Source organism: Flavobacterium sp. DSP2-3-1, from assembly GCF_049896865.1.
Lineage (GTDB): Bacteria > Bacteroidota > Bacteroidia > Flavobacteriales > Flavobacteriaceae > Flavobacterium.
Genome location: NZ_JAFCVD010000004.1, coordinates 115,344 through 173,014, shown reverse-complemented (window position 1 = coordinate 173,014; position 57,671 = coordinate 115,344). Strand labels below are relative to the sequence as shown.

Annotated in this window: 48 protein-coding genes (2 of these 48 cut by a window edge); 1 reads left to right on the top strand and 47 read right to left on the bottom strand. The window is 33.8% G+C overall.

Features of this window, described 5'->3' with window-relative positions:
* The 46 genes from ACP7AT_RS06365 to recR all read right to left on the bottom strand — a co-directional run.
* A protein-coding gene (locus ACP7AT_RS06365) for a glycosyltransferase family 2 protein (protein ID WP_426063494.1) crosses the window boundary here: on the bottom strand, window positions 1–595 show its 5' portion. 143 nt of this gene lie to the left of the window's left edge; 595 of the gene's 738 nt are visible here — the first part of the coding sequence; its start codon is at window positions 593–595; the stop codon falls past the left edge of the window.
* 18 nt (window positions 596–613) lie between these two features.
* On the bottom strand, window positions 614–1,801 hold the full coding sequence (locus tag ACP7AT_RS06360) for an EpsG family protein (RefSeq protein ID WP_426063493.1): 1,188 nt from the start codon (window positions 1,799–1,801) through the stop codon (window positions 614–616).
* Window positions 1,802–2,971 carry a glycosyltransferase family 4 protein gene (locus ACP7AT_RS06355; protein ID WP_426063492.1) on the bottom strand — a complete coding sequence of 390 codons (1,170 nt, stop codon included), beginning with the start codon at window positions 2,969–2,971 and terminating at the stop codon, window positions 1,802–1,804.
* 187 nt (window positions 2,972–3,158) lie between these two features.
* Window positions 3,159–4,082, bottom strand: a complete 924-nt coding sequence (locus tag ACP7AT_RS06350) for a glycosyltransferase family 2 protein (RefSeq protein ID WP_426063491.1) — start codon at window positions 4,080–4,082, stop codon at window positions 3,159–3,161.
* 21 nt (window positions 4,083–4,103) lie between these two features.
* Window positions 4,104–4,955, bottom strand: a complete 852-nt coding sequence (locus ACP7AT_RS06345) for a hypothetical protein (protein WP_426063490.1) — start codon at window positions 4,953–4,955, stop codon at window positions 4,104–4,106.
* Window positions 4,956–5,187: 232 nt separating this feature from the next.
* On the bottom strand, window positions 5,188–5,817 hold the full coding sequence (locus ACP7AT_RS06340) for an acyltransferase (RefSeq protein WP_426063489.1): 630 nt from the start codon (window positions 5,815–5,817) through the stop codon (window positions 5,188–5,190).
* Window positions 5,818–6,342: 525 nt separating this feature from the next.
* Window positions 6,343–7,872 (bottom strand): hypothetical protein, encoded by a 1,530-nt coding sequence (locus tag ACP7AT_RS06335; protein WP_426063488.1) that lies wholly within the window; start codon window positions 7,870–7,872, stop codon window positions 6,343–6,345.
* Window positions 7,873–7,875: 3 nt separating this feature from the next.
* Window positions 7,876–9,333 carry an O-antigen translocase gene (locus ACP7AT_RS06330; RefSeq protein WP_426063487.1) on the bottom strand — a complete coding sequence of 486 codons (1,458 nt, stop codon included), beginning with the start codon at window positions 9,331–9,333 and terminating at the stop codon, window positions 7,876–7,878.
* Window positions 9,334–9,371: 38 nt separating this feature from the next.
* Window positions 9,372–10,478: a DegT/DnrJ/EryC1/StrS family aminotransferase gene (locus ACP7AT_RS06325; protein WP_426063486.1), complete on the bottom strand. Its 1,107-nt coding sequence runs from the start codon at window positions 10,476–10,478 to the stop codon at window positions 9,372–9,374.
* Window positions 10,475–11,407, bottom strand: coding sequence for a hypothetical protein (locus ACP7AT_RS06320; protein ID WP_426063485.1), 933 nt, complete (start codon window positions 11,405–11,407; stop codon window positions 10,475–10,477). Before ACP7AT_RS06320 ends, ACP7AT_RS06325 begins: the two co-directional genes overlap by 4 nt.
* Window positions 11,404–12,090, bottom strand: coding sequence for an SDR family NAD(P)-dependent oxidoreductase (locus ACP7AT_RS06315; RefSeq protein ID WP_426063484.1), 687 nt, complete (start codon window positions 12,088–12,090; stop codon window positions 11,404–11,406). Before ACP7AT_RS06315 ends, ACP7AT_RS06320 begins: the two co-directional genes overlap by 4 nt.
* Before the next feature lie 15 nt (window positions 12,091–12,105).
* The gene (locus ACP7AT_RS06310) at window positions 12,106–13,098 is read right to left on the bottom strand and encodes a 3-oxoacyl-ACP synthase III family protein (RefSeq protein WP_426063482.1); all 993 of its coding nucleotides are present in this window, start codon (window positions 13,096–13,098) and stop codon (window positions 12,106–12,108) included.
* Entirely contained in the window at window positions 13,082–13,510 is a 429-nt protein-coding gene (locus ACP7AT_RS06305) for a sugar 3,4-ketoisomerase (protein WP_426063481.1), read from the bottom strand. Before ACP7AT_RS06305 ends, ACP7AT_RS06310 begins: the two co-directional genes overlap by 17 nt.
* The gene (locus tag ACP7AT_RS06300; RefSeq protein WP_426063480.1) at window positions 13,500–13,904 is read right to left on the bottom strand and encodes a sugar 3,4-ketoisomerase; all 405 of its coding nucleotides are present in this window, start codon (window positions 13,902–13,904) and stop codon (window positions 13,500–13,502) included. Before ACP7AT_RS06300 ends, ACP7AT_RS06305 begins: the two co-directional genes overlap by 11 nt.
* 159 nt (window positions 13,905–14,063) lie before the next feature.
* Entirely contained in the window at window positions 14,064–15,125 is a 1,062-nt protein-coding gene (locus tag ACP7AT_RS06295) for a lipopolysaccharide biosynthesis protein (protein ID WP_426063479.1), read from the bottom strand.
* A 169-nt stretch (window positions 15,126–15,294) separates the two neighbouring features.
* A complete protein-coding gene (locus ACP7AT_RS06290; protein WP_426063478.1) occupies window positions 15,295–17,721 on the bottom strand; it encodes an SLBB domain-containing protein in 2,427 nt (808 codons plus the stop codon).
* Between the two features lie 397 nt (window positions 17,722–18,118).
* Window positions 18,119–20,476: a GumC family protein gene (locus ACP7AT_RS06285; protein WP_426063477.1), complete on the bottom strand. Its 2,358-nt coding sequence runs from the start codon at window positions 20,474–20,476 to the stop codon at window positions 18,119–18,121.
* 9 nt (window positions 20,477–20,485) lie between these two features.
* On the bottom strand, window positions 20,486–21,277 hold the full coding sequence (locus ACP7AT_RS06280; protein ID WP_426063476.1) for a polysaccharide biosynthesis/export family protein: 792 nt from the start codon (window positions 21,275–21,277) through the stop codon (window positions 20,486–20,488).
* 742 nt (window positions 21,278–22,019) lie between these two features.
* Entirely contained in the window at window positions 22,020–23,924 is a 1,905-nt protein-coding gene (locus tag ACP7AT_RS06275) for a polysaccharide biosynthesis protein (protein WP_426063624.1), read from the bottom strand.
* Window positions 23,925–24,472: 548 nt separating this feature from the next.
* Entirely contained in the window at window positions 24,473–25,624 is a 1,152-nt protein-coding gene (locus ACP7AT_RS06270; protein WP_426063475.1) for a DegT/DnrJ/EryC1/StrS family aminotransferase, read from the bottom strand.
* Window positions 25,617–26,228, bottom strand: coding sequence for an acetyltransferase (locus ACP7AT_RS06265; protein ID WP_426063623.1), 612 nt, complete (start codon window positions 26,226–26,228; stop codon window positions 25,617–25,619). Before ACP7AT_RS06265 ends, ACP7AT_RS06270 begins: the two co-directional genes overlap by 8 nt.
* Before the next feature lies 1 nt (window position 26,229).
* Window positions 26,230–26,832, bottom strand: a complete 603-nt coding sequence (locus ACP7AT_RS06260; RefSeq protein WP_426063474.1) for a sugar transferase — start codon at window positions 26,830–26,832, stop codon at window positions 26,230–26,232.
* Window positions 26,825–29,146: a glycosyltransferase family 4 protein gene (locus ACP7AT_RS06255; RefSeq protein WP_426063473.1), complete on the bottom strand. Its 2,322-nt coding sequence runs from the start codon at window positions 29,144–29,146 to the stop codon at window positions 26,825–26,827. Before ACP7AT_RS06255 ends, ACP7AT_RS06260 begins: the two co-directional genes overlap by 8 nt.
* Before the next feature lie 35 nt (window positions 29,147–29,181).
* A complete protein-coding gene (locus ACP7AT_RS06250; RefSeq protein WP_426063472.1) occupies window positions 29,182–30,498 on the bottom strand; it encodes a hypothetical protein in 1,317 nt (438 codons plus the stop codon).
* Between the two features lie 3 nt (window positions 30,499–30,501).
* Window positions 30,502–31,509, bottom strand: coding sequence for a glycosyltransferase family 2 protein (locus tag ACP7AT_RS06245; protein WP_426063471.1), 1,008 nt, complete (start codon window positions 31,507–31,509; stop codon window positions 30,502–30,504).
* Between the two features lie 279 nt (window positions 31,510–31,788).
* Window positions 31,789–32,283, bottom strand: coding sequence for an acyltransferase (locus ACP7AT_RS06240; protein WP_426063470.1), 495 nt, complete (start codon window positions 32,281–32,283; stop codon window positions 31,789–31,791).
* 186 nt (window positions 32,284–32,469) lie between these two features.
* On the bottom strand, window positions 32,470–33,987 hold the full coding sequence (locus tag ACP7AT_RS06235; protein WP_426063469.1) for a lipopolysaccharide biosynthesis protein: 1,518 nt from the start codon (window positions 33,985–33,987) through the stop codon (window positions 32,470–32,472).
* On the bottom strand, window positions 33,980–35,029 hold the full coding sequence (locus tag ACP7AT_RS06230) for an acyltransferase family protein (RefSeq protein ID WP_426063468.1): 1,050 nt from the start codon (window positions 35,027–35,029) through the stop codon (window positions 33,980–33,982). The genes ACP7AT_RS06235 and ACP7AT_RS06230 overlap by 8 nt, the downstream gene beginning before the upstream one ends.
* Complete coding sequence (locus ACP7AT_RS06225) at window positions 35,019–36,032, bottom strand: hypothetical protein (protein WP_426063467.1); 1,014 nt, start codon at window positions 36,030–36,032, stop codon at window positions 35,019–35,021. Before ACP7AT_RS06225 ends, ACP7AT_RS06230 begins: the two co-directional genes overlap by 11 nt.
* 3 nt (window positions 36,033–36,035) lie before the next feature.
* Entirely contained in the window at window positions 36,036–37,169 is a 1,134-nt protein-coding gene (locus tag ACP7AT_RS06220) for a hypothetical protein (protein ID WP_426063466.1), read from the bottom strand.
* A 7-nt stretch (window positions 37,170–37,176) separates the two neighbouring features.
* On the bottom strand, window positions 37,177–38,295 hold the full coding sequence (locus tag ACP7AT_RS06215) for an EpsG family protein (protein WP_426063465.1): 1,119 nt from the start codon (window positions 38,293–38,295) through the stop codon (window positions 37,177–37,179).
* Window positions 38,292–39,503, bottom strand: coding sequence for a glycosyltransferase (locus ACP7AT_RS06210; protein ID WP_426063464.1), 1,212 nt, complete (start codon window positions 39,501–39,503; stop codon window positions 38,292–38,294). Before ACP7AT_RS06210 ends, ACP7AT_RS06215 begins: the two co-directional genes overlap by 4 nt.
* Before the next feature lie 22 nt (window positions 39,504–39,525).
* Entirely contained in the window at window positions 39,526–40,668 is a 1,143-nt protein-coding gene (gene wecB / locus ACP7AT_RS06205) for a non-hydrolyzing UDP-N-acetylglucosamine 2-epimerase (RefSeq protein WP_426063463.1), read from the bottom strand.
* A 34-nt stretch (window positions 40,669–40,702) separates the two neighbouring features.
* A complete protein-coding gene (locus tag ACP7AT_RS06200; protein WP_426063462.1) occupies window positions 40,703–41,821 on the bottom strand; it encodes an NAD-dependent epimerase/dehydratase family protein in 1,119 nt (372 codons plus the stop codon).
* A 3-nt stretch (window positions 41,822–41,824) separates the two neighbouring features.
* Window positions 41,825–42,235, bottom strand: coding sequence for a WxcM-like domain-containing protein (locus ACP7AT_RS06195; RefSeq protein WP_426063461.1), 411 nt, complete (start codon window positions 42,233–42,235; stop codon window positions 41,825–41,827).
* A gap of 25 nt (window positions 42,236–42,260) precedes the next feature.
* Window positions 42,261–43,292, bottom strand: coding sequence for a polysaccharide biosynthesis protein (locus tag ACP7AT_RS06190; RefSeq protein WP_426063460.1), 1,032 nt, complete (start codon window positions 43,290–43,292; stop codon window positions 42,261–42,263).
* Window positions 43,293–43,522: 230 nt separating this feature from the next.
* Window positions 43,523–44,698, bottom strand: coding sequence for a GDP-mannose 4,6-dehydratase (gmd, locus tag ACP7AT_RS06185; RefSeq protein ID WP_426063459.1), 1,176 nt, complete (start codon window positions 44,696–44,698; stop codon window positions 43,523–43,525).
* A 50-nt stretch (window positions 44,699–44,748) separates the two neighbouring features.
* Window positions 44,749–45,708 carry a GDP-L-fucose synthase family protein gene (locus ACP7AT_RS06180; RefSeq protein ID WP_426063458.1) on the bottom strand — a complete coding sequence of 320 codons (960 nt, stop codon included), beginning with the start codon at window positions 45,706–45,708 and terminating at the stop codon, window positions 44,749–44,751.
* Window positions 45,709–46,716 carry a mannose-1-phosphate guanylyltransferase gene (locus tag ACP7AT_RS06175; protein ID WP_426063457.1) on the bottom strand — a complete coding sequence of 336 codons (1,008 nt, stop codon included), beginning with the start codon at window positions 46,714–46,716 and terminating at the stop codon, window positions 45,709–45,711.
* Window positions 46,717–46,757: 41 nt separating this feature from the next.
* Window positions 46,758–48,041, bottom strand: a complete 1,284-nt coding sequence (locus ACP7AT_RS06170) for a nucleotide sugar dehydrogenase (protein WP_426063456.1) — start codon at window positions 48,039–48,041, stop codon at window positions 46,758–46,760.
* A gap of 407 nt (window positions 48,042–48,448) precedes the next feature.
* Window positions 48,449–48,916 carry a UpxY family transcription antiterminator gene (locus ACP7AT_RS06165; RefSeq protein ID WP_426063455.1) on the bottom strand — a complete coding sequence of 156 codons (468 nt, stop codon included), beginning with the start codon at window positions 48,914–48,916 and terminating at the stop codon, window positions 48,449–48,451.
* Between the two features lie 250 nt (window positions 48,917–49,166).
* A complete protein-coding gene (locus ACP7AT_RS06160) occupies window positions 49,167–50,558 on the bottom strand; it encodes a UDP-glucose 6-dehydrogenase (RefSeq protein ID WP_426063454.1) in 1,392 nt (463 codons plus the stop codon).
* 120 nt (window positions 50,559–50,678) lie between these two features.
* Complete coding sequence (locus ACP7AT_RS06155; protein WP_426063453.1) at window positions 50,679–51,674, bottom strand: SDR family oxidoreductase; 996 nt, start codon at window positions 51,672–51,674, stop codon at window positions 50,679–50,681.
* Between the two features lie 25 nt (window positions 51,675–51,699).
* Complete coding sequence (locus ACP7AT_RS06150; RefSeq protein WP_426063451.1) at window positions 51,700–54,168, bottom strand: polysaccharide biosynthesis tyrosine autokinase; 2,469 nt, start codon at window positions 54,166–54,168, stop codon at window positions 51,700–51,702.
* 16 nt (window positions 54,169–54,184) lie between these two features.
* Window positions 54,185–54,976, bottom strand: a complete 792-nt coding sequence (locus ACP7AT_RS06145; RefSeq protein WP_426063450.1) for a polysaccharide biosynthesis/export family protein — start codon at window positions 54,974–54,976, stop codon at window positions 54,185–54,187.
* 73 nt (window positions 54,977–55,049) lie between these two features.
* Window positions 55,050–55,670 (bottom strand): recombination mediator RecR, encoded by a 621-nt coding sequence (gene recR / locus ACP7AT_RS06140; RefSeq protein ID WP_426063449.1) that lies wholly within the window; start codon window positions 55,668–55,670, stop codon window positions 55,050–55,052.
* Window positions 55,671–55,770: 100 nt separating this feature from the next.
* On the opposite strand from recR, the gene ACP7AT_RS06135 reads away from it, so the two are divergent.
* Window positions 55,771–57,279, top strand: coding sequence for a sodium:solute symporter (locus ACP7AT_RS06135; RefSeq protein WP_426063448.1), 1,509 nt, complete (start codon window positions 55,771–55,773; stop codon window positions 57,277–57,279).
* A gap of 195 nt (window positions 57,280–57,474) precedes the next feature.
* On the opposite strand, the gene ACP7AT_RS06130 is transcribed toward ACP7AT_RS06135, so the two are convergent.
* Window positions 57,475–57,671, bottom strand: the 3' portion of a protein-coding gene (locus tag ACP7AT_RS06130) for a CoA-binding protein (RefSeq protein ID WP_091173917.1). It continues 169 nt past the right edge of the window; 197 of the gene's 366 nt are visible here — the last part of the coding sequence; its start codon lies off the right edge, out of view; it ends in the stop codon at window positions 57,475–57,477.

Genomic DNA, 57,671 nt, shown 5'->3' with positions numbered 1-57,671 from the left:
CCACTTTACCATTTCTTTCTGCAATAAGGCCAATCCAAATATCATGGGCAATAAGATTATTTGGAAATGGCAACGACTTCAATAATATATTTCGATCAAAAATCATACAGCAGCCCAAATAGGAATTTTTGATTATATTTTTAAAAAAACCTGTTTGTGATTTTACTTTTTCAAAATAGGACGGGGCTATTACCGTACCAGATTCATCCACGACAGTGGCATCATGAACAACAAGATTACACTTTTTACCTTTTAATAGTAAAATACAATCTTCTACTTTATTGTCTTCCCAAACATCATCCTGATCGGATAAAAAAATGTAATCGCCGGTAGCATAGGTGAGCGCATTCTCAAAATTTTTGGTGACCTGATAGGATTTACTTTGTTTAGCGGGTTGGAGCTGGCTTAAATCATTATGCACCAGTTTGATCCTTGAATCTGAAAAAGCCAATATAATGTTGATGGTCTCATCAGAAGAACCATCATCAGAAATGATTATTTCATCCGTCTCGGACAACTGTTTTAGGATACTTGCTAGTTGTACTTTAATAAATTTGTCCCCATTAAAGGTGGCCATACAGACTGAAATTCTCATGTTCTTCATTTTATGCTATTATTCTTCATTCTTTTCTTTCCATTTTATCAAAAGATTATCTTCATCACTAGGTGTCACAAAAAAGTAATTGCGATATGGCACTAGTACACTTTTAGTCATAGGGTTAGAAATAATTCTGGAAAAACGAATGGTCGGAAAAATTAATATTAACAATACATAGGGAAAATAAAGTGCCTTTGGGATAAATTTAATTAAATAAACAAAAACAAAAGCAACACCAAAATAAAAATAATATGAAAACCGATCTGCTATATCCTTGGAGTCCGAGAAGAATATATTGATTATTATGAAAATAAAAAAGGAATTGATAAAAAATCGCATTTTATAATTATTAAAATCAATTTTTTCATAATTAGCAGACAGCAATAAAAGGTATATAGCATACAGCAGCCCTACTATACTAATGGAACTTTGCGCTTCCACCGTAGTTGAATTTAAATACAATTTTTGTGCAAATATCAGTTCGGGAAAATAGTTACTTAATCTTTCCAATATGGTAGTAACAAAGGAAAAATGGGTGATCATTGTGATTAAATGCAACCCAAAAAGAACCAAGATAAACACTCTGCTAAATTTTATTTTAAAAATGAAATAAAGAGGTATGAAAATCAGTGCGCTGACATGAAATAAAGAACCCAAAACATTTAAAAGGAAATATTTAAAAAAACTGTTATTAATATATTTAATACTCAATAGGAAAATATAGAAAGCGATGGACTGCCTTAAAATATCAAATTCCCGAAACATGGTAAAAGAAATGAAAGTTGCTAAAAATAAAAATTTATAGGTTACAGTTTCTTCTTTCCATGTAACGTAAAACAATACGGTGTAACAAAATAGAGAGACAATTACGGTCAACGCTTGCAAACTACTGCTTGTCTCCGAGTTAAAAACCATATTGATTAGGGAGATTAAAATCTTAAAACCATATTCAATACCTTTTTCCCCCTGAAAATTAGTGGCATTTCCCGACAAAACATCCCAAAAGGGTTCGATCCCGCGGATTATGTTATTGTAATTATACCAGTCATTGGCCATCTTATAACGAAACCCTATAAAAAAAACAACTACGAACCAAAAAATAAAAAAAAGCAATTTCTCTATTTTTTCAAACGACTCAATCTTAATTAAATTGAATAATGAAATAATAAATAGGAAACTGAAAAATAAAATATATGGAATCATTTAACGCCTTGCTAAAAGTTGAGTGTACAGATTTACCAGCAATTGGCTGTTTCGCGAAACAGCTGCATTATCGGTAGGTAAAGCAAGCGTATTTATTGATTGGGAATCCGTTAGAAATTGCACAAGGCAATTTTCCAGCCCTTTTTCATCGTTCAAATCATAAACATACCCCTTGCCCCCGTCGTTTATGTATTCAGAAAGCGCTCCAACATTAGACACAATTACGGGTGTTTCAAAAGCGGCAGCAGTCATCAGCACACCACTCTGGGTCGCATCTCTGTAAGGGCAAATTAAAACATCGGCTTGTTTAAATAATGATTTGATTTCAGTTTCAGCTATAAATCGATTGATGGTAATCAACGATGAAGAACCGACCAATTCTTCTGGTAAATGGTAAGAATAATTACCTTTACCAGCGACCACAAGTTTAATCTGCGGGAAGTTTTGAACCACTTTAGAAAAAGCGCTTAGCAACTCGTCAATTCCTTTGTAAGGGGATAGTCTTCCAAAGAACAAAAGTACTTTTTCATTAGGTAGCTTATTGATCTCTGGTATCTTTTTAGTGCCTAATGCCTCATAGCAATAGTACGGAACCAGTCTTAAATCGGCAACCGGTACTTTGGGATGAAATACTTTTTCAAACAACAGTCTGCTATATTCAGAAAAAGTGGCGAAAGCAGCAATCTTACTAAAAAGAATTTTACGCATGATTACATAGCCCGCATTTTGTTCCCCTGAATGGGCAACTGGATCGTGGACATTCAATACAATCTTTCTGTTTTTCAGCAGTAGTGCAAAAGCCAGCATTCGCCCAGATATATCATCAAAATGAACGAGCTGTGGTTTAATACGTTTTAGCTGTTGGAGCAGCGCCATCGTAATCCTTACGATACTCATTCCAATTTTTGGAGGAAAAAAGACAAAATGGACAGATTGACAACCTTCAAAATAATGTTCGAACAACTTCACATTTTCAATTTTGTCTTTTATCGCTTCGAATGGATAAATTCCGTCGAGAACAAAACCCTCTTTTAATTTAAAAATGGTATGGTTAGGCGCATGCAAACTCACACAAACCATTACATGCAAATTAACATGCTGTTTCAAATCATTTATTTGTTCTGCAGAATAATCCAGTAAAGGAGGAGAACAGATATATAAGATATTCATTAGTATCGAAGTTAAACTTTAAAACTATATTAGGACCGCTCAATCAGCAGCATAATGAAATAGTATAGTAGGTACCGATTTTTATTTCAATTTAATGCTTGATCAGGACTGAAATAAAAATTTGCCAGCATTGCATTTTGAAATGACTCAATCTGAATTTTTATTTGAACATTCCAATCAGCATTCATTATTTTTTACATTTCTGGTAGAGATGGTATTCATACTGGTTTACTTTTAGACAAGATAACCAATAAGAAACCCGTTCGTGATTACCGCTGACTTTAAATAGAATGATTCTTGTCCATGCCGTTAAAAGAAATAGAAAAAAAGAAACGGATATCCATTCTTTTTTTCCAGTTTTCTCAAAGTAAATGTATTTACTTTTTATCATGCGGCGCATGGTGTTTTCTTTAATCGTTTCGGAAGCGCCTTCCAGATGAATAATTTTGGCTTTTGGAACGGACGCTACTGTATATCCTTGCTTTTTAATTCTCCAGGTTAACTCTGTCTCCTCATAATACATAAAAAAATCCGGATCAAACGAACCCACTTCCTCGAGAACTTTTTTTCGAATCATCATGTCAGCACCCGTGACATATCCATTTAAAATCAAATTTTGATCAGAATGGTTGAAAATACTATTTATTCCATACCGAAACTTTGAAAAAACACTTCCCAAAAGAACTTGCGCATCCGTAGATATGCCAGGCATCAATTGACAATACGAGTCGGTAGGCCTTTGATTGGCATCATATAAATTAGCTCCGCAAATCGCTACGGAACTGTTTGCATCCAAATAGTTGCTAAGAATCGCAATCGCATTATTAATTAAAATAGTATCCGAATTCAGCAGGAAAATATATTCTCCCTTGGCTTTTTGTATTCCTAAATTATTGGCTCGTCCAAATCCAATATTCGCACCGCTTTGAATAAAATTGATTCCCGGGAATTTATTTCTGATCACAGCTTCTGAACCATCATGGGAATCATTATCAACTACAAGTATTTCAAATGCAAGATTCTTCGTTTTTTGATAAATGGAATAAATACAGTCAACCAGCAAATCTTTTGTATTGTAATTAACTATTATAATCGAAACGGTAATTTTCATTTAATACTGTTTAATTTGAAATTAGGGTTTACAAAATCTATCTTTTCTTTTTCCCCTAATGCCATCCATAAAACCATAAAACAAAGCGATTGATTTATCCATTTTATTATTTTCAGACAATAATACTTTTACAAATCTGTAAATCCCATATTCTTTAACAATTACGTTCTTCAAGTCTGTTCCAATCTGCTGGGGATATTGCTTCCATAACAAAATATGGTTGCATAAAATGGAGTATGTCCTGAAAGGCGAATAGCCTAAAGTAGTAAAACCAAAAATTGATTTTTGATGATTGCCATAGATTTGATGTAAAAGGCAGTGTGTATCCACTACTGTCTTATAGCCCTTCAAATTCGCTCTGAAACAAATTTCATTATCCACACAGTCAATTTTATAATCTTCTCTAAAACCGCCTATTTCCTGTATTAAGTTAACATTGTAAATGGAACCAGAAGTTATGCACCAGCTGGTATGTAAAAAATCATTCTGACAAGCAAACGTACTGTTTGGATTGACACCATAAATGGCATTATTATTTCCTAAATTTAATTGTATCCTGTTTTTATATAATTTAAAGCCACCGTCTTCAAATAAACTATCCTGATCCATAGTAAGCAAATGAGTATATTGATTTGCGATACACCATGCAATCGCCTGATTCAATGGGTAAGCAATAAATTCATTTTTTCCGGTAGAAAGTTGTTGTATCTTCTCTTCATATCCGGGCAAATCAATTATCAATGGCGCACAAATACGGTTAGGAGTATTGTCCCAAAGGATTAATGCATCCACATCGGCAATATACCGAAGGATATTTTTTTTTAAATCATTTAAATTAGGGTAGTAAACAACTACAATTGCTGCTAATTTCATGAAGATATTAATTATTTTTTATGCGAAAATAAGACTGGTAAAAACGAACACTTGATGGCAATTTAAAGCGGCAAGTCTAAAATAGAGATCAATTTTTATTCAATGACGTAATTTACATTTCGACGAAATAGAAGATAAAATAAAGGTATTAAATGAGAAAGTCAATTAATCAAGCATTTTTTAATCATCAGTTCGATTGTTCATACGATTTAGCTCTTCTTTTTTTAAATTATTAGATTTCTCGTACAATTCGAGCTGGATTTCCTGCAGCGACACAATTTCTTGGAATTGATCTAGTTACGACAGCATTTGCTCCAATTATAGAGTTTTCTCCAATAGTTACTCCAGGCAGAACAACTACTCCTTCTCCCAACCAAACATTATCTTCAATAACTACAGGTCCTTTGCTGTACAATTTTCTCAGCGATGGTGGTAATAATAAAGCTTCTTTTGTTATTTCACCATGAAAATGATCACTTATATAAACTTTACTTGCCATTAATACATTATTGCCAATTGTAATCTTGTTGATTGCACCAATATGGCAATCATGCTGTATCGAAACATAATTTCCTATTTTGATTTCAGGAGCAAATCTATCTCCTAAAACTTCCTCAAAAGCATGTAAATGCAAACGTTTTTGACAAGAAAAACCTTCACCTACAGAAATATGCTTCCCTCCATGTAAATATAAAGGATACGAAATTAAAAAACCTTCCCCAACTATTTTAAATTCCCGTAAAAACCAAAGTGAATATAATTGATTAAATCTTAATGAGAAGTTTAAAGATAATTCTGGAGAAAAAATATAGGAGAAAAAATAGAGCGTTCTTGCTATAATTTTTTTTACAAATCGTTTCATCTTATTAAATTTTTAAATTAAAACACCTTTTATATAGTATGAAATAAAATTACTATCCACGTGTTTTTTAATTACAAATAAGTATATTTTTAATTATAAAAATAATAGAGCAGAATCATATAATAATTTATTTCTTATAAATTATTAAAATTACTGATTTATCTTACGTTTTTATAATCTAAATAATACCCATAATATTATGAAGTTCAATAATAATTTATCAAACTTTCTTTTATCTTTTTAAAAAAATATTTGACTTAGAACAATCTATCGCTATTTTCTAAAAAAACTATACCAAAAGTTTTACATAAATGTAAAAAAACAATAAGTAAACTAGTTGGGTAAAATTGTTTAAAACGTCAGTTCGAGTGTTTTGTGTGAAGTATAATGGAACAAAAAATGTATCAAGAACCGTTTTTAATAAAACTTTTTTAATCTCCTTATAATTTCATTTAGAAAATCATTTGAACAGACTAAAATTATCATCAAAAAATGTTTATACCTAACAGGTTAATTACTATTATTTTAGGCGTTTTTCATATTAAAATCGACCTTTCTTTTATTAAAAAACTTTCCAATAATTGTCCAGCTTTTAGCGGAAAAAATAAACGATATGGATTGCTTGGGAAATAACAGTAATGACTGAAATTTAAATTGAGAAACAATCAGGTAATTAAATTGTTTCAGGTATTTATTTTCGTTTTCTATGTACAGGTCTAAAAATACCTTATAATCAATAACTTCTTTTACAAACGGGTTTTCCATTCTATTCAAAGAAACTAAATTTCTCAAATGCTCTGAAAATTCCTTTTCTGTAATAATGTGTTTCTTATTCTCGTTCCCTTTTTTTTCCCTGTAGAATTTACTTTCAATCATTTTTAAAGCTTCAGCTGTAAAAGAATCTAAAGTTGTGTGGGTAATTTTAAAATCCGAATTAGTATTCCAATTTATGAACCCCTCGGCAAAATTAGATGGTATATCATCCGATGTGTAGGATAAAATCGGCTTGGCTAAAGATGCTGCATATTGTCCCATTAATCCACCGGTCAAGGGATAAGTACTTAAATAAATATCACAATGTTCAAAAACATGGGTTATATCAGGTCGAGAACCTAATAAAAATAAACGTCTTTCATATTTATTATCTGAAATAAATTGTTTTATTGGGCCATCATGTCCGTGTCCTGCTAATAGTATTACAATTTTTGAATCTAATTCTATAAGAAGTTTTAATAAATTTAAAAAAAAATCTGACTTGCCGTACATCTTATAATATGATCCCCCTGTAAATATTTTAATAGCATCATCAGCTATTTGTGAAGGAAATCCAATAAACGGTTTACATTGCATTATTGGATAATAAGGCTGAATAAGCAATTGATCTTCAGACAAATTTCTTTTCTCATAGGATACAGTACAACCATAATTCCTGAATTCTAGGGAGTAATCAATACATTTTGTACCCAACCAAAAAGCATGATCGGTTAAATTCACCAAATATCGTGCAACCTCTTTTAAACTGTTCCAAACACTGATAGCTACAACGCTGGAAGGGTTTAGATGAAGAAATGCTTTTTCAGGTTTAAAATCAATAATTTTATTATAAATACAGTTGATTTTTTCAGTTTTTGTTAAAGAGTGATCTACCACAAACAACTCTGCTTTTGAGTAAGATTTAATCTCACTCATAATTTGTTTAGAATGCGACAAATCATCTCCTTCAAAAATAAATAGCAATTCGACTCCCCAGCTAATCAAAGCACGCAAGTATTGTTGTGTCAATCCTCTGTTGTCTAATGCAAACACGTCATAAAAAACAATCCTTCCTTGAATTGGGATAAAAACTGATCTTTCAGCAATAATTACATCAGAAATCGCAACCATAAGATTTTCTAAAACTTCATCTGCATACTTCCAGTTAAAAGAATATGCGACATGAGCGGCTGCTTCTATATATTGTAATGAGAGTTCGTAATTTTTATTATCAAATTCTTTTAATGCTAATAATTTGATTTTATCAAAAACATTTTGAATTTCTTGAATAGAAGTTTCCATAATTTATTTTTTTATTCTATTATGCAAAAAATTATTCAAAACCGTCTTGATTCCCAACTTCTTATCCAATTCAATATAGGAATTCCAAACTGAACATAAAATCAAAATAGAACCCGCCACGTAGGAAAAAGGCTTATCAACAAACTGTACTACTCCAAAACAACTAATCGCTAATAAAAACTGAGTAGCGAAAATTCTTAAAAAGGAACTGTCAAATGAAAACTGATATTTAATTTTGCTTAAGATAAAAACTTGGAAAAAATAAATAAAATAAGCTACAAAAAATGAAACTCCCAAACCTGTTAATCCCCAAAAATAATAACCAGCTAAGTCAAATAGCAAGACATACGCACTAGCAAAAAGCTCATTCCAAAAAAACAATTTCGATTCTCCCTTAGCTAATAATATAAATGAAATAGACCATGCCGCTGCCTTAAAAAATGTAGCTACTGCTAACCACAAAACCATTTGCTCAATAGCTACAAATTTAGTGGAGTATAAAACAATAATTATTAGTTTGATAAAAACCAAGAACATCATAATAATAGGTCCTAAAATCAAAATAGAAATCTCAGCTTGTTGATTAATGGTTTTTTTACACAACTCATTTGATGACGCTACTGCCGATAATCTTGGAAAATAATCGGTAGCCATAGCAGTAAAAACTAATCCAACATAGGTATTTATAATAGCAAAACCCGCAGTAAACAACCCAACTTGGCCAACACCGCCTCTACTACTAATAAACAACTGAATTATATAGGTGTTCGCAGTTACAAATAAACCAGTAAGACTAATCATAAAACCCATTTTTAGCATGTTTTTCCCCTCGGAAAAAGCTAATGCCTTAGTCAACTGAACTTTGGTGATTTCAACTTTTCTCGCAAAATACCAAGAAATAGCAAACGAAACCATTGATGCTATAATTAAAGTGGAAACAATACCGTCTACACCAAAAAAGTAATACAAAGGAACCGTCACTATTAAACCAATAACACTACCTGTAAGACTTGCCTTTGCTAAATATTGTATTTTCTGCATTCCTTGCAGCACGACCAATTGTCCTACATTGAGCTGATTGAATAACAATGTGATTGAAATTAAGGCAAAAGACCAAATATAATTGCTGTTTCCAAAAGTAAGCTGACTCAGCCAAGGTGAGAGCACCAAAACAATCAATGTACCTGCAGCCCCTGTTACCCAAACCCATCTCTTTAGAACATTTACAACCAAACCAACACGCGAATTATCCCCACTACTGTTGGCAGCCGATACATCTCTTACGGCACTGCTTCCTAGTCCGAAACTAGTAATTCCGCCTATCAAACTTGTTGTCGAAGTAAGTAATCCTACCACTCCCATCCCAACAGAACCAAGAAAAAGGGCAATGAATTTAGAACGAATAATAGATATTAAAATAGTAAAAACCTGAACTCCTCCAAATATGGAAGTGGCTTTCATTATATTTCGATAAGAGGATTGATTTTCACTCATAACTGCTATACAGCTGCGTAGTTATTTAAAACTTCTACCATCTTCTCCACTTCTTCTGTACTCATCACAGGACTTATTGGTAAACTTAGTACATCAGTATGAATCAGCTCGGTAATTGGCAGAGAGATGCTGGATAAACTGGAATAACAACTTTGTTGATGAGGCGGAATGGGATAATGAATTAATGTTTGAATACCATTTTCCTTTAAATAATACTGCAACTTATTACGATCAGCAGTTCGAATCACAAAAAGATGCCAAACATGTTCATCCGCATTCCCAGCTTGTGGGAGTATTATTTTAGAATTTTTTATGTTTTTCAAATAATAATCTGCTATTTTTTGTCGGCGCTTTGTTTCCGTATCCACATAACGCAGTTTGACATTCAAAAATGCAGCCTGCATTTCATCCATTCTACTGTTTAATCCTTGATATTGATTAACATATTTTTCAGCTGAACCATAATTAGCCAAGGTACGAATCGCTTTTGCTAATTCTGGATCCTTTGCAGTTACAGCTCCTGAGTCGCCTAAAGCACCTAAATTTTTACCAGGATAAAAACTAAAACCAGCAGCATCACCCAAGTTCCCTGTTCTTACACCTTTCCAACGTGCTCCAATTGCTTGAGCATTATCTTCAATTAGTTTTAAATTATACTTTTTTGCCAGTATTTCCAACTCTTCATTCCAACAAACACAACCATATAAGTGGACCACAATTATGGCTTTGGTCTTTGAAGTAATTTTGCTTTCAATTAAATTGATATCTAAATTAAAAGTAGTTAAATTTGGCTCCACTAAAATTGGCACTAAGTTATTGTCCGTAACAGCCAATACTGAAGCGATATAAGTATTGGCAGGAACAATTACTTCGTCACCAGCTTCCATCACACCCAATTCGATATAGGCTTTAAAAATCAATCGTAAAGCGTCTAATCCATTAGCAACTGCTACTGAATGACCGCCTTCCTGAAAAACCTCTAAATTTTTTTCAAATTCTTTTACCCGTTCTCCCAGTAAATACCAACCACTGTCAATAACATCAGCGGCAACTTGTTTCAATTCTGCAGCATACTGTGCATTTATTTTTTGTAAATCTAAAAATTTAATCATGATGTAAATGTTAATATATGTATGCATTTACCATACTTGCATCCTAGCTTCTCGTAAGTATGAATTACTGCTCTGTTAGTTGTTGCAGGATGCATGAAGGCATACTCCGCTCCAATTGATTTTAAATGATAGGCCATTTCACTAATCAGTTTAAGATACCAACCTTTACATGTTTCTGAGGAAACTGAAGAAAGCACCATTTTAGAAACTTTTTCACCAATAGCATCCCAATCGTTAAAAAGATAATTCGCAGTCAAAAAGGCATCCGAAGGAACTCCTGTTGTTGAAGGGACCATAGTGAAATCAGAAAATCCCTTTACAGATTCCTCTATATAAGTTGCTAGGAATTCATCGGCCTTACTCAAATCAAATACGGTTTCAGCATGAAACCTATCATAATCATTTCGCATTTCTCTGGCAACTCTTTTTAAATTTGGGATGTCTTCCAATACTGCAGATCGTACGTCATATCTTTCATAGGAATACTTTTTTAAATCCAAATAATAAGTTAATCTATTCTCCACTAATTTAAATCCGCTTTCGTTTAAGGCCTGAATAGTGAATATATCTTCGCTTGGAATTTCGGAAAAACAATACTTGCCTTTCTTTTTAAAAAAATCCTGTACAAAAATTTTTGTCGCACTTTTTAATATTTTATAATCCTTATGGGCATATAAAACATATAATAATTTATAGGTCGGCAAATTAAAATAATCCGAATCCCATTTTAAAAATTTTACAATAAAGAAATGTTGCTCACCTAAAACATCAATTTGTAAGGTCTGTACAGTTTCATCAACAAGATATTTTTCTATTTCATTGACTATACTATGCTGAAATATTTTTTCCTTATCGGGCTTAGGAAAAAAGCTAAATGGAGAGTAATGATAAAGAATCTCTTTTCTTGCAAAAATTAAATCTAAAATCATATAATGCCACCATTAATATTAATTTCCGTACCATTGATGTATTCAGTCTTACGCAAATATTCGATAGTGTTAAAAATGTCAGATGGCTTACACAATTTATTGGAGGGTATTCTTTTTTTAATATCTTCTAAAAATCTCTCCGGTACTTCACTGATCATTCCCAACTCAGAATAACCTAAGTTAATGTTATTTATAGTTATGCCTTTACTTGCATTCTCTACCGCTATTGATTTAGACATACCAAAGAGTGCCGACTTAGAAGCCGCATAGGCACTAATTCCAGGCGATGGCAATGCTGCCACAACTGAACCAAAATTTATAATTCTTCCAAATGATTGTTCCCTCATGAAAGGAAGCACACTACTGATCATATTAAAAGTGCCTATTAAATTAACTTCAATAACTTCTCTCCATTTTTGGATGTCTGCTTTATGCGCAAATGAATTATAATTAATGCCAGCACAATTAATCAAAGTAATATCTTTTAGATCGTGTTGATTTTGCTCAATCCAACTTTTGATTTCACTGTCCTTTGTGGTATCTACTTTAAAAAATACTGTTTTGGGATGAAAACTTTCTGTAAAAGTAGAATTATATATTCCAAAAACATCATTGTTTTTTTTGCTGTATTCTTCACACAAATACTTTCCAATGCCTTTAGAGGCTCCTGTTATTATAATCATATAATTATTTTTAAATTACGCCCATTTAATAATCGCTGCCCCATAAGTCCATCCACTGCCAACCGCGGCAAATAAAATAGTAGATCCCTTTTTTATTTTACCGGATTGAAATGTTTCATGCAATAAAATAGGAATGGTTCCTCCGGAAGTATTCGCATATTTATCCATATTTGTCATTACTTTTTCAAAAGGCAACCCTAAAATTTCAGCTGTTTTTTGAAGTATTTTAATACTTGGCTGATGAGGAATCATCAAATCAATGTCGGCTATAGTTAAATTGGTATCCGCTAATACCTGATTTATTGCAATGGGTAATACTTTTGTGGCGGTATCATAAACTGCTTTGCCATTCATTTGGAAATAATGCAAATTATTATCTATCGTATTTTGATTGGCTGGAAATTCAGAACCACCTGCTGGAATCGTAAACTCATATTTACCCCTTCCGTCAGTATATAACCTGTAAGCTAAAAACCCTTCATTTTCTGAAGCACTGGTTAAAACCGCAGCACCTGCACCATCTCCAAAAAAAACGGCATCCCTTCTTTTCCAATCGATAATTTTAGAGAATGTATCTGCCCCAATCACCAAAACATTACTGTAAACGCCACTGGCAATATATTGAGAAGCTACAGACATTGCGAATAAAAAACCACTACAAACAGCTGCTATATCGAATGCTACCGCATTATAAGCCTGTAGTTTATCTTGTACAATCGAAGCAGTTGATGGTGCTAAACGATCTGGAGTCGAAGTAGCTACAATAATCAATTCAATATCATCTTTATTCAATCCGGCATTTTTAATAGCCATTTCACCTGCTAATGCCGCTAGATCACTTGTACACTGACTGTCCTGAGCTATACGCCGTTCATGTATCCCTAAATTTTCAAAAATCCATTCACTGTTAGTATCAATTGTTTTTTCTAAATCTGAATTCGCAATTCTATTTTCAGGAACATAAGCTCCTGTACCAATTATCTTAACTGTTCTAACCAACTGCTTCATTTATGTATGTTTTATAATCGTCAAAATTCCGTATATAATCACTTTCATTATATTCATGGGAAGCTAATACCAAACAAATTGAACCACTGGAGAAGTTGATTTCAGAAGCCCAAATTCCGGGCGGAATATGCAAACCTAAATCGGGACGGTTTAACAAAACCTGCCTTTTTGTTTGCCCATCATCTAATAAAACTTCAAAACTTCCACTTCCAGCGACTAAAAACTGATGACAATCTTTATGAGCATGTGCTCCTCGAGATTCGCCACCTGGAATATCATATAAATAAAAAATTCTCTTTATATCAAAAGGAATTTCAAAATTATTATTAACAGCGGTGATATGACCATTTCGATCGCCAATTTGTTTTAAATGCAAAAGATTACACTCAAAAACACTATTTTTAGTATTCATTCGGCAACTTTTTAAAATTCTCAAAATCTCTGATGTAATCTTCTTGAGAAAAAGGCTCACTGGAAACATGTAATGCGAGAGCATTTGTAGAAAAATTTTCTATGTGCCTCCACGTTTTAGCTGGTAAATAAAGACCATAATAACTTCTGTTTAGGGAGAATTTTTCAGTAGTGCCATTACAATTGGTAATAAAAACATCAAAACTTCCGCTTAAGGCCACAATGATTTCTTGCTGCTTAAAATAAGCATGCCCTCCTCTAATTCCACCACCAGGAACATCATAAGTCCAAAAAACCCTTTGAATTTCAAAAGGAATTTGACTAGGATTTTGCATAAAAGTTAAATTACCTCTGGGATCTTGAATTTTTGGAAAGTCAATAAGTATTGGTTTCATCGTATTTTGATTTCAAATTTTCAATTATACACCTGCATTATTTATTAATTTTTAAATTTATCTTATCTCTATCGATTAATTTTATCGGTATCAAAAAAAATTAATCTTTCTTCAAATTAGGATTGAATTAAAACAGATTGAATAAATTGAAAACTCCGACTATTTTAATTCTTTCAAAATTCGTCTAATAACCAATACCAATACTGTTAGCATACCAGCCAAAATTCCGCCTAAAATAATCCCTTTTGCTTTCCCGAATCTTTCCTTAGGCAAAGGTAAAATAGGACGGTCCACCACCTGTATTAAAGGAGTTTCTTTTCGCAGGGTAACTTTAGCCAATTCAGTTTGTTTGACCAGCTCCGTCAATATAGCAGTGTTAGCCTGAACATCAACCTGTCTTCTTGCGGAAGGGGCACGACGAACATTTAAGGCCGGATTTAAATTAAAAGTATTATCGTTTGCTATCGCTACTCCGGTAATCGCTCCATTAAGTTCCCGACGAATCGAATCCGTTTGCCTTTCGAGTATAGCCATATTCAATCTGGACTTTTTACTTTTAGAATCAACATAAAAATCCGATACTTTTTTCGCCAGGGCTTCTGAAAAATACTTGGCAAACAATTCATTAGTAGAAATTACGTCAATGCTTATAATAGAAACTTTTTTATCTTTTTGGGCAACCATTAGGCCATTTTTAGACAAATCGCTATATACTACACCAAGAATACTGTCATGCACGCGTGTAAAATACTTGCGGTCGGTATTTGGAATAAATTGTATATCCTTAAACTTGGGTTTATCATTCCATTGATCTCTCCATCCTTCATTTCTAATGTACATCTCCGCCAAAGAAATCGTATCAATACCTGCTAAAACAGAAGTTAGTAGAGTTTGCTCCACCATCGAGCGAGATTTAAATAACTCCGTCAAATTTGCTCCTGCGAAAACGCTTCCGCCACCGCTGCCACCAAGATCTAAACCAAGGGAACTCGCTAATCCAATAGCACCTCCTAATCCGCCTCCTGATTTTTCATCTTCAAGCGCAAAAGATAACGTGGCAGTATATATTGGCTTCCTAATGTAAGAGTAGGCGACACCCAAAGAACTTCCTATAAGAACCATCAGGAAAAGTATTTTCCATTGAGAAAGCAAATAGAAGAACCATTCCTTACCCTTCTCGATTAATTCTTTTAACGTAATTTGGTCGTTTTGTTCGTTCATTTTTTCAAGATTTTACGCTTGTATTTTATTTATTATTAAAATGTGTATTTTAAGTAGTGTCGATAAAAGTCCGTTGTATGTTTTTATTTTTCTTCCTATTGGGTTGGTGTAAAACGATTGAGATTAGTAACCTGCAAACTGGTCCTTAAATACTGGTTGGTGAAAACTATTACCTCAATATCGCAATTATAACCCCTGCCAAACTCGCCAATACTCCAGCTATACTAACAAACTCGCCCGTACTCATTTTTTTTGTCTCAGGTTTTTCAGGCACTATAATTTGTGAACCGGGAGTGACTTTAGGATAAGATCGTATAAATAAAAATGAATGTGCCACTGCCGCTTTCCCATTTGGATAAATGATGTACGCCTTTTTTTTCCAACCTTTTGCATCAACACCTCCTGCGGCGTTCACATAGTAATTGAATCCTTTGCCACCATCATAGGGAATTTCTGAAGTCAATAAGACATTTCCAGTAACTTTTACGCCTTCATTAAATGCGACCACTTCTATTTCATCGCCAGAAAATAAAGTGACATTGGTACTGCTTTTTGGATTTTTCACAATTGCTTTCCAATCTACTGGAATGGTAGCATATTTTAAGTCCTCCTTTAATTTTTTTTCTAATTTGGCTTGGATACTATCTTTTTTACCTAAGTTTAGATTCACATTTTCCAAATCTTCTATTTGTTTTGCCTGAATAGGTCTTTTTATTCTCACTCCCTCTACATTGGCAACGGAGGTCAATCCACCTGCTCTTTGAATAACGTCATATACGCGATCTTTTTTGTTTGCCAACACATATTTTCCGGCATAATGTACAGCTCCGGTTACCGTAACCATCTCCGGTTTATCGTACACCGCCATTTTTCGGATATTAACCACATCAAAAGGAAGCAAAGTAAAGTTTTTTGCCTGTTCATTGTTGCCCGCAATAATTTCTATGTTAAACAATTCTGCTTTATTGGGATTAGTATCATCAATTTCCTCTGAAATGATCATTCGCGCGACCTCAACTCTTTTAGAAGCCGAACCTGTTAAACCACCAGCCTGCACTAATAAATCATTCAATGTTAAATTATCATAATATTGGTATATTCCTGGTTTTTTTATCTCACCATCAATGGTTATCTTGAGTTCTTCTTCAAAATCCAAAATAGAATATACAGTGATCACGTCCTCCCGTTTTAAAGGAATATCAGAATCAAGATCACCGATTAAAGCCTTATCCAAATTGACATTGACAATTTCTGTAGTCAAATCCGATTGCAATCGAATAATTCTCGCCCTATTGGTATACGCATCTTCTTTTAAACCATCTGCTTTACTGATTAAGTCAGAAACGCGCATCCCTTCGTAAAAAGAATAGGTATCGGGCCTGAAAACAGCGCCTTCTATTTTAATTCGGTTTTCGAAGCGGTTTAAAATTTTAGAAACTCGGAACACATCTCCGGAAAGGGGTTTATAACTATCAAATTCAGACTCCTTGATATCCGTTACTTTAAATTCCTTATTTGTTTTTTGCAACACATTTACAGATGCAGTATAGGCAAATTCATTAAAACCGGAAGCAAAAGTAAGCAAGTTAGAAAAGGTTTCTCCTTTCTTCATTTCAAAAATTCCGGGACGTTTGACTTGCCCTTCTACAGTAACCCTTTGATTATAGGCTGGGATTCGGATGACGTCATTGTCTTTTAGCCCGACATTATCGGATTGGTCACCATTCACAAGAAAACGATATAAATCGACATTGCGATAGACAACATTATTTCGCAACAACTCAATATTTCGGTAACTGCCATTCTTCCCAGGGCCACCACCCAAAAATAACGCGTTATAAACCGTAGCCAAAGAAGAAATGGAATAATTTCCCGGCTGTTTGCTGCCTATGATCGTTACTCGTATAGTTCGAATTCGATTCAGACTAATACCTACTTGCGATTGCCCAGAGGCTACAGTACTGTAAACACGAGCAATGGCTGCTTTTATTTTTTGAGTGGCCGCTTCAATAGTCATTCCTGAAACAGCAATTTGGCCAACATATTGAATGTTAACTTTACCTTCCATTGTAACTGGCACCGACGCAGTAAATTCCTGCACACCATATACACTTACTTGCAATTCATCGCCAGGTCCCAAAACATAATTCACAGGGGTGGCCAGTTTTAAATTGGGTTCAAAATTTAACGTGGGAGTATCAAACAGTTCAGATCCGAAAATTAAGGCATTTAAAGTATCCTTAACTTTTATATTACTAATTTTTTCTTGCTTTCGGGTGAGCTCTTTGGAATCAACGGTACCATTCAAAGAACTGCTGTTGTCTGAACTGGGAGTATCTGAAACAGTTTCCAAACGAATTCTAAGTTTACGAAATTCATTTGCTGACATTCCTTTTGACAATGCCAGCTGCTCCGCTTGAGCAACCGAAATACTGTTGGCTTGCAATTGATTTTTTAACTTGACGATATCCGCATTGGATAAATTATCTACTTGAATTGAACCTAAATCGGTGCCGACAAACAAATCCTGAGCCGAAACACCAGAAGTATGAAGCATCAATAATACAAATACTGTTGCAATAAGTATTTTTTTCATAATTATTTTAAAGTTTTAAGACTAACAGTCGTGCGTGATGAGATGATATTGATGTTTTTAAAAATAGTTTTCATTCGCCATAGGATACGGCTTCGCCGCTGCAATCCACATAGCAGATTACCATCTTTTCAAGATTTTTACAAAGTTAAAGTAAAAATAAAGGAAAATCTATCGTTTCAGTAGGAAATGTACATCAAAAATTGATTTTTTAATTTACATTTTAGTAACAATAACAAACTCACATATTTAATTGCGGCAAAAATAAAATTAATTGTATTAACATGACCAAAAACTGTGAATTCTATAACTAATCTACTTATTAAATAAAAAAAAGTTTACAAAAAAATAATTTGTAAACTTTTACTTAAAATTAAACTAAAACAATAAATTTATTAAATTAGAGTATTTTTTTATACCAGGGCTCTTTTTCAACTTTTACACCATAACCGTACCCATATCCATAACCTTTCGTAGAATCGGTATCATTAAGCAGTAAGCACATATTTGGTAATTTTTGTTCTTTATATAAGGTGTTGGCAATATTCAGCATGCGTTTCTCTAATACATTAGCACGAGCCACATAAATAAAACAATCTGCATATTTAGCAATTAATAACGTATCGGTTACTAAACTGACCGGAGCCGTATCCACTATTATATAATCGTATTGTTTTTTTACAATTTCAAAAAGTGTATCCACTTTCTTATTCATTAGCATCTCTGCAGGATTAGGAGGTATTACACCTGCAGGTAATACATGAAAATCATCAAATCCATCATGTTTAACAATTAAATCTCCCAAGACTAAATCTTTAGAAGTCAAATAATTAGTCAATCCACGATCCGGCAATGTCAAATATTCATCCAACCTTGGGTTTCTGATATCCATTCCAATCAATAATACTTTTTTACCAGACAAGGCGAAAGTCGCAGCCAGATTAGCCGAAACGAAAGTCTTGCCCTCTTTTGGAAAAGTAGACGTTAAAAAAATAGTTTTAGCCTGACCCTCCGGAACTTTCGTTAGCATAAATTCCAAATTCGTTCGGATGATTCGCAACGCCTCTGCCGAACTACTGCGGCTTTCTGATTTTATGATTTCCGAAGGACTACCGGATTTAGGCACATCGCCTATAAATGGAATTAATGTTTTGCCTTCTAAGTCCAAACGACTTTTTATTTTCGTGTCCAATAAATCCATCAAGTAAATAATTCCAAATGGAACAAGAAGACCTAATAATAATGCGGCCAAATAAATTATGTTTTTTTTCGGAGCCACCGGAATCTTTGATCCTTTGGCAGCATCAATCACTCTGGCATTAGGTTCTGTTGCTGACAGTGAAATAGCGGTCTCTTCCCTTTTTTGCAACAAATACAAATACAATTCCTCTTTTACTTTTTGTTGTCTGGCAATAACTCTAAACTGACGTTCCTGCACTGGTATTTTTCCCAATTTAGAATTCAAAAATCCTTCCTGACTGTTCAAATTTCTCTTTTGAATGCTTAAATTTGATTGCATGCGACTCAAACTCGAAGCCACACTAGATTTTAAAGATGACAGTTGTTGGTCTATTTTAATAACAGTTGGATTAGCTTCGGTTGCCGATTTCATAATTCGATTCCTATCTAAAACCAATTGATTGTACGAACCAATCATTTCTGTTGCTTCACCACTGACAATATTGGCAGGCAACAGGTCCGATTTTTTACTTTTCTTCATGAAGTCCAACATCGAAGAGATAATATTCAATTGGATATCTGCTTCTACCCCTTTTTTATCATACTCGCTTGAACCTTCAATAAAAAGCTTCGCTTCCGTTTCGATATCCGTTAACTGATTCCTATTTTTAAAACTCTGAACGTCCTGCTCTACGCCTTCCAACTCTTCAGTAATTAATTTTAATCTGTTTGCAATAAACTCTGAAGTGTTTTCAGAAATTAAATTCTTATCCGCCACAGCATTTTCATTATAGTTTTGCACCAGAATATCCAAGAAATCCTCCGCTTTGGTCAACACGGGATCAATTAAAGAGATTTCAACGACACTGCTTGTTTTACTTAATGGATTAACCTTTAATCTTGATTTGAAACTTTCCACTGTGTTCTCAAGAGGAGAGTGTACGATTATAATTGTAATATTATTGTCAGCAATTGTTTGAGAATGTGTAGGCGATTTATTAATAATTAAAGTACCGTACTTTGTTTTGATAGGCTGACCATGCTTAAATACGTTGTTATTATCAATTAAAATTCTCTTTTCCGGTGATAAATCATCCAGCTCAAAGGTATTGGATGTCACTGCTACATATTTAAACTCCATTTTATTTTCAAAAAAACCAGGCTTCTGATCAATAAAATTGACCATAATAGGGGAATTCTGGTATACTTCAGCTTTTATTACATTTCCTTCAACAATAAAAGCCGTATTCAAATTCAATTTTTTTACAACACTTTCAATTAATGTTCTTGATCTTAAAATTTCTACCTCATTGTCTAAGTTATTTTTAATACCGCCCCCTATACCCATATCAGCGAAAGCTGAAAGTTCAGAAAGCATCCCCCCCTTCTTTTCATCTTTTACTAAAATAGTAGTAGCAGCCTGGTATTGCGGCGTGTAATATCTAAGATAAATGTATGCGATTAATAAACTAAAAAAAACACCTAAGACAAACCATTTCCAGTGGGAAGCATATTGATCAACAATAGCTTTTAGTTGAAAATCCTGTTCTTGATTTTCGTTTAACATGTTATTTTCCATTGAAACTATTTATTTTGAAAAGGTGATAATTAAGGTAATTAAAGTAATCAGCAAAGAGGAAATAGAAATAATTACCCCGGTGTTTGGTCCTACTGCTGCAGAATTGATTCTACTCTTATTGGGTTCTATATACACGACATCATTTTGTGCCAAATAGTAAAACGGAGAATTGATAAATTCCGTCTTGGTGATATCCACTCTATTATAGGATTTGACTCCATCAATTTCCCGAATGATTAAAATACTATTCCTTTTACCATAAATTGTCAGATCTCCTGCTTTACTCAAGGCTTCAATCAACGTAATTCTTTCGGAAGCAACACTGTAAGTTCCTGGAGCAGTAACTTCACCTTGAACCGAATATTTAAAATTCATAATGCGAAGGTTGATTATTGGATTTTTGATAAACATAGCAATTTTGTCTTGCAGGATTTTAAGAACTTCCGAACGAGTGAATCCGCTTATTTTTAACTTCCCCACAATAGGAAAATCGATAAACCCATTAGCATCCACCAAATATAATTGTGTCGACTGTTGTCCAATAGCATCTGGTCTGTCAGCTGTAGGTATTGATAAAGTAGTTAAATTAAAAGGAATGGCTATTTCAGGGTCTTCCGCAGACACGATAATCATCAATAAGTCATCGGGTTGTATTTTAATTTCATACGATGTTGATTTTTCTTGCGACTGTAATGTATCAATGTCTTGATAATAAATGATGTCTTTTTTTGAAGCGCAAGAGAAAAATAACACTAAAAACAAAAATGGAATTGTTTTTTTTAGTAAAAAAAAGTATTTCATGTAATTTTATTTTTTTAAAGGGGCAAATATATACATTAACACGTTGGATGTAATTAGTTTTATTTAATATTTTTTTTGAGACTATCAGTGTAGAAAAACTTCTTTTGCTACCAATTCAAAAGATTTTGGCAGATTTATTTTCACTAGGCGGTTCGTAAAGGCTGTAATCGATAAAATTCGTGCCTAAAAACAGCAATTACTAATGCCAGTTAACAATTTTAAAATTTTACAACATATCGCAGAACGGGAAAAATTTATTTATTCAATCAATTAAAATATGTAGCCAAAATTAGTAACGAAAACTACTTAGCAACTGTGCCTGTTAATTCAATAAAAATATGCAATACAAGCCAACTTAATGTATTGCAATCTGTAAAAATATTTGTTGAAAATTACTATTCCACATCAATAACTAAGAACTGGAAATTCTAATAAAAAGCAGCAAAGCGAGTTATATTTATTTTCTGCCATAAGTTCAAAGATTAAATTCTATTAATCCGTGCCCCAAATCAGAAGCCACTATCACTTCCGAACATATTTTAAAAGTCAATTACAATCCTCAGAGCGTATTAAATCTATTTCTTCAATTAGTGAAAATCCGCTAAATCCATGGCCAAAATAAACAACTCCCAGCACATACGAGGAGTTTTCAAAATCTAAAATTAGTCCTAAAAGCGAGCAAGATGTATTGCATCCAAGTTACTGTTGCTTTAACAAAAAAATGAAATCAATCCAAAAAAAGTTAATCTTTTTGATCTAACACTTCATAAGCCGAATTCATACTTTTGAATTCAGGTACTATCTTCTTCATTTGAGCCACTATCGCATCATTGGCAAACAAATCTGCCAGACGAATCAATTCATTAATATCGACATGCAGCGATTCAAACTCTTCCTGAATTTCTTGTGCAATCATAATTTTAGCATGATGCGTTGCAATCGACTTTGAAGTATCATTTAGCAACTCTTCATATAGTTTCTCCCCAGGTCTCAACCCAACAATATCAATCTTGATGTCTTTATCCGGAATGAATCCTGCTAATTTAATCATCTTTCGTGCCAAATCAATAATCTTAACTGGTTTACCCATATCAAAAATATAAATTTCACCGCCATTCCCCATCGCTCCAGCCTCCAAAACCAATTGACAAGCCTCAGGAATAGTCATAAAATAACGGATGATATCTACATGAGTAATGGTAAGTGGGCCGCCTTCGGCGATTTGCTTGGTAAACAAAGGGACAACAGAACCGTTTGAACCCAACACATTTCCAAAACGGGTAGTAATAAATTTAGTAGCATTAGATCCTTTCTCTTTTTGGTCTTTAAACTGCAGGGATTGTACATACTTTTCAGCAATTCTTTTACTGGCACCCATTACATTACTGGGGTTTACCGCTTTATCGGTAGATACCATTACAAATTTTTTGACATCGTACAAACAAGCTAAATCAGCCAAATTTTTAGTCCCCTTTATATTGGTGAAAATTGCCTGACAAGGATTTTCTTCCATCAGCGGCACGTGTTTATAAGCAGCAGCATGAAAAACAACTTCGGGACGGTAAGTTGCAAAAAGCGTATCCATCGCTGCTCGATTTCTAATATCTCCAATAACGGTTCGGATTTTGGCACGGGTAACAATACTGTCCGTTTCTAATTTGAGATGGTGCAACGGCGTTTCAGCCTGATCCAATATAATGATTTTTTTAGGATCAAATAGCAAAACCTGTCGAGCAATTTCACTCCCTATAGAACCGGCCGCTCCCGAAATCAATATTACTTTGCCTTTCAACTGATTTGAAATGGACTTGTTGTCCAATATAATTGGTTTTCTTTCAAGAAGATCTTCAATTTGAATGGTCTTTACTTTTTGGGAAATCTCTTTTTGATTTTCCCAATCCGAAATTAAGGGTACGGTGTAAACCTTGTAATTGTATTCCAAACACTGGTCTACAATGATAAGTTGTTCGTCTTTTGACAATCCCTTATCAGCAATGATAACGCCTTCCGCTGCTACCGAACGCATCAAAGCAGGCAACTTTTTCTTTTGCACTAAAATAGGAAGATCCAACATGCGTTTGGAAGCATTCTTATTTTTTTTATCGACAAATCCCACAATTTTAAAACGGGAAGGTGTTTCAAATTTTAACGCGTTAGCAACCGATATTGCATTGGCATCGGTTCCGTAAATGACAGTTCGTATTAATTCTGAATTGCTCTTTTCAGAAAAATATACTTCAAATGTTTGCTTGACCACAACTCGATATAAAAACAAGCCGCAAAAAGAAAGAACAATATTGATAAAAATAGCAGTATTCAAAAAGGCTTTTGTGCCAAGGATAATCTCGTGTAAAAAATTAAAAGCAAGAAAAGCAATTAAAACGGCCGATTGTGAAAACAATAATTTAACCGCATCAATATTAGAAGAATGTCGGATAATTCCGGAATACGTGCGAAATAGCCAGAAAAAAAACAAATTTATTCCAAAAAAAGAACTGATGAAAATGATAGTATGAGGCGTCGTTATATAATCCAAACCTGTACCTTTAAAGAGAAGAAAAGTAAAAAAGAACGATAACAGCAAAACCATCAAATCAATGCCAACAATGATCCAGCGGGGCAAATAACCCAAATTATGAATATTCAATCTAAGGTTCGTTTTGAAAAAAACGTCAGTAACAAACTGTGCTGCTTTTTTATTTACAGGAGTACTCAAAGTAATTTATCTTTTTTAAAGTGATACGTCTTGAATAATGAATAAAAATCAAATATAGGAAATAAAATAAAGTCTCAAACAAACACTTTTTTTACATACAAACGATAAAACACACTGACCGTATAACTCATAGTTTAACAATTGCAACAAATGGTTTTTTTTTATTTTTTTATTCTTGTAGATCGTTAATAAGCCAGGCTGCTAAGTGATAATCGAAACAATTAGTAATAACCGATCTGTGTAATTAAATAAAATTAAGAATTTCAAAAAAGATATAAAAACACCAACTTCGACTTAAGTAACTGCCATATCAAAACGTAGAAAAAAGAATCGAATAACTCAATTCTGAGTCCGTAAAGGTATGATTTACTATATAAAGTTAAACGTCTTAATAGAAATACTTAAAAACTATGATTCGATGTGTTTAAAAAATTAAACGTAGTGAGTTACAAGAATCACTAATAATAATAGAAAATAAACTATGCCTTCTGACCAAACAACTTGGCCAAAACACTCTGAATTCTATTCCTGTCTTCTTCCGTTAAATTGGAACCTGACGGCAGACAGAGTCCATTTTCAAACAGCGTTTCAGCCACTTTTTTTCCATAATACGGACACTGCTGAAAAATAGGTTGCAAATGCATTGGTTTCCATAACGGTCGGGATTCAATATTTTCAGCTTCTAGTGCCAATCGCATCGTTTCTCTGGTCATTCCATTCGCCATTTCAGGATCAACCAATACAGCACTCAACCAATAATTAGCAAAATAATCATTATTAGGTACGGTAAACACAGTAATACCACGTACATCTTTAAAAACAGTGACATAAAAATCATGCATGGCCCTGCGTTGAACAACATGTTCGTCTAAAACTTCCATTTGGCCTCTACCAATACCGGCACAAACGTTGCTCATGCGGTAATTGTATCCTATTTCGCTATGCTGGTAGTGTGGTGCATCATCTCTGGATTGAGTAGCAAAAAAAATAGCCCTTTCTTTTAAAGCTACAGTAGGCATTACAATGGCTCCTCCTCCTGAAGTGGTAATGATTTTGTTTCCATTAAAGGACAAAACCCCAATATCTCCAAAAGTGCCACATTTCCTCCTTTTATAGCTGCTGCCCAAGGCCTCGGCAGCATCCTCTAAAATAGGAATTGCATACTCATCGGCAACGGCCCTAATCGCTTCAATTTGGAAGGGCACACCATACAGATGAACTGCTATAATGGCTTTAGGTTTCTTACCTTTTGTGATACGGTCTTTAATGGCTACTTCCAACGCTATTGGGCATAAATTCCAAGTATCCAATTCACTGTCAACAAAAACTGGAGTTGCCCCCTGATAAAAAATAGGATTAACTGAAGCAGAAAACGTCATACTTTGACAGATCACCTCATCCCCTGAGGTCACACCTAATAGAACCAGACCCAAGTGAATGGCTGCTGTACCAGAGCTTAAAACACCAACAGCAACTTCACCCTTAGATAAATATTTCTCTAAATCTTTTTCTAAACCGGTTACATTCGGTCCAAGTGGGGCTACCCAATTCGTATCGAAAGCCTCTTGTACATACTTCTGCTCACTCCCGCCCATGTGAGGGGAGGAAAGCCATATTTTTGATTTATTCATATTCTACGTTGTATTTTATAATTTTACCTGGATTCCCCACCACTACTGCGTAATCAGGGACATTATGAATGAGTACTGCTCCGGCGCCTATTGTTGACCATTTTCCAATTTTGATTCCTTGAATCACTGATGCTCCTATTCCTATATGCGTTCCTTCGCCAATTGTAACATTTCCTGCTACGGATGCATTAGGTGAAACATGCACAAAGTTAGCAATTTTGCAATCGTGCTCAATTACAGCCGAAGTATTGATTATACAATGCTCTCCGATGAACGCATCTGAATTTACTATCGCACCTGCCATAATAACCGTACCCTCGCCAACAGTTGCCCGTTTGGAGACGATGGCTTGAGAATGCACTGCAGTTGGATAAATGGCACACAAATAATTAACAATTTTTTTTCTAGTTCTGTTATTTCCTATCGACACGATAAACTGTTTATCCGAAAAAGTGCCAACACTCTTTGTATTGAAAACAGGGATGCCACAAAGCTCTTCCTGATTAGGATAATCATCAACTATTCCGTTAATCGTTAAATCTTGTAAAGAAGTTATAATGTCGATTATAACTTTACAATGCCCACTGGCGCCAAATAAATACATATCAATTTCCATTAAAACGTTCTGTCGTAGCTGTATTTTCTGTGTTTATTCCTTCTCTGACTAATACTTTTTTAATAGTTAAAAAAAATATTTTTAAGTCTAAAAAAAAAGAGATGTGTTCCACGTACCAAATATCATATTTAAATTTTTGTTCCCAACTGATCGCATTACGACCATTGACTTGTGCCCATCCAGTTATGCCAGGATTTACTTCATGCCGTCTTTGTTGCGTAATATCGTACAAGGGCAAATATTCGGGCAGTAAAGGTCTGGGTCCAATCAAACTCATGTCTCCTTTAATTACATTCAATAATTGAGGAATTTCATCCAAAGAGGTTTTGCGCACAAAGCTTCCCATTTTTGTCAACCTTTCGGCATCGGATAGCAGATTTCCGGCTAAATCTTTCTTGTCGTTCATCGTCTTGAACTTAATAATTTTGAAAACGGAGCCGTTTAATCCCGGACGTAATTGAAAAAAGAATGGTTTGCCCTCATTTGCAAAATATAAAGCAATCGTAACAAATACCAATAAAGGGCTCAACACTCCTAATCCAAATAGGGCAAGCATAAAATCCAATATTCTTTTAAAAAAGAGTTTATACATTTTGTTCTAATCTTTTATATTCTGCTAAAATAGCTTCCCAAACCATTTTTTGTTTGTAGCGGGAAACGATCATCGCTCGGGCATTTAGTTGCAAGTTGGTTCTAAAATTAATGTCATCTGCCATTTTTTGCATTGCCTGATATAGATAATTTGAATCTTTAACCGGAATAATTGCGCCGTTTTCATCTTCAATTATGATTTCATTACAACCATTGATATTAGTAACAATACTCGGCAATCCCATAGCTCCGGCCTGCATTACAACATTTGGAAAACCCTCACGGTAACTTGGAAAAGTTAAACAGTGGCTGATTGCAAGATAGGGCCGTACGTCTTTTTGGAAACCAACGGATCTGATCTTATTGTTAGTTATTATTTCTTGTAAGGTTTCTTTTTTTAATGGATCTAAGTCTGACTCAAGAGGACCAACCAAAATCAATTTAACCCTTTCTCGTTCCGAGGAAACTTTTTTAAAACCCTTAATCAATTCATTGATGCCTTTGTCGCTTACCAGACGTCCCACGAAAATAAAAACAAAGTCCTCAGCATGTATCCCTAAACTATTTTTTAAGTCTCGATTTTGTTGCGCTGAAAAATTTTCCGGATTAAAATAAGCGGTATCTATCCCGTTTACATTTCCATTGGCAATGATATTTAATGGTTTAGTTGTGACTTTAAATTTTATTAAATCATTCTTCACCCCTTGCCCTTCAGGATATATATTGGTAGCAAATTGGCATAACAATTTATCCATCGCTATTAATAATTTTTGCTTAAAACCGGTTCTCGTAGGAAAAATTAGACCTGTAAACGTATGCATTCTAATGGGCACCTTTGCAAAGTAAGCTGCTGTCATACTTAATAAACCTGCTTTTGGAGTTATGGAATGCACTATTAATGGATTTTCTTTTTTAAATAGCCAATACAACTGCCACAATGATTTCAAATCTTTAAAAATACTGATTTTTCGCTGCATATTTAGACCTTTGACCCTAACACCTTCTCTACTGGCTACCGCATCCAGATGCTCATCGGTTCCAGATACTGCTAAAACTTCATAGTTGTTTTGCAAAAAAGACAATTGGCCTTTAAGCAAATAATCTAAAGAAACAGCCACGGTGGAAGTGCGGATGAGTTTATTTTTTATCTTTTCATTAGACAGTGTAACTTCTAGATTTTTATACTCTGCCAAAATAGCATCCCAAACCATTTGTTGTTCGTATCGGGAAACAATCATACGGCGGGTATTTTGTTGCAATTGATTTCTGAAATCAAACTCTCTCACCATTTTTTTCATCGCTTTATAAACAGCAATGCCATCTTTAACAGGAATGATAATACCGTTTTTGCCCTCGATGATGATTTCATTACAACCATTAATATCAGTTACAATGCTCGGCAAACCCATGGCTCCGGCCTGCATCACCACATTGGGAAACCCTTCGCGGTAACTAGGGAAAACTAATACATTTGAAATAGCAAAATAGGGTCTGACATCATTCTGAAAACCAACGGATATAATATGTCTATTGACGGCAATTTCTTTTAAGGTTTCTGGAGCCAATGGATCTAATCCTGATTCTAAGGGACCTACCAATAACAACTTGACCGTTGTATTTTCTGCAGAAAGTTTTTTGAATGCCCGTATTAATTCATTGATGCCCTTGTCGCCTACCAGCCGTCCAACGAAAATAAAAACAAAATCCTCCGGACTTATTCCTAAATGACTTTTTAAAGATTTATTCTCGTTATTAGAAAAAATTTCTGAATCAAAATAGGCCGTATTTATACCGTTTGAACTCCCGTTTCCAATTACTTTTAGTTTTTCCGGTTTGCAAAATCTTTCCTGAATTACAATCTCTTTTAAACCGAAAGAATTAGGATAAATTCTTGTTGCGCAAGCATAAGTTATTTTCTCAACCAAATTCAATATTACACGTTTAAATCCGGTAGTTTCTAACAAAGGTAATCCTGCAATGGTATGTAACCGATTAGGCACACCCGCTAATTTAGCCGCAATCATTCCAAGAGTACCTGCTTTAGGTGTATGGGTATGAACGATAAACGGTTTTTCTTTTTTGAAATATCTGTACAATCGCCACACCGCTTTTACGTCCAGCAATGGGGTGATTCTACGGGTCATTTCGACATCGTATACTTCAATATCTTCTAAATGTCCAACTTGCTTTAAATACTCTTTATCTGAAGATACACCCACTACAACGTAGTGCTGATTCATAAAGCGCAATTGGTTTTCCAATAAGATTTCTAATGAAATTGGAACGGTAGTGATGCGGATGAGTTTTTTTTTCATTTAGTAAAGTTTCAATTTTGAAACAAAATTAAAAATTACATATTATTTGAAGTTGCAACAAATACTAAATCATTATATAAACCATTTCTAATTTTTTCGAACTGATGATTTTTCTTTCCTAATTCAAAACCCCTAATTGCATAATCAAATATCAGCTGTTTGTTACCAATAAGATTGTTTAACTGATTATAAATCTGATTCACATCTGTAATCACAATTGCCACATCGTTTTCCATTAGATATTCTATTGCACCCGTTTTTTCCCAACCTACAGCAACTATACATCGTCCGGCTTCCAGATAATCGACAATCTTTGTTGAGAAAGATAATCTAGCACTATTTCTTTCTGAGAGTTTAAATGACTCTACATGGACCAGGATGTCCGAATCCCGCTGTACATCCTTAACTTTTGTAGAAGGAATACCTCCCATAAAACAAATGGCATCAATCAACTTCAATTTTTCCATAGCAGAAGCCGATAAATGTGTTTGTGAATAAATATAGAGCTGTGCTATTAGACCATCACAATTAATAAGCTGTAAGGCTTCCCCAATTTTAGCAAGTGATTTCCATCTACCCATTCCTAAATTACCTGTATATATTATTTTAATTGGATGATTTAATATCTTTTTTTGATGAGAAAAATCATCAAAATCACCTCCTTTAAATAAAACTTTACACTTATTACCGAAAATTGCATTGTACTCGTTTTTTTGAGTTTCCGTAATGGTGTATAATATTTCACACTGGTCAATAGCTTTTTTCACATATGCTCTTTTTATAAAACGATCTATCCAAAATAAGGGAGATAAAGAAAAATGTTTAAGCGTATAGCAATCATCCGAGATATAACCCACCATTTTGACTCCTGCCTTCATTTGAGCATATAACCCAATAGTATTCATATAAGTAGAATAATATATTGGTAAGAAAATTAAATCTGGCTGAAAATTTGTTATAAAATCATCCAAAGGTTTCGATTTCCATTTCCCGGTGCTCCAAACTAGGTCACGAATCCAAAAAAATATTTGCCAACGAAGTATCTTTAATTTATTAACAAATTTCATCTCACTATTAGAAAGCATGGTGTCCGGAAAATTTTCATTCACCGAAGTAAAAATCTGTTTCCCCGAAAACTTTTGCTTTCCCAATAAAGTCCTTACTATTCCTTTTTCGGTAATCTGAAAAAAATGTTTTGCCACTTTTGTGTTGGGGAGGCCAAACAGGCAATAAATATTGGCAATTTCATAATTGGGGTTGCCTCCAAAAATATTAGAAAAACTGCTGCCAAAACTATTATTATCATCCCAAGGAGTGCTCGAAATAATTAAAATTTTTATTTGTTTGTCCATTAATTAGTATCTAAAACCTTTTTTATTTAGATAAATATAAAAATTTAATATATGAGAAGTTATATTGAAACCAAACATCTTATATAATTTCGAAACTTGATTAGTCTTGTAGTTAACATTGTACTCTAAGAGCCATGTTAACGAACTCATCCCCTTTTCGATCTCTTCTCTTTCCATTTTTTTTTTCAATGACTTTACTGCCCCCATTAAGATTCCATATTGATAGGCACAATAACCTAACAACAAGTATTTTTGTCGACCATCTATATTGTTTAACGAAAAATAATTCGCCCATTTGGTAATGATATGTAATAAATCTTTTGCATTTTTATAACCAAAAGTTGCAGTTACTGACCCTTCTCTTACGCGATAGGCATAATATAAATTGTTGATTGCGAAAAAATGTTTTGCGGATAACATTAATTTGAAATTCCAATCAATATCTTCTCCAACTAATCCTTTTTCAAAAAAAATAGCATTCTCAATTAATATTGATTTCCTTATTAATCTCTGATAAGCACTAATTATAAACCGTCCCTCTCCAATAAAATACGAGAGAACTTCTGTTTTACTTTTATTATCTATTTTTTTTAAATCAAATTCTTTATCTTTTATAATTTTAGTCGGATTGTTTTCATAAAAAGTAAGTCTTCCAAAAAATATAATATCTACTCTTTTATTTTTGTTTACAGTTTCGATTAATTTATTAACCAAATTGGTGTCAACCCAGTAATCATCACTATCCAAAAAAAGTATATATTCCCCATTAGAGGCTTTTAATCCAAAATTACGAGCATCTGATGCACCTCCGTTTTTTTTATGAATCACTTTTACCCGATTGTCTTTATAAGTAAATTCATCACATATAGTTGGACAATTATCTGGTGATCCATCATCAACCAAAATTATTTCAAGATTTTGGTAGATTTGGTTCAAAACACTTTCCACACATTGGTGCAAATAGGCTTCTACCTTATAAACCGGAATGATAACACTTATTAACGGATTCATATTTATTTATATTTACGTAAAATGTGATTAATACCTTAGCTATTATTTTCACATCCTAACTTTAATTGAACAACTCTAAAAATAATTAGAGCAAATTCTATTATTTGGAATTTCATCTCTACAGTATAAATTGGCAATTTCATCTTGTTTCCAGTTCTGAAACAAATTGTATAAGGAATTAACATTCGTATCATCCCATACATTACTACTAATTACCAGAAATTTTTGTTTCATTAATGTTTAATTTTTATTTAAACATGTCATTTCAAAAGAAACAAACTAAATTCTTTCTCTTAACCAGGAAATTTGCTCTTTGAATACTTTCGCTAAAACACCTGCAATAATACAATTTTTAATCTCAAATACTTTGTTTACCAATGCACCTGAACCAACTATTGAATTATCAGAAACCAATGAACCTTTAGTTAAAACTGCTTTATTTCCAATCCAGACATGATTTCCTACTTTAATATTTTGAGAGCTATTAATTCTAATTCCTTCATTGTTTAGAATAGAATGACTATCCCCTGTTCTTATAGTAACTTCACTTGAGATCATACAATCCTCACCTATAATTATATTGCAACCTTCGATTGTTGCAAATTCTGCGTTTTCTTCAACTGTACTGTAACTACCCATCTCAATTTTGTTCTTATCATCTTCTATCCAAAATTTCGCTCCTTTTATAACACAATTTTTATGAATTTCAATTGTGTTGTTGTTCCCGTAAATTTTAATAATACCCTCAAATCGGACGCCTTCATTAATGTACAAACAATTATTATTTCCGAAAACTTATATGTCTGCCTTTTTTAGAAGAGCAGTAGTTGCATAAAAATTATTATTACCCTTAATCCTCACTTTATTATTTCCAAATAATTTCAAACTTAAAAAACATCATAATTTCCAAATGGATGATGAATTTTTGACGATATTTTTTAATTTACTTATCATAATCCATTATACAAATGGATTAAAACGAGTTAAGATTTCTTTTATCAATTGCTTTTCATCCATTCTTAGTGCCACAAGCCACATCATAATACCGTAGAAAAAAGTCAATAGAATAATTTTACTACCAAACAAGAAAAAGTTATTCGCTATAAAAAAATAGTTTAATCCAAATCCAAAAATAAAAGTTAAAAATAACGGGATTAACATGTTCAAAAAACATTCTTTAAAAAATCTCGGTATTTCTAATTTTATTACTTTCCAGTATATATAATTCATTCCTACAACATGACATAACATTGTTGCGGTAAATATCCCAATAGCACAACCAAAAGCACCATAATGAGGTGCTAAAACAACAGAAACTACTACACTTAAAAGTGCTGCGGTAACAAACATTATTGCTCTGTATTTCAATTCATTTTTAACAAAAAGATAGGTATAGGCTATTTCCTGTGTTAAAGTAATAAAACCTGGCGCTATGAGTAAAACAAAAATATAATATGATTCTTTAAAATCATTTCCCATCCAAAGTTGTATAAATTCCTTACCTAGAGTAATTAATCCAATCATTAATAAGCCCATCAGAACCAATTGAATTCTGCCCACACGTATCATTAAATTTGTAATTTCATGCAGGTTATTCTCTTCTGTATCCAAACGGGAAACTTTTGGCAAAAACAAACCGTTTAAAGCATGAGCAAAAGTCCATGTATAGCCTTCAATAATAATACCAATTGAAAAAATAGCAATTTGAGTAGTTCCTGAAAATATTCCTAAAATTAAAGGAGCAATATTGATTAATAATCGTTGGGCTATACCAATGACAGAAATCCAAAAAGAAAATTTAAATAGTTCTTTTAACAATGATTTGCTTTTGTAGCTAAAATCGATTTTTATTCTGGTAGTTTTAGATAAATAAATAAACTTTATTACAATTATTAGCAACCCAACAGCAGCATTAATAGCAACTAAGGCAAAAAGCTTGTATCCCAAAATTAAGGCTATAATCATAAAAACAACAACCCCTAATTTACTTATAACGTCACATATCTTTAATAGTACAAATCGTTCGTAAGCAATCAGAACTCCATCCAACGGCATAAAAGGGAAAGATAACAAACTAAACCCGCCCGCAATTATAAAAACTATTTTGAATTTATCAATCTCTAAGGAACTAAGTTCAACAAATATATTCTGAATAAAAAAATAAATAAGTACTAATGTCAATAAAATAAAAGCATTAATCACAAGATAGAATTTTGAAGTTAACCCCAAAATCTGATTAATTTTTAATGAATCACCTTCTAATTTATATTTTGTTAAAAACCGGGCTATGGTCTGACCTAATCCAAAATCCATTACAAAATAAGACAAAAAAGCAGTAACTAAGATATACAACCCGTAGTCAGATTTACCAATTTGTTTAATCATCCAGGGGGTATAAACAAAACCAATTATGATATTAAGAACAATTGCAGCATAAGAGATTAAAGCCCCAAGCCTTATTTGTCGTGAGCTATCCATTGCTAGGACTATTATTATAGTTTAGTTTTTTAATATTTTTTTTAACTTTATCAATTCTAATCCCCAATAACAAACAATACCAATTTTCTAAATTAATTTTTTCAGAAAAGGATCTGCCTATCAAAAGCAAAGCACAATTAAATCCCAAGAATATAAATGGATTAATAAATTCCATAATTGGCGTATGAATTAGAAATTTACGTATGGGAAAAGTTAAAAAGTGTGTCAAATATATTGCGAAAGTTAATTCTGCTATATTATGTACAAATTTATTATTCAACCATGTAATAGTAGAAAGCGAAAAAATAAAAATCACTCCTAATAATTCAAGAGGAATAGCTAGTTTTGAAAAGTATCCCGCATAAGCAGGTTCAAGATAAAAGCCAATAATCAATGACAAAATATATGTCGCTGTTATAATGATGATATTTCTTTTGAGAAATACCATAATATTTTTTAGATTATTTTTTAATAAAATCCCAATTGAGAAAAATCCAATCCAATTAAACACATTAAGATAATTATTAATTTCAACAACTTTAAAATACTTAAAGAAAAGATAGTCAAAAACTCCAAAACTAGTTGCTAAAAGTGATGCAAGATTCAGTAAAACAAATAAAACAAGGTATGTTTTTTTATTAAAAAAACTTAAAAATAAATAACATAGCATCAGCATTGAAAGATAATACAAATAGGTCTCATGGCCAACAATCCACTTCATCCAATCCTGAAAATTAAAATTATGACCAATTAAAAATAATATTGTTCCGGTGAATACCCAAGGCACTACAATTGAGGTGATTTTATTTTTAAAAAAAGATTTAACTCCATATTTTTCAACATTAAAATAATACCCCGCAATAATTAAAAAAGTGATTACGCCAATAGCACCAATCCTTTCGGTTACATTACTGTAGAAATAATAGTCTGTATTTCTTGAATGGGCCATTATTACTGAAATTATAGCAATACATTTAGCCACATTCATAGATGAATTAATATTCAAACCTTCATATTTATTATCCGCTATTTTATCTGGCATTCAGTCTTCTTTTAACTCCATTAACTATACTTTTATACTCTCCTGCTCTTACCCTGTAAAAAACTGATTCGCAGAAGCGATACCATTTTACTAACGGGTAACCATTAGCCATAATTCTGTTTAGTTTTTTTTCATAATTAACATCTTCTATTACATATTTTGGATGTTTTAAAGGAAAAGGAATTTCTTGTGGAGTCATATAAAATATTTTTTTTATCCCCTTAGGAAGAATATCCATAGAGGTAGCCCCATGCGTTGCGTTAGAATCAATACCAATATTAGAAATCATATTATATTTAGGCACTATATTCAATCTGCTGTTTAAAATAGCTGCAGAGCCAAATAAAGATTCATAATGCGCTTTACCGCTTGTTTTATGATTAGTACAATTATTAATGAAATTTTTATACGCCTTTTTATCTAAAACTCCTTTAATATTTTGTTTTGCATATTCATCATTAAGAAAGTCATAATGTTCTTCCCATTTATTAAAAACCCTACGCCAGGAAGCCCAACCCGTAATTGAACCCGATTTAGAAAAAGTATAACTGTATGGTGTATCATGATAAGTCCCCATTTGATTCATACCGCATATCATATTAATACGTTCATCGTTTTTATAAACTACCAACAATTCTTTACAATAAGGAAAAAAACTTTGTGATGGTACATCATCATCTTCTAAAACAATTCCCGACTCTTCATTTGAAAAAAACCATTGCTGGGAAATAAATTCAGACGGATCACATCCAAAATTTTTTTCCTGGTACATGTACTTCACCTCGCATTCCCAATCAATTTTAGATACAATTTCACGACATAATTTAATATTTTCGACATCATCAGGTCTATTCTCGCGGGCACCATCCTGATACAAATACAATTTTGACGGTCTCGCAATTTTTATTTGTTCAAAAACTTTCCCGAGAGGATTAGGTCTTGCAAAAAAAAGTATTAATACAGGTATATCAATCAAATAAGGTTTTATAATTGTTTTGTCCATAATTTATTCTAATAGTTTTTTTAAATCACTGATGAATTCTCTATCTAATTTTTTAATAATATTGATATTATTATTTGGTGTTGTTATATTGATTTTCTTTATAGCTTCTGCAATTGCTTGCGTTGTATCTTTGTAATAGAAAACAATATCATTACCTATTTTTGAATCCATTACACATTCAACACCGCAAGAGACAACTCGCAGTCCCAAACCCATGTAGGATAAAATTTTACTTGGAAATGAAGTTTCAAGATATTTACCATCCATTTTTTGAGTACTGAGACCAATATGACATTTTTGACAATATTTAATGTAATCTGAGCCAGATAATGTTCCATCAAAAATTATTTTACATTTTGATATTTTATTAATTTCGTTAATTCTAATTAATAAAGTTTTAACATCCCCAAATCCAATAATATGCAGCACATAATCTTCGTTAAGATAAAGTGCGCTTTCTACGGCGTTAAATGCACCCGCTTTAACTTTGTCTATAATTCCGGCGTATAAAAGATGAATTTTGTTGTCATTTATTGGATGTGCTAGCACTTCATTTACATTGTAATTTCCATAGATAATAATGTTTTTTTTAGAATCGCCAATTTTACTGACTAATAAATCAGAGGAAAACAAAAATGAATCAGCTATTTGAAATATTTTTTTTTCTAATTTATCGAAATAAGGGTGTAAAGAAGTCACATCGCTATAGATCTCCTCGACTTCAAGGATGAGTTTAAATCTTTTCAACTTTTTAGCCAAAATTATTGGCAAAGATATCCAAGGCGAATGGTACACAATTATTTTCTCGTCCCTTTTAACACTCTTTACTAACCAGAAAAACAGCCATAACAATGAATAAATAATTTTGACAATTCTTGTAAATTTATTGGAAGTTCCAAAACTCGATACTAATGTTAATTTTTTATTATCATTTAATTGGATGGTTGAGGTTTTTTGAATTTTAAAGTTTTTTATAGAATCATCCATCCAAGAAGGCGAAATCAAATGTACTTGAAAACCTACATTATTAATCGAATTGCAAATATAATCCATTTTGTTTGTGGCTGATAGCGCACTTACTCTTTTACATTTAGAATTAGGTAAATCATAAAAACCTATATATTTTATTTCTTTCATAAGGTGATTAATCATAAAGTTTTTCCAATTTCATTTCCTGCCAAAAAAACTTATATTCCATATTTAAATTAGCTTTAATAAAAAAAGAAAGAAGTATAATTATTGATATTGAATATATGAAACTTCTGTGTTTTTTATCAAATGAATCAAAGGACCTTAATATTAAGGGTATTAATAAAAGTATAAAAATTGAAAAATATTGAACTACCCTCATATAACCATGAATTTCAAAGACTAATGATAAAAATAATATCCCTACCATTAAACCTGCATAATAGTTTTTCACTCCTTTGTCTAAAACTATTATTTTGTTGTACCTAATTAACGATAAAACTGCAATAAACAACATTAAAACTACAAAAGTTACAGGTTTATACTCTTCTAAATGCTCATATTCCTCATATGAATTTAAAAACACAGATATAAATTTTGCCATAATACTACTAAACCCCATTAAAATTGGAAATAATAGTAAAACAATCCAAAAAGGAATTTTAATATTTTTGATATACGACAAAAAATACAAAAGAATAAAAACCAAGCATGACTTGTGAATTGTAGACGCTATCAAAATTATAACAACAAAAGGAATCAATCTTTTTCTCTTTAAAAATTCAAAAGCAAAAAATGTTCCTGCTGTTGCTAAAGTCTGTCTGTGGCCAGTAATTGAAAAAAAAGAATAAAACAAAACAGAATATATAACAAAAGCAATTATGGAATCTTTTAATTTTGTCGTGTTTTTGTATATAAAATTCCCCAATGCCGTGAAAAAAATAACAGCGATTACTAAAAGAAAGATTTGATATTCATTCGTAAATACTTGTACTAATTTCTCAAAGGCCACATATCCTATGTCTTTGCCCTCTCCAAGCTCATAAAAATTAAATATAGCTTTATAAATATCCCCCCAGGAACTTCTCTTAACATCCTCAAAATATAAAAAGTATGTATATGTATCACTACCTACTGCCACATTTCTTAAACCCGACTGAAGTATTAAGATAAAACAAATTACCTTAATATATTTTTTTCTGTTACTACCACTATTAATATCCTGATTAGATCCTTGAGAGTATATGAATCCAAAGAGAAGAATTAGGAATATTACAATTAAATTAATAATCATATTGCAATCCTATTTTTATAAACTGCTATAGTTTGATTAATATTTATCGTATAATTAAAATGATCCATAACATGTTTTCTACATTTAGCGGAGTAGAATTTTTTCTTATTAATTTCAATCTTATTAATTGCTTCTAAAACTTGGTCTACATTTCTTTTTTCAACTACATAACCACAGCCTTCGCCTATAATTTCAGGACAAGCTGTTGAATTATATACAATAGCTGGCGTTCCACAACTTAGTGCTTCCGCAATTACTTTTCCAAAGGTATCTTCTGTTGAAAGATGAATATAAGCATCCGCAAAGCTATAAAGAGCCGCTAACTTTTCTTTACCATGCACATAGTTAATAGAAACACAATTTTTGGGTAATAATGCCAGTTTATCAACTTTTCCAATAACTATTATTTGGGTATTTGCTTCAATTTTATCCGCAAACTCCAATAAATCTTGCCATTTAACATCTTCGATATGCCATGCCGCACTAACTACAATTATTGAAAACTTAATTTCATCTAATCCATATTCATTATTGAATTTTGATTTTTCTGACGGCTTAAAAACCTCAAAATCAATCCAATTATAAATTGGGACAATCGGATATTTATTTAAAAAAGATTTACTTACTTCACCTGCCAACCAATTAGAAACCGGAATTATGGTCATGTTTTCGATACTTGTAAACCACTCCCTTTTGTCATCAAACATTATACTAGACTTGTCGAAGAAAAGGCTTGACGGATATTTTTGAACCTGAGGACAATTATTACAATGGGTTTGCCATTTATAACAAGCCACATCAGTATAATGGGCACATTTTCCTGTAAATGCCCAACAATCATGAAGCGTCCAGACCACTGGTTTTTGTATTTCTTTTAAATAATCAAATAAAATTTTAAGGTTTAAATAATTACCATGCAGATTGTGTAAATGAATTACATCTGGATTATAATTTTCTATGAATTTTACTAACTTTTTGGTTCCGCCATGAGTAAAATACCCTTGTTTACCAAAAATCCGAGAACCTATATTATGTAAATGATTTTCTAAAACGGTCCCTATTTTGAAACTGTTTTTATATGCAGAAGATAATTGTCCGTACGCAATGTAACTTTCATGCCCTTGATTTTCGAGCATACCAGCGATATCCACACAGATAGAACCTGTGCTGCCGTAACCGGAAACCGAATTGATCATTAGGACTTTCATTATTCTCTTTTAACTTCCTATTTTATTCGTTTTTTCTCCATACCACACGATTAATATAATCAGTATAACTAATAATAATGCGAATCATTTTCTCCGACACATTCGGCATCGAATAATCAGCAACGGATCTGAAATTGCGTTCGGCACCTGTTTTTTGGTATTGCAATTGTACCAAACCCTGCATGATTCTTTCCGGACTCAATCCCACCATCATTACCGAAGCTTCTTCCATGGCCTCTGGTCTTTCATGGGCATCTCTCAGGTTTAAAGCCCTGAAATTTAAAACAGATGATTCTTCTGAAATGGTTCCGCTATCTGATAAAACCGCAAAAGATTTCATCTGCAAGGCATTAAAATCATTAAATCCTAAAGGTTTTAAGAATTGGACATTCGTATGCATTTTAATATTTTTATTTTCTATCATATTACGAGTACGCGGATGTGTGCTAACAATAATTGGATAATTGTATTTTTCAGCAATTAAATTTAAGCTATCCATCAAACCTTGAAAGTTTTTCTCACTATTGATATTTTCTTCCCGATGGGATGACACTACAAAAAACTTACCTTCTTGAAGCTCCAATCTTTCCAAAACGTCAGAAGATTCTATAGAAGGTAAATAATGATTCAAAACTTCAAACATCGGCGAACCGGTTTTAATGATTCTGTCAGCGGACAAACCTTCTCTCAATAAATATTCTCTGGCAATATCACTGTAGGTCAAATTAATATCGGAAACATGATCCACAATCTTACGATTGGTTTCTTCAGGAACTCTTTGGTCAAAACAACGGTTCCCAGCTTCCATGTGGAAAATGGGGATCTGTCTCTTTTTTGCAGGAATGGCACACAAGCAGCTATTCGTATCGCCTAAAATTAAAAAAGCATCTGGTTTTTCACTTTCCAATAATGGATCAATCTTTATCAAAATCTGACCTATAGTTTCAGTAGCAGTGGCTCCGGCGGCATCCAGAAAAAAATCGGGCTTCCGAATGGCTAAGTCATCAAAAAAAATTTGATTTAATTCATAATCATAATTTTGACCTGTATGAACCATGATATGTTCTATGGCATCGGAAGCATCTAAAGCGGCCATTACTCTTGACAGTCGTATAATTTCCGGGCGCGTTCCGACAACGGTCATTACTTTAAGTCTTGATTTCATTTATATCGAAGATAAAATTTTATTTCATTTTTATTTAAACATTTTCAAAATAGGTGTCCGGATCAGTTGGATCATAAAATTCATTGATCCAGAAATTGGTATATAAAACCTCATCTCCAATATTTTTAATATTATGAGTATACCAGATCGGCATGTCTACATACGCAGGTTCCGCTCCATCGAGATAAAAATCCAATACTTCATCTGTTCCTATACGACGCAACTGAATTAATGCTTTTCCTTTTATCACTGCAAAACGTTCTATTTTACGCGTATGATAATGGTTTCCTCTGGTAATTCCCGGAACCGTTGTTGAGAAAGATACTTGTCCTCCAATTCCCAATCGCATCACTTCCACAAATGAACCTCTGGGATCAATATGCTGGATGAATTTTACGGGAAAGTAGGTGGCAATATCCATATAACAACGAAAAGTATTGAACAAATTCAATTCAAAGGTATTGTTGATTGTGGGTATTTCCCCTTTATCCTGATAATGTGTTTTGTAATTTTCCAATAAAACAAGTAGCCCAGACACCTTAGATTCTGATGTATGAGCAACTAAAACTTCATCTTTTCCTATTCCGCTTCTAATTTCTTTTAGGATTTTGGCTATCAATTCCCCAACATAAATTAGCTTCACCTCCCCGTCAACCTCAATTTTTGGCGTTTCATTATGAGATAATTTGTGGCAGAACGTCGCCACCACAGAGTTGTAATTTGGATGTCCGAAAGGGCCAAAAACATTTGGGATAATCAGTCCGGTAAATTTACCACCTGTTTTTTTAGCCCAATTGATCATCAACTCCCTTCCTTCTTTTTTAGATTTTCCGTACAAATTATCTCTTTCTTCCTGCGTAGACGATGAAAAAAGCACATGTGCTTTACTCTTTGTAGCGGACAAAGCATTTGTCAATTTCTTTACCAAACCCAGATTGGTATCATAAATTACTTGCGGGTCATTATGCCGATTCATGGCAGCTAAATGAACTATAACATCACATTGTGATACAAAGCCATTTAATTGATTATCCTCTTCAAAAAATTCTTTTTGAAAATCAACTCTGTCAAATTCTTCAGGAAATAACCCTAAAGTATTGTACAAATGCGTACCTACAAATCCGGCCTGACCAGTAATTCCTACTTTTAACATAATTTACTTTTTTTCCTGAAAGTAATCCGACTCAAATCGGAATTCGTCTTTTACTTCTCCTAATGAATAATCCGCAAGCACCAACAATTTTGAATCTGGTTCCAGCGACTGAATACTGCTCACATATCCTGGAGGAATGTGAAGCACATCAAGTTTTTTTGCATTTAATATAAAAACTAACCGCTCCAGATCTTTGGAAGGATTATCCCAATGGTCAATCGCAATCAACTGGATTCTAAAAGAACCATACATAACCGAAAACCATCGCTGTTCAATTTGATGTCCTTGCCAGGCCCGAACAAAATCAATGTTGTGATTTTCTATTGCATACATTCTTTTGATTGCCGAGAGATTGAAATCATTATTATAAAACAGCGTTCCTCTAGAATCGATATGACTACCACTTTTTGTCATTTCTGGAATCATTTTATCTTTAGAATTACCCTGGCATTTGAGCCACATTTTCTCCAAAAACCTCTTTCTTAATTAGTGGCAGATTTATTAATAATTTTTTCATTCCTTCAACGCCCAACTGTTCTGTATTGTGAGAATGATAATCTTCAATTATAGAAACGTCCTGTTCTCCCTCCGAAAAATATTGAGCATAATTCAAATCGCGGTTGTCTGCCGGAATTCTATAGAAATCGCCCATATCTTGTGCTTTTACCATTTCTTCACGAGTACACAATGTTTCATATAATTTCTCCCCATGACGTGTTCCGATTATTTTTATTTCATTTTTGGCATTACATAGTTCTTTTAATGCTTGTGCTAAGTCCCCGATTGTTCCTGCCGGTGCTTTGTTGACAAATAAATCTCCGGCATTACCATGCTCAAAAGCAAACAAAACCAACTCTACCGCCTCCTCTAAAGACATGAGGAAACGAGTCATCTTAGGATCCGTGATCGTGATGGTTTTACCTTCCTGAATTTGTTTTAAAAACAACGGAATAACCGAGCCTCTGGATGCCATTACATTTCCGTAACGGGTTAAACAAACCGTGGTATCAGTAGTATTTCTCGATGCTGCGATTGCCACTTTTTCCATTAAGGCTTTAGAAATTCCCATCGCATTAATCGGATAGGCCGCTTTGTCGGTGCTTAAGCAAATTACTTTTTTTACTTTATTGGCTGAAGCGGCATCAATGACATTCTGGGTTCCAAACACATTTGTTTTTGTCGCTTCCAATGGAAAAAACTCACAGGAAGGAACTTGCTTTAGGGCAGCTGCATGAAATACATAATCCACTCCACGCATCGCTCTTTCTATACTTGTATAATCACGTACATCGCCAATATAAAACTTGAGTTTATCATTTTTTAATTGGTTGCGCATATCATCCTGTTTTTTTTCATCACGAGAAAAAATTCGGATTTCTTTAAAATGATCCGTAAATAAAAAACGATTTAATACCGCATTTCCAAAGGACCCAGTGCCTCCAGTGATCATTAAAATTTTATCTTTTAACATATTGGATTGTTTAAAATTTATGTATTTTTTTTTAATAAATTTAGATCAGAATTTTTACCCTCTCTTTCAAAACAACAAAAATATTTGTTGACTTATTACTGTCAGGATTGATTTTTCAATCAAAAATAAATTACTACACTACATCATTTTTTAATTAAATAGTATTTTGACTGATATTAGCAAAATTTTTATAAACAAGTTGAACTTCTCTTAATCAATTAAACTTTTCATTACTCAAAATAATTCAACGTTTTAAACCCTCCATCTTTTAAATACTGGTCTTTCTGCATCAATTTCAAATCAGATTGCATCATGTCCTTAACTAAGGCTGGCAAATCATATTTACATTTCCATCCCAATTTAGTTCGGGCTTTGGTAGGATCACCAATTAACAAATCTACCTCAGTAGGCCTAAAATATTTAGGATCTACCGCTAATACTTCTTTTCCAATCTGCGGAAGTTGGTCAGTGGTCGTTGTTCGTCCTTCGTTGCTGGGATTAACAATACTATAATATTTCTCAACATCAATACTGTCAATAATCCCTACTTCATTTACTCCTTCCCCTTCAAAACGAAGTGTAATTCCTGTTTCTGCAAAACTCATCTTTACAAAATCGCGTACGGGTGTAGTTTTACCTGTTGCAATTACCCAATCCTCAGCTTCATCAGCTTGTAAAATCATCCACATCATACGAACATAATCTTTAGCATGACCCCAATCACGTTTCGCATCCAAGTTTCCTAAGTATAATTTATCTTGTAAACCTAAAGCGATTCTAGAAGTCGCTCTAGTAATTTTACGAGTTACGAAAGTTTCCCCACGTATTGGCGATTCATGATTAAACGAAATACCGTTACAGGCATACATTCCGTAAGCTTCTCTGTAATTTACGGTAATCCAAAAAGCATACATCTTGGCTACTGCATATGGTGAACGTGGGTAAAAAGGAGTCGTTTCGGATTGCGGTACTTCTTGTACTTTACCATATAATTCAGAAGTCGAGGCCTGATAAATACGTGTCTTTTTTTCTAATCCTAATAAACGAACCGCATCCAAAATACGTAATGTTCCCAGTCCATCTGCATTTCCAGTATACTCCGGTGTTTCAAAAGAAACCGCTACATGGCTCATGGCGGCCAAATTATAAATTTCATCAGGCTGAATTTCCTGAATCAAACGAATTAAATTGGTCCCATCGGTCATGTCCCCATAATGCAAAAAGAAATTACGGTGGTCTACATGCGGATCTTGATACAAATGATCAATACGATCGGTGTTAAATAACGAAGAACGTCTTTTTAATCCATGAACGATATATCCTTTTTTAAGTAAAAATTCGCTTAAATATGCTCCGTCTTGTCCCGTTACTCCGGTAATAAATGCTGTTTTTTGTTTAGTATCCATATTTTTTTGTTCGGTGTTCGGTCAACGATGGACGATAAACGTTCACCGATTTACATTTTCACTTCCTTAAATCGATCTTTATTTTCTAAAAACCAATTGTATGTTTTCTGTATACCTTCTTCCAACCGCACCTGATGTTTCCATCCCAAAGCGTGCATTTTAGCTATGTCCATTAACTTTCTTGGAGTACCGTCCGGTTTACTGGCATCCCAAATGATTTCTCCTTGATGTTCCGTTATTTTTTGGATAATTTCGGCCAACTGTCTGATGGTCAAATCCTCTCCTGTTCCCACATTGTATAAATATTCTGGAAGTTTATTTTCCAAAGCAAAAATAACTGCAGCAGCCATATCATCCACAAAAAGAAACTCTCTCATAGGTGTTCCGCTACCCCAAAGAGCAACAGGAGCATGATTGTTTTTCTTGGCTTCATGAAATTTGCGAATCATCGCTGGTAAAACATGGGATGTATTTAAATCAAAATTGTCATGGGTACCGTATAAATTTGTCGGCATTAAACTTACATAATCCTTTCCAAATTGTTTGCGAATGGCTTCGCAAGCCTTAACACCGGCGATTTTTGCGATGGCATACCATTCGTTCGTAAGCTCCAAAGTGCCGGTTAGCAAGTACTCCTCTTTTAAAGGTTGCGGCGCCAATTTTGGATAAATACAAGAACTCCCTAAAAAAATAAACTTCGCAACTCCGGATTTAAAAGCGGAATCGATTAGATTATTCTGGATCTGCATGTTCTCCATAATAAATTGGTAGGGATAATCATTGTTGGCCCAAATACCGCCGACACGAGCTGCGGCATCAATGATTACCTCCGGTTTTTCGGCAGCAATAAAATCCGAAACCGCTTGCTGATTTCTTAAATCTAAATCAGTACTTGAAACTCCCATTAAATTAGTATAGCCTTTAGCTGTCAAAATTCTCCAAATAGCACTTCCTACCATGCCATTATGACCTGCTATATATATTTTAGAATCTTTGTTTACTACGATCATTTAATTTAACAAATCTGAATTTTGTTTTTCCAGAGCACTATAAACATTTTTTACATCCTGAGAACACTCTTTTTGAAGAATTAAATTAGCGGTCTGAGTGTAAACAAAAATAGTATTTTTTACCCCTACAAAAGCAGTGTAATTAGTAGTACCAATGACCATATTCCCATTTGTGTCGACCGCATGTCCAGTAGCGGCCAAATAATCATAAACCGATTCGAAAGAACCCAAATCAGACCAAACGAAGGTCGAAGGAACAACTTTTATCTTCTTACTACGCTCCATCACAGCGTAATCAACACTGATTGACGGAATATCCATCGATAAGGCCAAATCTAAATTTCCATCAATATTGGCGTCCCAGGCTATTTTTGATTTTTCATATACTTCAGGAGCAAACAATTTTAATTCTTCCAAAAAAACGCCTGCTTTAAAACAAAACATCCCACTGTTCCAGAGAAAATTCCCTTTGGAAATAAAATCAGTCGCAGTAACTTTATTGGGCTTTTCACGAAAGGATACAACATCGTCTCCTTTTCTTTCAATATAGCCATAACCCGTCTCTGGTTTAATTGGGACAATCCCAAAAGTGACAATAAAACCGTTGGAAGCTTTTTCAATGGCCTCCTGAATGGCTTTATTATACTGTTCCATGTCATCGATAATATGATCCGATGGCGTCACAATTAAAATGGCCTCCGAATCAGAAGCCAACGCAGCAAAAGCAATGGCTGCAGCCGTATTTCTTGGAGTAGATTCTATAATATCAATGTAAGAAGTATTCGATTTCTCTAAAACCTGTCTGCTCAAATGGCAGTTATCAATGTTGCCAACAACCATAACCTGATCCACTAAAGTACGATTGCGTTCTACAGTCATTTCAAATAAAGACTTACCTTCAAATAAATCTAAATATTGCTTGGGTTGGCTTTTTCTGGATAAAGGCCACAATCGGCTTCCCACTCCACCGGTAAGAATAACATGCGTGATTGAATGATTATTTTCCATATTTTTGTGTGCTTACACTGTTATACTTTTGTACCTGCACTTTACAACCTTCCATCCGCCACTTTTCCTAAAATACCTTTGACATCGTATAACAAACTGTTCTCATTTTGCAATTTGGAGAAATCGATAGCTAGGAATTCACGATGTGCGACACCTAAAACAACCGCATCAAATTTTTCCTTTGGTAAAATAGCAGTGGTCATTAAACGGTATTCATGCTGTACTTCTGAAGGATTAGCCAAAGGGTCATAAATAGTAATAGCAATTCCATAATCGGTCAAAGCTGTTATGACATCGACAATTTTTGTGTTGCGAACATCAGGACAGTTTTCTTTAAAAGTAATACCTAGCATCAATAAAGTAGCACCATTTACTGAAATTCCTTTTTTGATCATTAATTTTACAATCTGTGAAGCCACATAATCGCCCATACTGTCATTCAATCGACGTCCTGCTAAGATAATTTCTGGATGATAACCAAATTCTTGTGCGCGTTGCGCCAAGTAATAGGGGTCTACACCAATGCAGTGCCCGCCGACTAGACCCGGTTTGAAAGGAAGAAAATTCCATTTCGTACCTGCCGCTTCTAAAACGGCATGGGTGTCAATTTGCATCAGATTAAATATTTTAGCCAATTCATTGACAAAAGCAATATTAATATCCCGTTGGGAATTTTCAATCACTTTAGCGGCTTCAGCTACTTTTATGGAGGGTGCCAAATGGGTACCTGCGGTGATTACTGATTTATATAAGGCATCTACTTTTTGGCCAATTTGCGGTGTTGAACCTGAAGTTATTTTTAAAATTTTTTCTACCGTATGCTCTTTATCACCGGGATTAATGCGTTCAGGAGAATACCCGACAAAAAAGTCAACATTAAATTCCAGTCCGGAAACTTTTTCTAAAACGGGCACACATTCTTCTTCTGTCGCTCCAGGATACACGGTAGATTCATAAATAACGATATCTCCTTTTTTCAAAACTTTACCTACCGTTTCACTTGACTTATATAAAGGAGTCAAATCTGGACGATTGTTTTTATCGACAGGAGTTGGAACCGTTATTATATAATAAGTACAGTTGGCTATCGCAGCTATGTCGGTGGTGCAATACAAACCGATAGAATCGCTTGGTTCTTGTAACAATACTTGTTGTAAAACTGAGTCCGATACTTCAAAAGTGGAATCAGTGCCGGACTGCAACGAAGCAACTCGGGACTGATTAATGTCAAATCCGGTAACAGCATGCTGCGTCGCAAACAATCGGGCCAATGGCAAACCCACATAACCCAAACCAATTACCGCTATTTTTTTGATGGAATTCATTTTTAAATTATAGTCCTAAAACTTTTAATAATAATAATAATTTTAACGATTGTTTACTGTAATGCACCGCTACGCACTCCTTACTCACACAAAACGGAGCAGGAATCTAGTTAAATTAAGGAGGCAAATATAGCAACAATCAGTAAGTAAAAAGAACACTTCATAGCAATTGAACATTAAAAATTGCCAGTTGCTGTAAATTAACACACAAGCAGCTGAAAATCAATGGTTAAACACAAATCTTTAATTCAATTTTATTTTTATTTTTCAATCTAAAAAACAGTTTTTACCACTTTTTAGCCCACCTTACAGATTTTACTCAAGTAATAAAAGTCTTATTTTATTCGTACAAAGTTCAATTTCCTGTAAAAGTTAAAAAAAGGTCATGTAACACAAAAAACAAACTCCTACTGCTTTATTTTCATTTTCAAGACACATCCTAAAGATTCCAAAACCAGCACATAATGTGTATTGGTCATTTCTTGAATGGTAGCTGTTTGTGCGGAGAATGGTCCTGATTCCAATTGTATGGAATCCCCAACTTGATAGGACGAAACGGCAACATCAATTGTATCGGACGTATTGAGCCATTTTTTTATAACTTCAATTTCTTCAGTACGGACAATAGCCGGTTTTCCCAACCAAAATAAATACCGCACTACACCTACACATTCAAAAACAGCATTGCGGTCCCCTTCAGCTAACTGAACAAAAACATACGAATTAAAAAGAGGAACTTCCACTTTTTTCTTTCGGTCAGACCATTGTCGCATTTGTGTAACCAATGGACAATAACATTCAATTCCTCTCTTTTGTAATTGTTCTGCAACTTTCTTCTCCCATTTGGGCTTTGTATACACTACATACCAATTCATCTCCTTTATTTTTTACAATACAATTAGTATTCCGCGTCAAATTTGAAAGTAAACGCTTCTAAATTATAACACACCCTGAATCATTAATATCCCTGAACCCATGACGCTATCGCTTACCGTTCTGAAATTCTTTATCTGTAACTATCCTGTTTGTTGCTTTGCCTCTGTTAAACTCTTTGTCAATATTTTTTTTTCAGTGCTTTTAATCTCTTCATTATTCTGGCCCAATATTTCTTTACAACTAGTATCTTCAGGAACCGATAGCTTGGTATACAAAACCAATAGCTTTCAAATCAGGACCATTCAACAAATTCCTACCATCAAAGATAAAAGCGGGCTTTTGCATCGAATCATAAATTTTTTGCCAATCATACTGAGTGAATTCGTCCCACTCCGTGAGTATAGCAATAGCATGTGCATTTTGGCAGGCTTCATAAGGATCCGAAAAAGAACTGATGCTGTTGGCATTGCGTTCCACATTTCTTGTCTCTAAATAATTTAAATCATCTATAATTTTTTTATTCGAAACTTTTGGATCGTAAACAGCAATTTCTGCCTGTTCGTTGATCAAATCATCGGCAATATAAATAGCCGCAGATTCTCTGGTGTCATTCGTATCTTTTTTGAATGCCCAACCCAAAAAAGTAATTTTTTTATCCGAGACTGTATTATAAAGCGTTTGTACAATGGTATTGGAGAAACGTCTTTTTTGATGATCATTCATAATGATTACTTGTTCCCAATAATCGGCCACTTCGTTTAATCCGTATGATTTTGCGATGTAAACTAAATTTAAAATGTCTTTTTGAAAACAAGAACCCCCAAAACCAACGGAAGCTTTTAGAAATTTCGACCCAATCCTGCTGTCCATTCCGATAGCTTTTGCTACTTCAGTGACATCAGCTCCTGTTTTTTCACAAAGTTCTGACATGGCATTAATCGAAGAAATACGTTGTGCCAAAAAAGCATTGGCGGTAAGCTTAGACAGTTCAGAAGACCAAACATTAGTAGTTAATATTTTATCCGAAGCAACCCAATTCGAATATACATCAACTAAGGCCTGTATCGCTTTTTTACCTTCCTCTGAAGCATCACCTCCAATAAGGATTCGATCGGGATTTAATAAATCAGAAACCGCTGTTCCTTCCGCTAAAAATTCTGGATTGGACAAAATTTGAAACTGCACTCCATTACCGGTATTGTCAAGAATACTTTTAATTGCTTCTGCGGTTCGAACCGGTAGAGTAGATTTTTCTACCACTATTTTATTGTCTTTAGCTACTCGGGCAATTTGTCGGGCACACAACTCTATATATTTTAAATCAGCCGCCATGCCTTTTCCTTTTCCATACGTTTTAGTAGGCGTATTTACAGATATAAAAATAATCTGAGCTTCATCTATGGCTTTGTCAACGGCAGTGGAAAAAAATAAATTCCTTCCTCTTGCTTCCGCAACAATGGTATCCAATCCCGGTTCATAAATAGGAATATTTGAAGTGTCTTTATCATTCCAGGCGGCAATGCGCTCTTCATTCAAATCGACTACTGTTACTTGTATGTGTGGACATTTTTGAGCAATGACGGCCATCGTTGGACCACCAACATACCCTGCCCCAATGCAACAAATTTTTGTAATTTCCATTCTCTTATTTTTTATGCTCAATTATACCTTTATATATTTTTAAACGTCATCTTTTCAACAAATATTATCTCATTATCCTCTGCTTACCTCTTAAGGTACCTTAACAATGAAGATCCCTAACTATTCACTTTTCTCCCGCAAATTCTCCCAGTACCATTGCACCGCTGCTCGCAATCCTTCTTGCATAGAATATTTTGGATCGTATCCAAGCAACGTTTTCGCTTTCTCAATACTGGCCAAGGAATGCGGAATATCTCCTGCTCGGTTTGGACCATATTCAACAGCAACATTCCCTATTTTTGGATCTTGTTCGGATAAAAATTCTTTCAGATAATCCACCAAATTATTCAACGTATTTCTATCGCCATAAGCCGTATTATAGACAGTATTAATTGCCTCCGGATTTTGGGTCAACATTGCCAACTCATTCATTTGAACAACATTATCAATATAAGTAAAATCACGGGAATAATTTCCATCCCCATTTATTTTTGGACTTTCGTGCTGCATGAACTGCATCACAAATTTCGGTATAACGGCAGCATAAGCACCATTAGGATCCTGCTTTTTTCCAAAAACATTAAAATAACGCAGACCAATAGTTTCTATACCATACGTTTTACTAAAAATTTCTGCATACAACTCGTTCACATATTTCGTAATAGCATACGGAGATAGCGGTTTCCCAATCACAGCTTCAACCTTGGGCAAAGCTTCTGAATCCCCGTAAGTCGAAGAACTTGCAGCGTACACGAAACGTTTTACTTTCTCGTCTTTTGCCGCCACCAACATATTCAAAAATCCGGAAACATTCACATCATTCGTGGTAGCCGGATCATTTATAGACCGTGGCACAGAACCTAAAGCCGCTTGATGCAAAACATAATCTACTCCTTTTACTGCGGTGGCACAATCTATCGCGTTCCGAATATCGCCTTCAATCAAAGAAAAATTGGGATGATTTATAAAATCTTTTAAATTATGCCTGTGACCTGTGGCAAAATTATCTAAACAAACCACTTTATACCCTTTTGACAAAAAATAATCACAAAGATTAGAACCTATGAATCCCGCCCCTCCAGTAATTAAAATCGCTTTTTGTATTTGCTCTTTCATTTCGTTTTGTCTTAAAAACTAGCTGTTACTTAGTTGGTTTTTTTAATATTTTTTGGGCTACCTTTTGGTATATGCTCTTTGGTTTTTCCTCTTCATAATAGCCATTCGCATACGTTCCGTACCCATATCCATAACCGTATCCGTACCCATAGCCTGTTCCGTATTTAGCTTTATTTTCCAAACCGTTTAAGATAATGCTGGTGTTGTTTAGCTCCCCACGTTTCACTCGATTGTTCAATAGTGTAATCATTTCCTTTTTAGTGAAATTCTGTCTGACAATATAAAGCGTTACATCGGAGTATTGTGCCAACTCCAACGCATCAGAAACCAAACCAACAGGCGGCGTATCCAATATAATATAATCGTACTTTTTCTTTAATTCTTCAATTAATTCTTTCATGCCCTCACTCATGATCATTTCAGCCGGATTCGGTGGAATAGGTCCTGATAAAATAACATCTAAATAAGGAATATGGGTCTGGTTTATAATCTCATCAACTGTTTTTTGTTTTATTAAATAATTGACTACCCCAACTTCATTTGATAAATTAAACTCAGAAGCCAACTTGGGTTTTCTTAGATCCAGACCGATAACTACTGTTTTCTTTTCACTTAAAGCAAAAACTGTAGCAATGTTTATCGAACAAAACGTTTTTCCTTCACCACTCACCGAAGAGGTAATCATCAAAGTCTTAGCACCATCCACATTTTGCTGCTTGTATAAAAACTGAAGCGAGGAACGAATCGCTCTAAAGGATTCCGATAAAGCAGATTTAGGTTTGTCATAAACTGCTAAATTCGTTTGCTCCCTATTGACGCCAACTACTCCAATCAATGGAATTTTTGTCATTTTGCTAATATCTTCCGTATTTTGAATCGAGTTATTAATAAAGAAAACTGCGAAAACAAAAATTAACGGAAACAAAATTCCCAGAAATAATGCCAAAACATAATTAACCGAAGTTTTTGGACCAATTAATCCCCCTCCAACATCTTTTGCAGGATCAATAAAATGAACGTCTGACAAGTTTGCGGCTTTCACGATGTCCGCTTCGCTTCTTTTTTGAAGAAAGGTGCTATAAATATTATCGCTTAAGTCATACTTTCTCTTAATCTTGATAAGCTCTTGTTGATCCTCAGGAAGTTGTTTTATGGTACTTTCAGTTTCATTTATTTTACTGCTGACCATCGCTAAATCATACTGCAAAGCTGATTTGGCTGTAGCTATATTTTCTAAAAGTACATTTTTAACGGCTTCCATTTGATTATCAAAATCCTTAAAAATCTTATCGCTTTTTACAGCATACGCCATTTCAGATCTTTGGGTAGATAACGCAATTAATTTTGAAACATTGACAACGATATTTGGATCTTCGATTCCAGCTACAGATGGTGCCGGAAGTTTAGCATAATTCACGCTGTTTTTCAGGTACGCCTTTAAAGAGTTGTAGTATGCCATTTTACGATTAACCTCATCTTTTTTGACATCGAATTCTAAAATCTTTTCTGAAAATTTAGCGCCACCTTCCTCAATATCATAGATGTTTTTACCTTTTCTAAAAGTTTTCAACTCATTCCCGGTTTCCTTCAATTGGGATTCCATCGTAACCAATGTGCTGTCAATAAAAGCAATTGTATTGGTTGCAAATTGATTTTTACTGTCTAATTGTCTTTTGATAAGCATTTTAACAGTCGAATTCAAATACTCAACCATTCTTGCTTTATTGGTTCCTTGCATTCCTAAAGTGATGATGGAACCACCTTTATCATCTGATTGCACACTTATGCCTTTGTATCCCGAAACCGTTCCGTTAAAATCATTAAACTGCACAAAATACTCGTTCCCTTTATAAAAACCAGGATTATCGTTTATTTGTAATTTCCAATTCAAAAAAGGTAACGAGACTTGTTGCCCTACTTTATATTTTTTAACAAATTCACCGGTTTCAACGGTGGTGTTACTATACGAATTATTGGAATACGTAATTATTGAAACGCTTGGATTCTCAAATGGAATTCTGATTTCATATTCACTTTCACTTAAAAACTTGATTCCAATAAGTGTTCCCGCAAGTTGTCCTTTGGATTTATCAATATTTACAGTAAAAGGAACAGCACCATAAGCGTCGACCAAATTATATTTGCCTTGCGCCAAATAGCTAATGTAATATTGTAGCTTATCTACTACCAATTCATTATGAGAACGGGATTGTAATGTTGTAGAAATAGTCTGAACCTGATCCGAAGTACCGCCCCAATTAAAAACCAAACTCGTATTTGACGTAAAAAGAGGATTGCTCTCTTCCTTTACAGCAATAAGCGTTTCCATACCGTAGATTTTTTCTTTACGAATATTAACTTGATATGCAACCGTAAAAGTAATTAGCAAACTGAGTAAAAACCACTTCCAGTAACTTCCGATTTTTATTAAAAACCCTTTAAAGTCAAAGCTGACTTGATTTTCAAAAATCGAAAAATCTTTTATATCTAACATATTTTAATCGCGGTTTTTAATTTTTTAATAGTAAGAAAGTCGTCGTGGCTAAAGAAAGTAAAGTAATAATAGTTCCCAGCGATTCTATACCCGTTTTTCCGGTCCCCCAAGTTTTCTGCTTGAGCGGCTTTATATAAACATAATCATTAGGCTGTAAGTAAAAATACGGCGATTTCATCACCTTTACATCGGTAAGATCTAAATCATGCATTTCAACTCCCGTTGGTGTTTTCCGCATGATTGTCACTGCTTTTCTGTCTCCGGTTATGGTGATATCTCCAGCATTAGCAATAGCTTCCATAATATTTACGTGTTCCTGAAATAATGTTTTCGTCCCTGGACCGCCTATTTCCCCGTTGATTGTATATCGAAAACCCGCCAATTTTACAGTCACAAAAATATTCGCTTCCTTATTAAAATACTCCGCTAATAATTGCTTTTCTAATCGTATTCTGACTTCATCCAGCGTGTAACCAATCACATTCAAATCTCCCAAAACAGGAACTCTTATATTCCCGTGATCGTCCACAGTAAATCCATCAAAATACAACCCCGACTCAGATTTTCCTGCTGCAGCACCTTCATTCGAAGGGCTAAAAATAGCGACTAATTTTGGATCTATCGCTTTTATAGTAATACTTAAAACGTCATTAATTTGCAATCTATACGGCTTTGTTTCTATCGCTGCAATTGTAGCTTCCGCTTGTGAGTTATCTTTTTTCTGAAGATAAATTAAATCTTTGGTAGGTATACAAGATGAAAGCAACACACTAATAACTAACAACAAATAGAGTACGAATTTGCTCATTTTCAATATTTTTTAAGCGACAAATATAGCTTTTCATTTACGATTTAAAAAGCATCGCTATTCTTTAAATGGATTAATTATTTTTAAAAGACTTTTCAAACGGAACTCTTTGCAAAATACTCCTTCCCAAGGTAACTTCATCCGCATATTCCAGTTCATCGCCTACTGAAATTCCTCTAGCGATTGTTGATATTATAATTTCACAATCGGCAATTTGTTTGTAGATGTAAAAATTAGTCGTATCCCCCTCCATCGTGGAACTTAAAGCAAAAATAATCTCGTTGACACTTCCTGATTTTACTTTTTCGACTAAAGTTGTAATATTCAACTGACTGGGACCAACGCCATCAATGGGCGAAATTTTACCGCCCAAAACATGGTAAATACCCCTAAACTGACCTGTATTTTCGATTGCCATAACATCGCGAATATCCTCCACAACGCAAATAATTTGATGATTTCTGGTTTTGTTAGCGCAAATTTCGCACATCAAGTTATCCGAAATATTATGACAACTGCTACAATATTTAATATCTTCACGCATAGCGATCAAGGCTTGCGACAGAAATCCTGTTTGCTCTTTGGGTTGCTTTAATAAATGCAGCACCAATCGCAGCGCAGTTCTTTTACCAATTCCTGGCAGCTGAGACATTTCGTTAACTGCTTTTTCTATTAATTTTGAAGAAAATTCCATAAAAACAAAAGTAGTTAATTTGTCCCAATCGTTAGGGATAGATATTTTGAAAATTTGAGGATTATTTATGTAATTTGGTCAAATACAATATTTATATAAAATGACTCCATTCGCCATTCTGTCGCTAATTGTAATCTACTTCGGAATTCTTTTTTTGATTTCGTATTTTGTAAGCAGAAAAGACAGCGGAAATGATGCTTTTTTTAAAGCCAATAAAAATTCAAAATGGTATTTAGTTGCTTTTGGAATGATTGGAACGGCGCTTTCGGGAGTGACTTTTATTTCGGTACCGGGAGAAGTAGGTTCTCCAAATGGGGAGCAATTCAAATATTTTCAATTTGTTCTCGGTAATGCGATTGGTTTCGTTATTATTGCAAAAGTACTGCTGCCGTTGTATTATCGGATGAATTTAACTTCTATTTACGGTTACATCGAGCAACGATTAGGAATGTATTCTTATAAAACGGCCGCAACCATTTTCCTGATTAGCAGAACAATTGGGTCTGCATTTAGATTGTATCTTGTTGTTATTGTTTTGCAACGCTTTGTTTTTGACTTTTACGGAATCCCGTTTGCAGTTACGGTATTAATTTCGCTGGCTTTGATATTTGCGTACACGTATCGAGGCGGATTGAAAACGATTATAATTACCGATACTTTACAAACATTTTTCTTAGTTTCATCTGTTTTTTTGACGATTTTCTTTATTTGCAGAAGTTTAAACTTAAATGTTTTCGAAGCATTTGGAGCAGTAAAAAACAGCAATTATTCTAAGGTATTCTTTTTTGAAGATTTTGTATCAAGTAAGTTTCATTTTATAAAACAAATTCTGGGAGGAATCTTTGTAACCATTGCAATGGTGGGCTTGGATCAGGATTTAATGCAGAAAAACCTGAGTTGCAAAAACATTGGCGAAGCCCAAAAAAACATGTTTACGTTCACCGGAATATTTGTAGGTATCAATATCTTTTTCCTCAGCGTGGGTGCCTTACTTTATATTTATGCGGCTAAAAACGGAATAGAAGTTCCTATTGATTTAATTACCGGAAAACCCAGAACCGATTTACTTTTCCCAGAAATTGCGTTTAACCATTTGACGCTGATTCCATCCGTAATTTTCTTGTTGGGATTAACAGCCGCCACATTTGCAACAACGGATTCTGCCTTGACAGCGTTGACAACTTCGTTTTGTGTTGATTTTTTAGGAATGGATAAAATAGAAAATTTAAACAAGCCAAACGTAGTTCGAAACAGACATCTTGTCCATATTGCCTTTTCGTTTTTAATGTTTCTGGTGATTATTTTCTTTAATGCAATCAATGACAGCTCTGTAGTAGGAATGATTTTTAGAGTTGCGTCCTACACGTATGGTCCGCTTTTGGGATTGTATTGTTTTGGATTGTTTGTAAAATCAAAAACCGTTAAAGACAAATTTGTTCCAATCGTTTGCTTATTGTCTCCAGCGCTGACGTACTTTATCAGCGAAAATTCGAAGACTTTATTTGGAGGATATGTTTTCGATAACGAATTGATTATCGTAAACGGACTAATCACTTTTCTTGGATTGTTGTTGATTAGCAAACCTGCAATTATGGATACAAGATTTTAAGATATTTTATGGAGCTGTCTTTTTAAATCTCAAATTTCTTGCGCCCTAGCCCTGATAGAAATGGAAATCCTTTTGATAAAAAACTGTAATTTTTTCTTATAAAAAAAGAGCGACCAACGGAAGCTCTTGTTTTATTTAGAAAAATACTGTTTTGTTCAAAAGATTGAAATGGATAGCAGGAATAGCTTCAAAAAACTAATACTGATTGGTAGCTAACAAAACTAACGTACAAGCAACTTCTACTTTAATATCATTTAGTTTCAACAATTGGTAAAATTCCGGATTCTCAGTTCCTGGATTGAAAATAACACGTTTAGGTTTAGCCTCGACGATATAATTGTAATAATCGCGCTGACGTGTAGGGTTTAAATATAGGGTAACGGTATCGATAT

Excerpts from the sequence above, each read along its gene's own strand:
- ACP7AT_RS06360 (WP_426063493.1), bottom strand. The coding sequence starts at position 1,801 with ATGATTCCATATATTTTATTTTTCAGTTTCCTATTTATTATTTCATTA.
- ACP7AT_RS06355 (WP_426063492.1), bottom strand. The coding sequence starts at position 2,971 with ATGAATATCTTATATATCTGTTCTCCTCCTTTACTGGATTATTCTGCA.
- ACP7AT_RS06350 (WP_426063491.1), bottom strand. The coding sequence starts at position 4,082 with ATGAAAATTACCGTTTCGATTATAATAGTTAATTACAATACAAAAGAT.
- ACP7AT_RS06345 (WP_426063490.1), bottom strand. The coding sequence starts at position 4,955 with ATGAAATTAGCAGCAATTGTAGTTGTTTACTACCCTAATTTAAATGAT.
- ACP7AT_RS06340 (WP_426063489.1), bottom strand. The coding sequence starts at position 5,817 with ATGAAACGATTTGTAAAAAAAATTATAGCAAGAACGCTCTATTTTTTC.
- ACP7AT_RS06335 (WP_426063488.1), bottom strand. The coding sequence starts at position 7,872 with ATGGAAACTTCTATTCAAGAAATTCAAAATGTTTTTGATAAAATCAAA.
- ACP7AT_RS06330 (WP_426063487.1), bottom strand. The coding sequence starts at position 9,333 with ATGAAAGCCACTTCCATATTTGGAGGAGTTCAGGTTTTTACTATTTTA.
- ACP7AT_RS06325 (WP_426063486.1), bottom strand. The coding sequence starts at position 10,478 with ATGATTAAATTTTTAGATTTACAAAAAATAAATGCACAGTATGCTGCA.
- ACP7AT_RS06320 (WP_426063485.1), bottom strand. The coding sequence starts at position 11,407 with ATGATTTTAGATTTAATTTTTGCAAGAAAAGAGATTCTTTATCATTAC.
- ACP7AT_RS06315 (WP_426063484.1), bottom strand. The coding sequence starts at position 12,090 with ATGATTATAATAACAGGAGCCTCTAAAGGCATTGGAAAGTATTTGTGT.
- ACP7AT_RS06310 (WP_426063482.1), bottom strand. The coding sequence starts at position 13,098 with ATGAAGCAGTTGGTTAGAACAGTTAAGATAATTGGTACAGGAGCTTAT.
- ACP7AT_RS06305 (WP_426063481.1), bottom strand. The coding sequence starts at position 13,510 with ATGAATACTAAAAATAGTGTTTTTGAGTGTAATCTTTTGCATTTAAAA.
- ACP7AT_RS06300 (WP_426063480.1), bottom strand. The coding sequence starts at position 13,904 with ATGAAACCAATACTTATTGACTTTCCAAAAATTCAAGATCCCAGAGGT.
- ACP7AT_RS06295 (WP_426063479.1), bottom strand. The coding sequence starts at position 15,125 with ATGAACGAACAAAACGACCAAATTACGTTAAAAGAATTAATCGAGAAG.
- ACP7AT_RS06290 (WP_426063478.1), bottom strand. The coding sequence starts at position 17,721 with ATGAAAAAAATACTTATTGCAACAGTATTTGTATTATTGATGCTTCAT.
- ACP7AT_RS06285 (WP_426063477.1), bottom strand. The coding sequence starts at position 20,476 with ATGGAAAATAACATGTTAAACGAAAATCAAGAACAGGATTTTCAACTA.
- ACP7AT_RS06280 (WP_426063476.1), bottom strand. The coding sequence starts at position 21,277 with ATGAAATACTTTTTTTTACTAAAAAAAACAATTCCATTTTTGTTTTTA.
- ACP7AT_RS06270 (WP_426063475.1), bottom strand. The coding sequence starts at position 25,624 with ATGAATAAATCAAAAATATGGCTTTCCTCCCCTCACATGGGCGGGAGT.
- ACP7AT_RS06265 (WP_426063623.1), bottom strand. The coding sequence starts at position 26,228 with ATGTATTTATTTGGCGCCAGTGGGCATTGTAAAGTTATAATCGACATT.
- ACP7AT_RS06260 (WP_426063474.1), bottom strand. The coding sequence starts at position 26,832 with ATGTATAAACTCTTTTTTAAAAGAATATTGGATTTTATGCTTGCCCTA.
- ACP7AT_RS06255 (WP_426063473.1), bottom strand. The coding sequence starts at position 29,146 with ATGAAAAAAAAACTCATCCGCATCACTACCGTTCCAATTTCATTAGAA.
- ACP7AT_RS06250 (WP_426063472.1), bottom strand. The coding sequence starts at position 30,498 with ATGGACAAACAAATAAAAATTTTAATTATTTCGAGCACTCCTTGGGAT.
- ACP7AT_RS06245 (WP_426063471.1), bottom strand. The coding sequence starts at position 31,509 with ATGAATCCGTTAATAAGTGTTATCATTCCGGTTTATAAGGTAGAAGCC.
- ACP7AT_RS06235 (WP_426063469.1), bottom strand. The coding sequence starts at position 33,987 with ATGGATAGCTCACGACAAATAAGGCTTGGGGCTTTAATCTCTTATGCT.
- ACP7AT_RS06230 (WP_426063468.1), bottom strand. The coding sequence starts at position 35,029 with ATGCCAGATAAAATAGCGGATAATAAATATGAAGGTTTGAATATTAAT.
- ACP7AT_RS06225 (WP_426063467.1), bottom strand. The coding sequence starts at position 36,032 with ATGGACAAAACAATTATAAAACCTTATTTGATTGATATACCTGTATTA.
- ACP7AT_RS06220 (WP_426063466.1), bottom strand. The coding sequence starts at position 37,169 with ATGAAAGAAATAAAATATATAGGTTTTTATGATTTACCTAATTCTAAA.
- ACP7AT_RS06215 (WP_426063465.1), bottom strand. The coding sequence starts at position 38,295 with ATGATTATTAATTTAATTGTAATATTCCTAATTCTTCTCTTTGGATTC.
- ACP7AT_RS06210 (WP_426063464.1), bottom strand. The coding sequence starts at position 39,503 with ATGAAAGTCCTAATGATCAATTCGGTTTCCGGTTACGGCAGCACAGGT.
- wecB (WP_426063463.1), bottom strand. The coding sequence starts at position 40,668 with ATGAAATCAAGACTTAAAGTAATGACCGTTGTCGGAACGCGCCCGGAA.
- ACP7AT_RS06200 (WP_426063462.1), bottom strand. The coding sequence starts at position 41,821 with ATGTTAAAAGTAGGAATTACTGGTCAGGCCGGATTTGTAGGTACGCAT.
- ACP7AT_RS06195 (WP_426063461.1), bottom strand. The coding sequence starts at position 42,235 with ATGACAAAAAGTGGTAGTCATATCGATTCTAGAGGAACGCTGTTTTAT.
- ACP7AT_RS06190 (WP_426063460.1), bottom strand. The coding sequence starts at position 43,292 with ATGTTAAAAGATAAAATTTTAATGATCACTGGAGGCACTGGGTCCTTT.
- gmd (WP_426063459.1), bottom strand. The coding sequence starts at position 44,698 with ATGGATACTAAACAAAAAACAGCATTTATTACCGGAGTAACGGGACAA.
- ACP7AT_RS06180 (WP_426063458.1), bottom strand. The coding sequence starts at position 45,708 with ATGATCGTAGTAAACAAAGATTCTAAAATATATATAGCAGGTCATAAT.
- ACP7AT_RS06175 (WP_426063457.1), bottom strand. The coding sequence starts at position 46,716 with ATGGAAAATAATCATTCAATCACGCATGTTATTCTTACCGGTGGAGTG.
- ACP7AT_RS06170 (WP_426063456.1), bottom strand. The coding sequence starts at position 48,041 with ATGAATTCCATCAAAAAAATAGCGGTAATTGGTTTGGGTTATGTGGGT.
- ACP7AT_RS06165 (WP_426063455.1), bottom strand. The coding sequence starts at position 48,916 with ATGAATTGGTATGTAGTGTATACAAAGCCCAAATGGGAGAAGAAAGTT.
- ACP7AT_RS06160 (WP_426063454.1), bottom strand. The coding sequence starts at position 50,558 with ATGGAAATTACAAAAATTTGTTGCATTGGGGCAGGGTATGTTGGTGGT.
- ACP7AT_RS06155 (WP_426063453.1), bottom strand. The coding sequence starts at position 51,674 with ATGAAAGAGCAAATACAAAAAGCGATTTTAATTACTGGAGGGGCGGGA.
- ACP7AT_RS06150 (WP_426063451.1), bottom strand. The coding sequence starts at position 54,168 with ATGTTAGATATAAAAGATTTTTCGATTTTTGAAAATCAAGTCAGCTTT.
- ACP7AT_RS06145 (WP_426063450.1), bottom strand. The coding sequence starts at position 54,976 with ATGAGCAAATTCGTACTCTATTTGTTGTTAGTTATTAGTGTGTTGCTT.
- recR (WP_426063449.1), bottom strand. The coding sequence starts at position 55,670 with ATGGAATTTTCTTCAAAATTAATAGAAAAAGCAGTTAACGAAATGTCT.
- ACP7AT_RS06135 (WP_426063448.1), top strand. The coding sequence starts at position 55,771 with ATGACTCCATTCGCCATTCTGTCGCTAATTGTAATCTACTTCGGAATT.